The 45,265-nt window shown below is 41.2% G+C and carries 47 protein-coding genes (1 of these 47 only partly in view); 30 read left to right on the forward strand and 17 right to left on the reverse strand.

The annotated features are described in order from the left end of the window. Positions 1 to 291, forward strand: the 3' portion of a protein-coding gene (locus AN213_RS13855; RefSeq protein WP_055021228.1) for a DJ-1/PfpI family protein. The gene continues 285 nt to the left of window position 1, outside the view; only the last 291 of its 576 coding nucleotides appear in the window; its start codon lies beyond the left edge, outside the window; the stop codon is at positions 289 to 291. Here the strand turns inward: AN213_RS13855 and AN213_RS13860 are convergent. Then, entirely contained in the window at positions 286 to 1,167 is an 882-nt protein-coding gene (locus AN213_RS13860; protein ID WP_055021229.1) for a LysR family transcriptional regulator, read from the reverse strand. The two genes, AN213_RS13855 and AN213_RS13860, sit on opposite strands and share 6 nt — an antisense overlap. Positions 1,168 to 1,267: 100 nt before the next feature. Here AN213_RS13860 and AN213_RS13865 point away from each other — a divergent pair, with 100 nt between their 5' ends. The 4 genes from AN213_RS13865 (at position 1,268) to AN213_RS13880 (ending at position 5,736) form a co-directional block, all read left to right on the forward strand. Then, positions 1,268 to 1,756 (forward strand): DUF2938 domain-containing protein, encoded by a 489-nt coding sequence (locus AN213_RS13865; protein ID WP_054563113.1) that lies wholly within the window; start codon positions 1,268 to 1,270, stop codon positions 1,754 to 1,756. Between the two features lie 9 nt (positions 1,757 to 1,765). After that, complete coding sequence (gene tmpT, locus AN213_RS13870; protein WP_054563114.1) at positions 1,766 to 2,398, forward strand: thiopurine S-methyltransferase; 633 nt, start codon at positions 1,766 to 1,768, stop codon at positions 2,396 to 2,398. Positions 2,399 to 2,510: 112 nt separating this feature from the next. Then, positions 2,511 to 3,311, forward strand: a complete 801-nt coding sequence (locus AN213_RS13875) for a class III extradiol ring-cleavage dioxygenase (RefSeq protein ID WP_054563115.1) — start codon at positions 2,511 to 2,513, stop codon at positions 3,309 to 3,311. Between the two features lie 94 nt (positions 3,312 to 3,405). Beyond that, entirely contained in the window at positions 3,406 to 5,736 is a 2,331-nt protein-coding gene (locus AN213_RS13880) for a S9 family peptidase (RefSeq protein WP_055198893.1), read from the forward strand. A 158-nt stretch (positions 5,737 to 5,894) separates the two neighbouring features. On the opposite strand, the gene AN213_RS13885 is transcribed toward AN213_RS13880, so the two are convergent. Together AN213_RS13885 and AN213_RS13890 are read right to left on the reverse strand one after the other, a co-directional pair. Next, on the reverse strand, positions 5,895 to 6,971 hold the full coding sequence (locus tag AN213_RS13885; RefSeq protein WP_055198894.1) for a sel1 repeat family protein: 1,077 nt from the start codon (positions 6,969 to 6,971) through the stop codon (positions 5,895 to 5,897). A gap of 215 nt (positions 6,972 to 7,186) precedes the next feature. After that, positions 7,187 to 8,197, reverse strand: a complete 1,011-nt coding sequence (locus AN213_RS13890) for a S9 family peptidase (RefSeq protein WP_055198895.1) — start codon at positions 8,195 to 8,197, stop codon at positions 7,187 to 7,189. Positions 8,198 to 8,330: 133 nt separating this feature from the next. On the opposite strand from AN213_RS13890, the gene AN213_RS13895 reads away from it, so the two are divergent. After that, a complete protein-coding gene (locus tag AN213_RS13895; protein ID WP_055198896.1) occupies positions 8,331 to 8,837 on the forward strand; it encodes a hypothetical protein in 507 nt (168 codons plus the stop codon). A 79-nt stretch (positions 8,838 to 8,916) separates the two neighbouring features. Here the strand turns inward: AN213_RS13895 and AN213_RS13900 are convergent, their stop codons facing one another. Further along, positions 8,917 to 9,375 (reverse strand): GyrI-like domain-containing protein, encoded by a 459-nt coding sequence (locus AN213_RS13900; RefSeq protein WP_055198897.1) that lies wholly within the window; start codon positions 9,373 to 9,375, stop codon positions 8,917 to 8,919. Positions 9,376 to 9,567: 192 nt separating this feature from the next. Between AN213_RS13900 and AN213_RS13905 the strand changes: the two genes are divergently transcribed. The 6 genes from AN213_RS13905 to AN213_RS13930 all read left to right on the forward strand — a co-directional run bounded on the left by AN213_RS13905 (position 9,568) and on the right by AN213_RS13930 (position 14,268). After that, positions 9,568 to 10,194 (forward strand): fused MFS/spermidine synthase, encoded by a 627-nt coding sequence (locus tag AN213_RS13905; RefSeq protein WP_055198898.1) that lies wholly within the window; start codon positions 9,568 to 9,570, stop codon positions 10,192 to 10,194. Continuing rightward, positions 10,179 to 11,069: a spermidine synthase gene (locus AN213_RS13910; protein ID WP_055198899.1), complete on the forward strand. Its 891-nt coding sequence runs from the start codon at positions 10,179 to 10,181 to the stop codon at positions 11,067 to 11,069. The genes AN213_RS13905 and AN213_RS13910 overlap by 16 nt, the downstream gene beginning before the upstream one ends. 47 nt (positions 11,070 to 11,116) lie before the next feature. Next, the gene (locus AN213_RS13915) at positions 11,117 to 11,542 is read left to right on the forward strand and encodes a TlpA disulfide reductase family protein (protein WP_055198917.1); all 426 of its coding nucleotides are present in this window, start codon (positions 11,117 to 11,119) and stop codon (positions 11,540 to 11,542) included. Between the two features lie 135 nt (positions 11,543 to 11,677). Further along, a complete protein-coding gene (locus tag AN213_RS13920; protein WP_055198900.1) occupies positions 11,678 to 12,154 on the forward strand; it encodes a MarR family winged helix-turn-helix transcriptional regulator in 477 nt (158 codons plus the stop codon). A 4-nt stretch (positions 12,155 to 12,158) separates the two neighbouring features. Continuing rightward, the gene (locus tag AN213_RS13925; RefSeq protein ID WP_055198901.1) at positions 12,159 to 13,220 is read left to right on the forward strand and encodes an HlyD family secretion protein; all 1,062 of its coding nucleotides are present in this window, start codon (positions 12,159 to 12,161) and stop codon (positions 13,218 to 13,220) included. 13 nt (positions 13,221 to 13,233) lie between these two features. Then, positions 13,234 to 14,268 carry a DUF2955 domain-containing protein gene (locus AN213_RS13930; RefSeq protein ID WP_055198902.1) on the forward strand — a complete coding sequence of 345 codons (1,035 nt, stop codon included), beginning with the start codon at positions 13,234 to 13,236 and terminating at the stop codon, positions 14,266 to 14,268. A gap of 15 nt (positions 14,269 to 14,283) precedes the next feature. Here the strand turns inward: AN213_RS13930 and AN213_RS13935 are convergent, their stop codons facing one another. Together AN213_RS13935 and arfB are read right to left on the reverse strand one after the other, a co-directional pair. Then, a complete protein-coding gene (locus tag AN213_RS13935) occupies positions 14,284 to 14,604 on the reverse strand; it encodes a hypothetical protein (protein WP_054563126.1) in 321 nt (106 codons plus the stop codon). A gap of 135 nt (positions 14,605 to 14,739) precedes the next feature. Beyond that, on the reverse strand, positions 14,740 to 15,153 hold the full coding sequence (arfB, locus tag AN213_RS13940) for an alternative ribosome rescue aminoacyl-tRNA hydrolase ArfB (protein WP_055198903.1): 414 nt from the start codon (positions 15,151 to 15,153) through the stop codon (positions 14,740 to 14,742). Between the two features lie 112 nt (positions 15,154 to 15,265). Here arfB and AN213_RS13945 point away from each other — a divergent pair, with 112 nt between their 5' ends. Continuing rightward, the gene (locus tag AN213_RS13945; protein WP_054563128.1) at positions 15,266 to 15,823 is read left to right on the forward strand and encodes a hypothetical protein; all 558 of its coding nucleotides are present in this window, start codon (positions 15,266 to 15,268) and stop codon (positions 15,821 to 15,823) included. Between the two features lie 48 nt (positions 15,824 to 15,871). On the opposite strand, the gene AN213_RS13950 is transcribed toward AN213_RS13945, so the two are convergent. From AN213_RS13950 to AN213_RS13965, 4 genes are read right to left on the reverse strand one after another with little or no spacing between them, the layout of a single operon-like run. Then, the gene (locus AN213_RS13950) at positions 15,872 to 16,606 is read right to left on the reverse strand and encodes a phytanoyl-CoA dioxygenase family protein (protein WP_055198904.1); all 735 of its coding nucleotides are present in this window, start codon (positions 16,604 to 16,606) and stop codon (positions 15,872 to 15,874) included. 3 nt (positions 16,607 to 16,609) lie between these two features. Further along, positions 16,610 to 17,191 (reverse strand): uracil-DNA glycosylase family protein, encoded by a 582-nt coding sequence (locus AN213_RS13955; RefSeq protein WP_054563130.1) that lies wholly within the window; start codon positions 17,189 to 17,191, stop codon positions 16,610 to 16,612. 19 nt (positions 17,192 to 17,210) lie between these two features. Then, positions 17,211 to 17,573, reverse strand: coding sequence for a VOC family protein (locus AN213_RS13960; RefSeq protein ID WP_054563131.1), 363 nt, complete (start codon positions 17,571 to 17,573; stop codon positions 17,211 to 17,213). Positions 17,574 to 17,582: 9 nt separating this feature from the next. Then, positions 17,583 to 18,275, reverse strand: a complete 693-nt coding sequence (locus AN213_RS13965; protein ID WP_055198905.1) for an aspartate/glutamate racemase family protein — start codon at positions 18,273 to 18,275, stop codon at positions 17,583 to 17,585. A 201-nt stretch (positions 18,276 to 18,476) separates the two neighbouring features. Here AN213_RS13965 and AN213_RS13970 point away from each other — a divergent pair, with 201 nt between their 5' ends. From AN213_RS13970 to AN213_RS13980, 3 genes are read left to right on the forward strand one after another with little or no spacing between them, the layout of a single operon-like run. Further along, on the forward strand, positions 18,477 to 18,821 hold the full coding sequence (locus AN213_RS13970) for a hypothetical protein (RefSeq protein WP_206769705.1): 345 nt from the start codon (positions 18,477 to 18,479) through the stop codon (positions 18,819 to 18,821). Continuing rightward, entirely contained in the window at positions 18,818 to 20,419 is a 1,602-nt protein-coding gene (locus tag AN213_RS13975; protein ID WP_055198906.1) for a PepSY domain-containing protein, read from the forward strand. The genes AN213_RS13970 and AN213_RS13975 overlap by 4 nt, the downstream gene beginning before the upstream one ends. Further along, entirely contained in the window at positions 20,416 to 20,751 is a 336-nt protein-coding gene (locus tag AN213_RS13980) for a DUF3325 family protein (RefSeq protein ID WP_055198907.1), read from the forward strand. The genes AN213_RS13975 and AN213_RS13980 overlap by 4 nt, the downstream gene beginning before the upstream one ends. A 209-nt stretch (positions 20,752 to 20,960) precedes the next feature. On the opposite strand, the gene AN213_RS13985 is transcribed toward AN213_RS13980, so the two are convergent. Then, entirely contained in the window at positions 20,961 to 21,494 is a 534-nt protein-coding gene (locus AN213_RS13985) for a lipocalin family protein (protein WP_055198908.1), read from the reverse strand. A 105-nt stretch (positions 21,495 to 21,599) separates the two neighbouring features. Here AN213_RS13985 and AN213_RS13990 point away from each other — a divergent pair, with 105 nt between their 5' ends. From AN213_RS13990 to AN213_RS14035, 9 genes are all read left to right on the forward strand, one after another. Continuing rightward, positions 21,600 to 22,049: a YaiI/YqxD family protein gene (locus tag AN213_RS13990; RefSeq protein ID WP_054563136.1), complete on the forward strand. Its 450-nt coding sequence runs from the start codon at positions 21,600 to 21,602 to the stop codon at positions 22,047 to 22,049. Then, the gene (locus tag AN213_RS13995) at positions 22,046 to 22,588 is read left to right on the forward strand and encodes a DUF6942 family protein (RefSeq protein ID WP_055198909.1); all 543 of its coding nucleotides are present in this window, start codon (positions 22,046 to 22,048) and stop codon (positions 22,586 to 22,588) included. The genes AN213_RS13990 and AN213_RS13995 overlap by 4 nt, the downstream gene beginning before the upstream one ends. Positions 22,589 to 22,658: 70 nt before the next feature. Then, positions 22,659 to 23,027, forward strand: coding sequence for a response regulator (locus AN213_RS14000; protein WP_055198910.1), 369 nt, complete (start codon positions 22,659 to 22,661; stop codon positions 23,025 to 23,027). 25 nt (positions 23,028 to 23,052) lie between these two features. After that, complete coding sequence (locus tag AN213_RS14005; RefSeq protein ID WP_150114722.1) at positions 23,053 to 23,865, forward strand: ABC transporter substrate-binding protein; 813 nt, start codon at positions 23,053 to 23,055, stop codon at positions 23,863 to 23,865. Between the two features lie 142 nt (positions 23,866 to 24,007). Beyond that, on the forward strand, positions 24,008 to 25,705 hold the full coding sequence (gene ggt / locus AN213_RS14010) for a gamma-glutamyltransferase (protein WP_082422963.1): 1,698 nt from the start codon (positions 24,008 to 24,010) through the stop codon (positions 25,703 to 25,705). A gap of 373 nt (positions 25,706 to 26,078) precedes the next feature. Next, the gene (locus AN213_RS14015; RefSeq protein WP_055021242.1) at positions 26,079 to 26,423 is read left to right on the forward strand and encodes a hypothetical protein; all 345 of its coding nucleotides are present in this window, start codon (positions 26,079 to 26,081) and stop codon (positions 26,421 to 26,423) included. Positions 26,424 to 26,535: 112 nt separating this feature from the next. After that, complete coding sequence (locus AN213_RS14020) at positions 26,536 to 26,877, forward strand: hypothetical protein (RefSeq protein ID WP_055021243.1); 342 nt, start codon at positions 26,536 to 26,538, stop codon at positions 26,875 to 26,877. Positions 26,878 to 26,988: 111 nt separating this feature from the next. Further along, on the forward strand, positions 26,989 to 27,339 hold the full coding sequence (locus AN213_RS14025) for a hypothetical protein (RefSeq protein WP_055021244.1): 351 nt from the start codon (positions 26,989 to 26,991) through the stop codon (positions 27,337 to 27,339). Between the two features lie 723 nt (positions 27,340 to 28,062). Then, positions 28,063 to 28,488: a hypothetical protein gene (locus tag AN213_RS14035; protein WP_055021246.1), complete on the forward strand. Its 426-nt coding sequence runs from the start codon at positions 28,063 to 28,065 to the stop codon at positions 28,486 to 28,488. An 807-nt stretch (positions 28,489 to 29,295) separates the two neighbouring features. Here AN213_RS14035 and AN213_RS14045 read toward each other — a convergent pair. The 5 genes from AN213_RS14045 to AN213_RS14065 all read right to left on the reverse strand — a co-directional run bounded on the left by AN213_RS14045 (position 29,296) and on the right by AN213_RS14065 (position 35,527). Beyond that, a complete protein-coding gene (locus AN213_RS14045; RefSeq protein ID WP_055198911.1) occupies positions 29,296 to 29,958 on the reverse strand; it encodes a class I SAM-dependent methyltransferase in 663 nt (220 codons plus the stop codon). Between the two features lie 9 nt (positions 29,959 to 29,967). Next, positions 29,968 to 33,621: an SbcC/MukB-like Walker B domain-containing protein gene (locus tag AN213_RS14050; RefSeq protein WP_055198912.1), complete on the reverse strand. Its 3,654-nt coding sequence runs from the start codon at positions 33,619 to 33,621 to the stop codon at positions 29,968 to 29,970. Continuing rightward, entirely contained in the window at positions 33,618 to 34,850 is a 1,233-nt protein-coding gene (locus AN213_RS14055) for an exonuclease SbcCD subunit D C-terminal domain-containing protein (protein WP_055198913.1), read from the reverse strand. Before AN213_RS14055 ends, AN213_RS14050 begins: the two co-directional genes overlap by 4 nt. A 69-nt stretch (positions 34,851 to 34,919) precedes the next feature. After that, positions 34,920 to 35,156 (reverse strand): hypothetical protein, encoded by a 237-nt coding sequence (locus tag AN213_RS14060; protein WP_054553375.1) that lies wholly within the window; start codon positions 35,154 to 35,156, stop codon positions 34,920 to 34,922. A gap of 134 nt (positions 35,157 to 35,290) precedes the next feature. Continuing rightward, positions 35,291 to 35,527 carry a hypothetical protein gene (locus tag AN213_RS14065; protein ID WP_054563150.1) on the reverse strand — a complete coding sequence of 79 codons (237 nt, stop codon included), beginning with the start codon at positions 35,525 to 35,527 and terminating at the stop codon, positions 35,291 to 35,293. A 271-nt stretch (positions 35,528 to 35,798) separates the two neighbouring features. Here AN213_RS14065 and AN213_RS14070 point away from each other — a divergent pair, with 271 nt between their 5' ends. The 4 genes from AN213_RS14070 to AN213_RS14085 all read left to right on the forward strand — a co-directional run bounded on the left by AN213_RS14070 (position 35,799) and on the right by AN213_RS14085 (position 40,338). Next, positions 35,799 to 38,237, forward strand: a complete 2,439-nt coding sequence (locus AN213_RS14070; RefSeq protein WP_055198914.1) for a M1 family metallopeptidase — start codon at positions 35,799 to 35,801, stop codon at positions 38,235 to 38,237. Then, positions 38,237 to 38,740 carry a DUF6702 family protein gene (locus tag AN213_RS14075; RefSeq protein WP_055021252.1) on the forward strand — a complete coding sequence of 168 codons (504 nt, stop codon included), beginning with the start codon at positions 38,237 to 38,239 and terminating at the stop codon, positions 38,738 to 38,740. Before AN213_RS14070 ends, AN213_RS14075 begins: the two co-directional genes overlap by 1 nt. A gap of 124 nt (positions 38,741 to 38,864) precedes the next feature. Beyond that, positions 38,865 to 39,482 carry an HAD family hydrolase gene (locus AN213_RS14080; protein ID WP_054563153.1) on the forward strand — a complete coding sequence of 206 codons (618 nt, stop codon included), beginning with the start codon at positions 38,865 to 38,867 and terminating at the stop codon, positions 39,480 to 39,482. Positions 39,483 to 39,612: 130 nt separating this feature from the next. Then, positions 39,613 to 40,338 (forward strand): YebC/PmpR family DNA-binding transcriptional regulator, encoded by a 726-nt coding sequence (locus AN213_RS14085; protein ID WP_054553380.1) that lies wholly within the window; start codon positions 39,613 to 39,615, stop codon positions 40,336 to 40,338. A gap of 174 nt (positions 40,339 to 40,512) precedes the next feature. Here the strand turns inward: AN213_RS14085 and AN213_RS14090 are convergent, their stop codons facing one another. After that, positions 40,513 to 42,687, reverse strand: a complete 2,175-nt coding sequence (locus AN213_RS14090) for a malate synthase G (protein WP_055021254.1) — start codon at positions 42,685 to 42,687, stop codon at positions 40,513 to 40,515. 230 nt (positions 42,688 to 42,917) lie between these two features. On the opposite strand from AN213_RS14090, the gene AN213_RS14095 reads away from it, so the two are divergent. Beyond that, positions 42,918 to 44,519 carry an isocitrate lyase gene (locus tag AN213_RS14095; RefSeq protein ID WP_054563156.1) on the forward strand — a complete coding sequence of 534 codons (1,602 nt, stop codon included), beginning with the start codon at positions 42,918 to 42,920 and terminating at the stop codon, positions 44,517 to 44,519. Positions 44,520 to 45,265: the final 746 nt, after the last annotated feature.

Here is a 45,265-nt window from a genome sequence, read left to right on the forward strand (position 1 = left end):
ACCAAGCGTGTTGCCTCTGTTTGTACGGGGGCATTTTTGATTGCTAAAACAGGGCTTTTGAACGGTAAAAATGTCACGACTCATTGGCAAGATCAACCAGAGTTGGCTGCTTTGTTTTCTGAGCTCAATGTGATTTCAGATACTCGTTGGATCACCGATGGTAAGTTTACCAGCTCTGGGGGAATTTCTGCTGGCATTGATATGAGCCTAGCGTTAGTCGCTGAGTTTATTAGTTACGAACACGCCCTACTGACTGCCAAACAGATGGAATATCAATGGCAGACTTTATAATTGTTCAGCAATATAGTCGGTTATAAACTGTTTTAAACAGGCAGCCTTTTTACTCAGTAAACGTGCGCTTGGCCAGATTGCATAAATGTCGCGGTTTTCTCCTCGCCAGTGAGGCAGTACTTGAACTAGCTGCTGAGATTTTAATTCATCTATAACCTCAAACCGAGGTAACAAGGCGATACCTTGCTCATCACAAACTAAGTATTTTACAAATCCAGTATCGTTAAAAGTACTAGCAAATCGGCACATGTGAGTATAAGTTGCATTCGTTTGTGTATTGGTTAGCTGCCACTTATTTCGCAACGTGGTACCAATTAACCTATGTTGTTTTAAATCAGCAGGCTCTTCTATGGCAGATGCCGAATTAAGGTATGCTTTAGTGCTAACAAATAAGGTATCAACACTGCCTAACTTTTTCTGATGGAGCATAGAATCAGCCTGCGGCCCTACTCTTATTGCTATATCAGCTTGGCTTTTACTCAGATCTTCAAGTTTATTATTAAGCAATAACTCAAGTTGAATATCAGGGTACTGTTTAGTAAATGCGAGCCACATCGGCTTTAAGAAACCATGACTAATATTCAGAGGTGCTAAAACTTTAAGCTTTCCTGATAATTGTGCTTTTTGATCATTAAGCTGACGGTGAGTTTGTTCAAATTGCTCAATTAATTCAACATAACTTTGAAAGTATACCTCTCCTGCTTGTGTTAACGTGCATTGCCTTGCTGAGCGATTCAAAAGCTGCTCGCCTAGGCGTTGCTCAAGTCGTTGCAAGCGTCTCGATACAGTTGCGGTAGGCAACGACAAGCTCTCAGCCGCATTACGTAGGCCGCCTTGTTTAACAATCTGTATGAATAGGGCAATATCGTCAATCATGTTCTCATTTATGCAATCATAGTTTGTTTATCTTGCTATTTTTAGCATTTTTGCAATTAGATATCATGTCTTTTATTAAATCATTTAAGAGCATCTAATTATGAGTGTTAATGATATTTATGTGATAACTTTTGTAGGCATAGCGGCGACTTTGTTCATTGATCTTTATGCTTTTGTGCTGGCTAAAGTGTTTAAGATACCGTCATTAGACTTTTGTTTAGTTGGCCGTTGGGGCTTGGGTTTATTAGATGGAAAGTTTCAGCACCTGAATATAGCAACTAGTCCAGTTAAGCAGTTTGAGTGCGTGTTTGGCTGGTGTTTACACTACTTTATTGGTGTTTTATTTTCGTTTCTATTTATATTACTGGTCGGTATTGCTTGGCTTGAACAGCCCACCTTAATCGCTGCATGTATATTTGGATTAGCTAGCGTATGTATGCCATTTTTTGTTATGCAGCCCGCTTTAGGGATGGGGATAATGGCTACGAAAACCGCAAAACCACTCCAAGCCCGTTTAAAAAGTGCTGTAACTCACCTACTTTTTGGTGTCGGAATATATTTATCAGCTCAATTCATTCAATTTATTTAGGAGTATGTAATGGACGCAAAGCATTGGCATCAACGTTGGGAAAATAACGAAATTGGTTTTCATGAAGGAGACGTAAACCGTTATCTAGATCAGTATTTTACTAACTTGAATTTACAGCAAGGCGATACTGTTTTTGTACCACTGTGCGGAAAAACTCACGACATTCATTATTTGCTAGCGCAAGGTATGCGTGTTGTTGGGGCAGAACTTAGTGAGATTGCCATTAAGCAGTTATTTGATGAGTTAAAGCTAGAACCCGAAGTTAGCCAACACGGTGAACTATTACGTTACCAAGGCGCAAATCTAACCGTTTGGGTGGGTGATATTTTTGCACTTACCGCGAATGAACTTGGCACTATCAACGCGGTTTATGACCGTGCCGCCTTAGTTGCGTTACCAAAGCCAGTGCGCATTCGCTATACCCAGCATTTACTTGAATTAACCAATAGAGCAACGCAGTTAGTGGTGGTATTTGAATATCAGCAAAGTGAGTTTTCGGGTCCGCCGTTTAGTGTGGTCTCCGATGAACTACATCAGCACTACGATGCTTTTTATCAACTAACATTACTGTGCAAAGAACCTCTCGAAGGTGGCTTAAAAGGGCAAGTCCCTGCCATGAACGTAGCTTGGCATTTAAGTTAGTACTTACAAACTAGTAGTGTGTAAATTCACACCCTAGCTGTGCGTTTTTGTGGCTAGTTATTGTACCTCTGTGCGTGCACTATAGTGATTAGCGTATTTAAGGAGTACATTTATGCAAAAGCCACGCGTTTTCTTTGTTTCACATGGCGGCGGTCCTATGCCTTTACTGGGCGATCCAAGTCATGCCGATATGGTCACTTGTTTACAGTCTATTGCCGCAAAAATTAAAAAGCCATCTGCTATTTTGATGGTGAGTGCACACTGGGAAGCGAACCCAATTAGTATCACTTCGAGCTCTGCTCCTGGGCTAATTTATGATTACTATGGTTTTCCTGAGCCTGCTTACAGCATTGAGTACCCAAGCCCAGGTGAACCTGCCCTTGCCGAAAAAGTACATCATGCATTGGCAAAAGCTAATATCGATAGCGCATTAAACCCATCTCGTGGCTTTGATCACGGTATGTATGTGCCTTTGAAGATTATGTATCCAAAAGCAGATATACCTTGTGTGCAATTGTCGTTACATCCAAGCCTTGAGCCAAGCTTACACGTAGCGATAGGTGAGGCTTTACAACAGCTTGATTACGATAATTTATTGATCATTGGCTCTGGCTTTACTTTTCATAATATGCGCGCATTTTTCACGCCAGAAACCGCTGAAATTAAAGCGCAAAATATGGCTTTTGAGCAATGGCTAGTTGATGTATGTGGCAATACTGAGCTGAGTGAACAGCAGCGACAAGCTAAACTATTAGAATGGCAAATGGCCCCTGCGGCGCGTTTTAGCCATCCTCGAGAGGAGCACTTATTGCCGTTACATGTTTGCTATGGTGCGGCGATGCGCCCTTGTAGTGATATCTACGAACTACGTATTGCCAACAAGCAAGCCAGTATGTTCTTGTGGGACGATTAAGTTTAAGTTCAACCCCCCAGATAACACGATAAAGGCTCAGATTTTATTCATCTAATTTGGTACGCTAGGTAAGTTAAAACCTAGGAACAACAAAATGAACTTAATAAAAACATCAACCCTTGCGTTTGCTGTGGTTGCGGGTTTAGGTTTGCAGGCATGCTCAACTACAGAGCAAGCTAGCACCCCATCAGCAACAGTGAACGCAACGGCTAACCCGCTCTCGCTTGAACAAATTTATAAAGAAAAAGACTTTAAAGCTGAGCGTAGCACCTATTTTACGTGGCTCGATGATGGTACTGGCTACACAGTACTTGAAGAGCGCGAAAGCGATAAAAATACTCAAGACGACAAAGCTAAAGACGATGAGCACGGCGTAAAAGGCAATGATATTGTGTTTTATAACGCCGATGGGACGGGTCGTAAGATACTTGTTAGTTACGAAAAATTAATTCCCAAAGGTGATAAAGAGCCACTCACCGTTGAAAGCTATCAATGGTCTAAAGATGGTAAATGGCTGATGGTTTTTACCAATGGCGAGCAAGTGTGGCGCTCACGTAGCCGTGGTGATTTTTGGCTTTTAAACCTCGAAACTGATTCGCTATATCAGTTAGGTGGCGAAAACATCGAAGCGAAAAAGCTGATGTTTGCGAAGTTCTCACCTGATAGCTCAAAAGTAGCTTACGTGCGTGATAACAATATCTACATGGAAAAAGTGGGTAGCAAGGCTGTGACTGCCTTAACCACTGATGGTAACGACACCATTGTTAATGGTAATTTTGACTGGGTATACGAAGAAGAATTTACTATTCGTGATGGTTTCCGCTGGAGTCCAGACAACAAATCAATTGCCTATTGGCAGCTTGATACCAGTGGCGTGAAATACTTCACCATGATCAATAACACCGATGATCTCTACCCTACCCTTAAAGAATTCCCGTATCCAAAAGCCGGCGAGATGAACTCAGCGGTTAAAGTGGGAGTGGTTAGTCTTAATGACAAGAAAACCCGTTGGGCTGAACTAGGTGGTGATAATCGCGATCGTTATATTCCACGTATTAGCTGGGCAGGCACTGGTGAATCTTTGATGATCCAAGATCTTAACCGTCCGCAAAGCCACAACAAGGTTTGGTTATTCGACTGGCAAAAACAGCAACTGACTAAAATTCTTGAAGATAAAGACGATGCCTTTATTGAGTGGTTTTATAAAGCAAACTGGTCAAAAGACGGTAAGTTCTTTATTTGGCACAGTGAGCGTGATGGCTGGCGTCATTTGTACCGTGTATCTCGCGATGGCAAAACGGTTGTTGATTTAACACCGGGCGAGTACGACATCATTGATATGTTAGCGCTCAACGAAGATAAAAACGTTATGTACTTTACTGCATCACCGGATGATCCTGGTCAGCGTTATTTATTCCGTACCTCGCTTGATGGCAGCTCTAAACCGATGCGCGTAACGCCTGAGTCATTCGATGGTTCAAACAGCTACTACATGTCTAAAGATACCTCTTGGGCAATGCATACTTTCTCTAAATTTGGCACCCCACCAATGAAAGAGATCATTAAAGTAAGCGATCACAGTAATGTGAAAACCATAGTTGAGAACAAAGCATTAAAAGAGAAATTAGCGACTGAGCAATTACCGACTCACGAGTTCTTTACGGTTAATGCGCGCGATGGTGTTGAGCTTGATGGCTACATCATGTTCCCAGCGAATATAGACAAAAGTAAAAAATACCCAATCGTTTTCTATGTTTACGGTGAGCCGTGGGGCTCAACAGTACAAGATCGCTGGGAAGGTAACAGTTACTTATACAAGTCGTATCTAACTCAGCAAGGCTTTATTGTTGCTTCAGTAGATAACCGCGGCACGCGCGCACCAAAAGGCAGAGATTGGCGTAAATCTATCTATAAAAGAATAGGCTCTATTACCGTGCGTGACCAAGTTGACGCCCTTGATGCGATGGCAAAACGTTGGGATGTCATTGATACCGACCGTGTTGGTGTATGGGGTCACTCAGGTGGTGGTAGTTCAACGCTTAATTTGTTATTCCGCCATGGTGATAAATATAAAGTTGGGATTGCCTCTGCCCCTGTGCCAGATATTCGCTTGTACGATACTATCTACCAAGAGCGCTATGCAGGTAACCCAAATACCGATCCTGAAAGTTACGACAACACGTCTCCGATCACCTTTGCAAAAGACCTGCAAGGTAAGTTGCTACTGATCCACGGTACCGGAGATGATAACGTACACTACCAAGGTTCAGAGCGTTTAATTAACGAATTAGTTAAGCACAATAAACAGTTCGAGTTTTTCTCTTACCCGAACCGTTCTCACAGCCTACGAGAAGGTAAAGGCACTACCCTGCACTATCACACTATGATGGCTAACTTCTTCGAAAAGCATTTACTTAACAAGTAAATATGCTTTATTAAAAAAACCGCAGCTTAGACGTTAAGCTGCGGTTTTTTATGCAAACTGTAAACCCCCGTTACACGAAAAAATTACGAGGGTTATGTATAAATTTGATAAGGAAAAAGTTTTGTCTATTGTAATTCTATAGTGACATGGTCTCTCTTTTAATCTGCCATACTTTGTTGGTGTAGGCGGTTGATGGTATATTTTTCTGCAGCACATTGTTCAGGGTCTAAATTTGATACGTAGTTTAAAATCTGACTCAATGCTGTGCTATCTCTTCGTACTTTTAACGCAAATTCCTCTGCGCCAATACAGCGTCTATTGTCATCATACATAATATCTAACGCTGGCTGTAATTCTTCAATCGTTTTAGCCTTACTAAAAAGAGATAAATACTTTTCTCGACCATTATTAACTATATTTTTTGAATCTAGTTTTATTTTTGCTATTTTATCGAGCCATTTATCATCAAAACCAAGTAAAACATAGTTAAGCAAATATTCACTGTCTTCATCACAGACACCTGGTTTATCCGTATGAGTTGCTAATTTTGCTCTCAGTTCTGAAGCTGTATCTAGCCAAAAAGATGTTGATTTATGAGTCTCTATGCCTATTGTATTAAGGATTGCTAATCGGCGTGCTGAAAACAGTCCTGCACACATCCAACGTATACCGGTATTTATTGTTTTGGAATGCCAATAGACTGCTTTATCAAGATCTTGCTCCACAACAAATTCACCACTTTCGTAGCTAGATGCTAATATATTCATGCACCCAGCATGACCTGATTCCCCACACGTTGACCAATAACGATAAGCTAAGTTGTAATTATCTAATTGATGAGCTGAAATTTGTCCCGCAGTATATTCTAGGTCACCTAAGTATGAATCAGTTACTTCTTTTAAGTCATCTAAGTTATCAAGTAGCTTTTGTACTTGAGAAAGATCGATAGGGAGATTATTAAACTTGTACTTTCTATTAATAGCTTCGGCGGCATTTAACTGAGCGCGTAGTATGATTGCAAAATCTTTAGGAGAAAATGTCATCTCTCGAGAGCCTGACTCAAGAATATCAATGTTATTTTGTAGGCGTTTTTCATCGATCTCTGTGATAGATTTTTGAGAATTTAAATAATTGAAAGTATCATTAATTGCTACATTCACATCCTCAATAGTTACCGCAATGACTGAGCTTGTAAAAATACTGCAGCATAATGCAAAAAGCCATTTCCTTGTCATTTTTAATTTCCTTAGTAGGGACTCATTTATTGTTTTAACTTGTTGATAGATAATATGCAATTGCCTTTAAAGCCTTATTTGATAGTATTAAATAATACTCACCCTAACACCTTGTTTGATAATAATCTTATCAAGATAAAATTTTTTCAAGATTTCACCTTTTGATTCATGATGGCTTTAAAACTTTGTTAGCTAGAGGCTTTAACCCTTTAAACTTACAAATAGGTGTTAAACCAATTAACTAGCTCTGATTCAAGTTGTTCTTTATGGTTCATTAAAAAGTGGTTATCACCTTCATACACCACAAGTTTATGGGGGATATGATACTTATCTAGCGCTTTGGCAAATTGAACAGAGTTTTCGACCGATACTCGTTTATCGTCACTGCCATGAATAAGTAGAATGGGCACTTTAGGCGATAGCTTATCAACCCAGTTCATCACAGAGCGTGCTTCAAGCTCTGCTTGTTTGTTCTCTTTATAATTGGGGATACGACGCACATACACGTGTTTTTCCATGTTAGGTCTAAACGTAAGCTCTTTGACTAAATCGGTCGCCCCCGCAATGGTTGCAATGGCTTTAACCTTGTTTGTGTGTTGCATCGCAAGGTGGGTTTGCATGCCGCCTCTACTTACTCCTAACATACCAATACGGTTTTCATCTGCACTTGCTATGTGCGGAATAAAATCAATAAGCGCAAGTACGTCGTTAACATCTCTGCCACCAAACTCATCTAAATCATCATTTTTAGCTGATGTACCGCGGTATTGGCTGCCGATAACCACAAAACCTTGCTCTGCTAAAGGAAATAAATTGCGCATCATTGCAGCAAAATAAACACTGCCAAAATTACCGTTACCGCCGCGGTTATAAATTAACACAGGTAGCTTATTCTTGATGACTTTAGGTTTGATGATATAACCAAGCACCTCAACATCATCGACCTGATATTTAAAATTATGGCAGGTTAAATTTGTTTTAAAGTTATCGAACATATCTTGTGGAAAGGTTTCTTCAAAGGCTTTAATACGCTTTAAGTATGCCTCTTCGTTTTTAGCTTTGCGTTTATTCTTTTGCGCAATAAATTGGTGCCACGAATCATAGTCAGCAAAGATGCCTGTGAAGCAGTCTGTTTCTTTTGTGACGTGTTCATCATCGATAATTTTCGCTGCGCTGGTAGAAAAAACAGCGAGAAATAGGCTGGCAAAGAGTAGTAATTTATACACAACAACATCCTTATTGGTGACTAAAAGTTACTAAACCACAGTAACTTAAATGATGGTTATTTGTATATAACTACTTTTTTACGTATCAAAACTTTTATATTATGAAAGTTAACTTATTGAATTGGAAGTCATAATGAGCAATAAACCGCCGCATATATTAGAGTTTCTGCCTAAGCGTTACACCTTGTGGGGGTTATTATGCTTATCCTTGGTATTCGCTATATTTGTAATTATATGGTCTCGAGCTCCTGAATACCGGCCTTTGGTACAAGATATGCGCTTAGTCAATGCCGTCAAGATAGTTGATGTACTGGACGTTGAAGAGATCCCTTACAAGGCTGATATTAAAAATCATATTTTGTACGTTGATGTTCTTCATTCAGACCAAGCAAGGCTAGCACTTGCTAAAGTAGGTTTCGTCTTTGATTATCCAAATAAAGATACATTTAGTTCAACACCGCAAGCATGTGCCTTACTTGAATCACAAGAAGCAAAGGAAAATAGGCCTATTCATCAAACTGAATGGTTTCTCCGATTAGTTCGCATAATAACGGCCGCGATAGTACTCATTACTTTAATCTTGGTTGTTGTACGACCCATTTTAAAGAATCTTATTCTTGAAGATAACAACAAAGATTAATATACCTTTTAGCAAAGAAAAAGCCGCAATAAGCGGCTTTATCTGTAATGGGGCTTTACACTAAAAATAGGGTTTGGCGTTATTCAACTGAAATGAATACTTCAACTTCTTCACTGCTTTTATAAAACTCATAGTCAGTTTTATATGCTCGAATATGCGGGCATTGTTCATTACTAAAGTACTGCCAAACTTGGCCCCAAACATCGATAACGGTTTGTGGCATTGCACCTTTGCCGCTAAAGCGAAGATAGTTACCTGTAGCGAGTGTAGTTTTTTCTACCTCTGATGACGTGACTTGCATGTCAGTACACGCAAATACATCAAACTCTCCTGTGACATCAGATTCATAATGAGTATACACGCCATAAACTTGGCTAGATGGCGTTAAATTTGGCGCTATGTCTGTGTAAAATTGCTGCCATAAGCCAGCGATTTTGGCACCTTCCCCACTCATTTCTTTCATATTGCTGGTGCGAACTTTGAGGCCAAATAAAGTTGTTGGGTTGTCGATATTGATCTTCGTTACTTGCTGATCCATTGCATTTTTCCTTGCTTATTTTGTTCCCAGTAAAATACCAGAGCATGCGTACTTTAACCTAGCCTTTTTAATTATTTATTTTAAAAAAACTATATTTTGTCAACGGCCTTTACAGCTTAAAAAACAGTCATGGCATCCTTATCTGCATCAGGTTAAGATGGGTAAAATAACAACAAAATCAGCGGGTGTTTAATGAATAAAATCAATGCGCTTATCTACTTTTTAGCCTTTAGTAGCGGCTTTTGCATTATGGGAATTGAGCTTTTAGGCGGGCGAATTTTAGCGCCGTACTTTGGTAGCAGTGTGCATATATGGGGCAGTATTATCACTGTATTTATGTTGAGCTTATCTTTCGGCTATTTACTTGGCGGTAAGCTCTCAACCCGCAATCCTTCGTTAACTAAATATGGTCTCATTTTCTTTGTAGCAAGCATTATGGTAGTGCCAATAGTATTGTTTGCTGAGCCAATTATGACCTTTATTTTCACCCATATTGAAGACAGTCGTTACGGCTCGTTGCTGGCATCAACGGCGTTGTTTTTTATCCCTACAACAATACTCGGCATGATCTCACCTTACTCAGTGCGATTATTGGTTACCGATCATGAAAAAAGTGGTCAGGTTGCCGGTGGTTTGTATTTTGTGAGCACCCTAGGAAGCGCCCTTGGCACGATTATTACCTCTTTTTATATGGTGTTAGCGTTTGATGTTAACGACATCATTAAAACCTTTGCTGCGGTATTAGGCGCGCTTGGTTTGCTTGCTATTGCTGTTAGTCAAATAAAAACGAAGGAGCGTACTGTATGTATAGAGTCTTAATGGTTTGTTTGCTCATGACATTGCCTTTTAGCAGCTTAGCCGAAGTAATACATAAAGAGCGCTCGCTTTATCGAAATATTTTAGTGGAGAAGACTGGCGATTTACTGTGTTTAAAATTTAACGAAAAAACCCATAAAAGTACGCAAAGTTGTATGTATAAGAGTGAGCCTAAAAAGCTGGTGTTTAATTACACCAAAATGACGTTTGCAAGCTTACTATTTATTGATAACCCTCAAAATGTACTGATCATAGGTTTAGGGGGAGGTTCACTCTCTAATACCATTCATGAGCTTTACCCTAGCGCTCATATCGAAAATGTCGAAATAGATCCCGCGGTAATAAAAGTTGCCCGTGATTATTTTAGCTTTGTAGAAACTGATAACGTAACGTCTAAGGTGCAAGATGGCCGTATTTTTATTAAACGTGCCGCACTTAAAAAACAAAAGTACGATTGGATTATTCTTGATGCCTTTAACGGCGATTATATCCCTGAGCATCTTCTCACTAAGGAATTTTTTGCGGAAGTAAAAAGTGTTTTAGCTGATGGCGGAATTGTCGCTGCAAATACTTTTTCATCGAGTAAACTGTACCAGCATGAGTCGGCAACTTACTTCGATGTGTTTGGTGACTTTGTTAATGTTGTGACCGATGAAAACTCTAATCGCATTATTTTAGCTGGCTTCGAGACTATGCCTAGCCAGCAACAGTTAGCCGAACGCGTCAACAAACTCGCAAATAAGTTAACCCCTTACGATGTTGATTTGCAGTTACTCAGCGAGCATTTGTTTTATACTAAGGGTAATCAAGATTGGCCAGCGGATACCAAGGTGCTCACTGACCAATATTCACCAGCGAATTTATTAAATTACCAATGATCAAATACGCCTTAATTGCATTTCTTTTAATTACGAGCTCTGCTGCTATGGCAGAGCACCCTTCCCCCCCACCTTTAGCTGCAAGTCAGCAGCAGTTGTCTAAACTATTGAATCAATACAAAGGGCAAGTCGTGTTACTCGATTTCTGGGCGTCTTGGTGCAGCCCGTGTCGACGCTCGTTTCCTTGGTTTATAGCCATGCAGAGCAAGTATCAACAGCAAGGGCTTAAAGTAATTGCTGTAAACATTGATGTTGAGCGCAGTGATGCCGATGTTTTTTTAACTGAGTTTGCAGTGAACTTTAATATTATTTACGACCCAGACGCTGTAATTGGCAAGCAATATCAACTCAAAGGGATGCCGAGCAGCTTTTTAATCGATAAAGAAGGCGTAGTAAGGTTCCAACACACAGGCTTTGTAGCTGATAAATTAGACCTCTATGAAAGCCATATCAAAGAGTTAATTGCTAAATAATGTGATTAGGTAGATAACTTTTGCAGTTGTTCGCTTTTATCGAACACAGCTATCTATTTTATTAATTGCACTAATATTTACTTAGCATGCTAACTACATTAAAATAGTTAGCATGCTAAGTAAATGGAGCGCATCATGTCTTCCACTCCCCCTTTTCACGAAACTCTTGATTTAACATTATGCGGCAGTATGGGCCGTGTGCATCGTTTATGTCGCGATGCTGTCACTTTGGCGGTTGAGCCTTTGGGTCTTACCCAATCTCGCTGGACCGCGATGATGCACCTGTTTCATCTAAACCAAGGTTGTACGCAACAAGAGTTAGCAAATAGCTTAGGCATTGAAATGCCTTCACTAACTCGCACTATTAAGCAGCTTGAGCAGCAAGAGATTATTGCTCGTAAAGCTGATGCTGAAGATAAACGCAGTAAACGTCTGTACTTCACTGAGCAAGGTCTACAATTGTTAGACACATTGCAGGTGATTATTTCCGATGTGAAACAGCATCTTTATGCTGATTTAACCACTGAGCAACTCGATACCATGGCGCATGGTTTAATTCAGATGGAGCAAAACGCCCGTCAGTGTATCCGTCATTATTCAGGAGATAAGTAACGTTATGACACCAGATCAAAAGTTTGCCCGTTACGTAAAAATCTCTTTAGCGGGTTTTATTGTTTTATTTTTATATTTTGTGATTGCCGATTTGTATATGCCTGTCACACCGCAGGCTCGTGTGTATCACCCTGTCGTGCAAGTGACCCCGCAAGTAAGTGGTCGCGTGACTGACGTATTAGTAACCAATAATCAAGCTGTCGAAAAACAGCAAGCCTTGTTTAAGATTAACGATGAGCCTTTTGAGCTTGCCGTGCAACAAGCTGAACTTGCTTATGATGATGCAAAACTACAAAACCAACGTTTAGATAGTAGTGTGAAGGCAATAGAAGCACAGTTAGCGGCTGCTCAAGCTAAGCTACATGAGCAAACGTTGCTGTTTGAACGCGGTGAGTCGCTATTGAAAAAGCGTTCTATTTCAGATCAAGAGTACGAAACAATCAATGCGAACTACCAATCAAGCAAAGCCAATGTGGCTGCAATTGAAGCCCAGCTTAGCGAGGCTAAATTAGCGCGCGGTAAAATTGGGGATGACAATTTAGCGCTTCGTCATGCTCAAAACCAGCTTGAACAAGCCAAATTAAACCTGTCGTACACCACAGTGACAGCCGATACCGACGGTAAAACAGCAAACTTACAGGTAACACCAGGTACCTATGCTAATAAGGGCCAGCCGTTAATGGCGATAGTTGCTAATAAAGCTGATTTAGTGGCTGATTTTCGTGAAAAGTCTTTAGTTCATGTACAAATTGGTAGTACTGCAAAAGTCAGCTTTGATGCGCTACCGGGCAAAGTGTTTACTGGCAAAATTATTAGTTTTGAAGCGGGTGTGAGTGATGGTCAGCTTAATGCTAACGGTTTACTCAGTGCTACTGAAAGCAGCAACCGTTGGGTACGAGATGCACAGCGTCAACGTATCCATATTCAGCTAGATGAACACCAGATGCTGGCAAAATTTCCAAGTGGTGCGCGTGCAACTGTGCAACTACTGCCTGACTCTAGCATCGGTAGCTGGTTTGCGAGCATGCAAATCCGTTTAATCAGTGTTCTGCACTTCATATATTAAGACAGGGTGAGTTATGTCAGTATTGCAACTCGATGGTAATGGCTTACGTCAAGCGCTGCGCATTGCTACGGGCTCAGCATTAGGGTTTTCACTGGCAAAATTGATGAACTGGCCGAATGGCATCTTTTTCACTGTTTACCCTATGCTACTGCTCGGTTTAGTGCCTGTGCTTAACATGCATATTATTCGTCAGTTTTACGCAGGCGCTGTGTTCAGTGCGCTATTCGTATTGGTTGTACAAGGATTGTTTGCACACTTGCCTGTTGTAATGACAATGATGAGCTTTATAGCCTTTGCCTTTTTATTCTATCAAATGAGCCGTGGTGCTAACTTTTTATTTGGTGCCACAACAGTGGTGAGCTTGTCGATTCAATTGCATTTTTCGACCTACACCGGCGGTGGTGTCAGTATTTATCCTCTGATCATTAGTAACGCTGTTGCAGTTGTCGTAACTGTGCTGTTTTCGATGCTAATGCATGGTTTATTCCCTGATGTTGCACCACGCCAAGGTCGGGTAATGCCAGAGAAAGCAAAAGAAAGTGTGCGCCATGAAGTCTTACTTTGTTCAACCGTAGCGACTTTATCATTTGTTGTATTTCAGGTATTTGATTTACAAGATTCTATCTCTGCTCAAGCGGCCTCGGTACTGATATTGTTTTCATTGTGCTGGAAAGCGGCAGGTATGGCTGCATGGCAGCGCGCGATAGGCACCCTAATTGGTTGTAACTTAGCGTTAGTGGCACAGTTATTTTTGTATAACCATACAGATATTTTGATATTTCCTGCGTTAATTCTGTGGATTTTGACCTTTATCTTTAGTCGTTATCACATAATTGGTGGCGGTATTCCGGGTGTTGGCTTTGGTATTGTTACGACATTTGGTATTTTGTTTGGCCAGTCATTAGGACCGGGGCAAGATCTGGTTTACAGCGCGCTCTATCGTTTTTCGTCGGTGTCTGTTGCCATACTATTGAGCTTATGTGCGGTGTACATAATGCATCACATCTTAAATCGCTTTGAAATGACAAGGCATCACACGTTTGATTAAAGATTAAAAAGGGAGTTAATCAGAACTCCCTTTTTTATTGTTATTTGGTTCGAAAATTGTAGGTAGAGACTTAAGTAAATCGTCTTGTTTTTTTACTACACTCTGTACACAGGTTTTTGAGGCGACATCTGCAACCCAAGCGCCCCATTGTGAACTGCCAGGCTCTTCTCCTGGGGTTGCCCACCATCTGGCTTTATAAAGAATTTCGTTATAACAGGTTTCACTACCTTGCGGATACGCGCTTCCGGCTTGCCATGAATCTACAGCAAAACTCGACATAGGCAAAGCTGACAGCGTTATCATTGCAGCGGCAACAATGCGTGATTTCTGGCCCATACCCGGCTCCTTAATTAGCAGTGAAATTGTATTACTATTATAGACGCGGCAGGATTAACCATCAATTAACTTTGTTAACAAGTTACACTTCTTTACAGTTCTGCTTATTTTTGACACGTTCTTCTGATGTGAAAGTTAGAATTTTACATTTTTTCTTAATACTTTTGTTTGCCCTCTTTTTGTTTTAGAGTCCATCCGCTTTCTCTGAGAACTTTTACTTGGTTTTGTTGCTCTTCGTTTCTTTTGTATTTGTGTTGCATTAATGATTAATTCTTTCAGACGATTAAGCGCATCTTCTTTGTTCATTTCTTGCGTGCGATGACTTTGCGACTTTATGACAATAACGCCCTCTTTGGTAATTCGAGAATCATTTAAATTAAGTAAACGTTGTTTGTAAAAGTCAGGTAACTTTGAGCGATTAATATCAAAACGAAGATGAATAGCTGTAGCTACTTTATTGACGTTCTGCCCGCCTGCGCCTTGCGAGCGGATCGCACTAAAGTCGAGTTCCCATTCATCAATTGTGACGGTATTAGAAATAATTAACATCAGGTTCAGTTAGCTATGGTAAAAAAGGTATTGTAACATTTGTAATTGGCTAAACATAATAGCTCGACTATTTGCGCCGGTTGCTAACCATTTTGAAAGAAAGGAGATCACGATGAAAGCACTATTTATTTCTATGAGCCTACTTGCGATGAGTTTTTCTAGCTTCGCAGAAGATATTTCTGAAAATCAGCTACAGCGTTACATTAAAGCCCTTCCTGCAGTCGTTAATTGGTCACAAAGCCAATCTGAGTTAGATACTGTAAACCTTGGTGGTATGCTAGGTAGTTCTGATGGTGTTGACAGTTCGTCAGTTATGGATGCGCTGGGTCACATCAAAAAGCATGAGCTTTATACTGAGTTCGAAGCCCTTACCAAACAATATGGTTTCACACCTGAGCAGTTAGTTACTGTTGGCTCAGAGGTATCAATGGCGTATTTAGAAAACCTTAAAGCGGGTATGTCAGAAGAGAACAAGCAACGTGTAAACCAAGCAATGAGTGGTTTACAAAGCCTTACGGCATCATCATCTGATGCGGGTACTCGCTCAATGGCAGGTGCTTTAGAAGGTGTTAAAGCAAGTACTGCAACAGCAGATGTTAGCGAAAGTAACGTTAACTTAGTTAAGCAGTATATGCCGCAGTTAAAAGAACTGTTCGCAATGTTGCAGTAACAGCACTATCAAATAAAGAAAGCGGCGAGTGAGCCGCTTTTTTTATGCTTACTTGAATACCATAGCGTTTTTTAGATGCTGCTTTTGTTGTGCAGTTGGTAAAAATCCAGTTTGTACAAACTCATTAAGGCTTGGGTGACGTTCAAAGTACAAAATATCTAGGGCAAAACGATTCATACCGTACAAGCCCCGATGGATCATATTTGCCGAAAATATGAGTAAGTCACCTTTTTTGAGTGCCACACTTTTACCGCGAGTCAGTGGGTCACTATTGCGAGCGCCCTGTTGCTCTAATCTAACTGTTAACTCTTCATCAGAATCCCAGTTTTTATGACTACCCGGTATTAGTTCTATTCCCGGTTCATCTTCAAAAGCAACGCGGCAATGTAATACTTCAGGGCCGCTAAGAGCGGCCTTTTGCGCATCAAGCTCTAAGTGATACTGCATATCGCGATGCCAATAATTTGCTTGTTTAGGGTTGTAAGGGTTAAAGAATAGTTGAGTATTCATGAACTGAGGATCAGCAACAATACCCTTAACCTGTTTCAATAGTGTGTTGGCGCTGACAAACTCAAAAAGAGCAAACTTTTCCTCAACACTTAAACATGCAGCACCAGTCAAACCTGAGCTATTAATCCCTCTGGATTGGTAAAAAGATTGGTTTTCTTGCAACCAGTGATAATGAAATTTATTGAGAATTGCCCTTACCTTGCTAAGCTCACTCTCTGTGTAAAGGCCCTTTACATGGTAGTAGCCGTTTTCAGCAAAAAAGTTATTTTCCATTTTTTACCTTGCTAAAATTGCACGTATTTTACTACTAAGCTCAGGCAATACTTGTTGCTCAAACCACGGATTTTTCTTTAGCCAGATATTATTGCGAGGGCTTGGGTGAGGAAGTGGCAAGTAATTTGGCCAATATTCACGCCACGATTTTACTAACTCAGTTAAGGGGAGCTGCTTAGTGTGGGGTAAATGATATGCCTGCGCGTACTTACCTAAGATAATGGTGAGCTCAATATTATTTAGTTGCGCTAAGAGCTTTTCACGCCATGCAATCGCGCACTCTTTTCTTGGCGGTAAATCACCTGATTTTCCTTTGCCCGGGTAACAAAAGCCCATCGGCAAGATAGCAAAATTGCGCTCATCGTAAAACTCATCGCTTGTTACACCAAGCCAAGAACGAAGCCTTTGCCCGCTTGCATCATTAAAAGGTTTGCCACTTTCATGTACTTTAATTCCCGGTGCTTGACCAGCAATTAAAATGCGAGCCTGTGGATTAAACTGAATAACGGGCCGCGCTCCGAGTGGTAAATGAGGTTCGCAGATCACGCATTTACTAACTTGTTCTAATAATGATTGAGTACTCATAAGTTAGTAAAAAGATGATCTATGCTTGCTTTGACCAAACTGCTAACTCATTACCACTTGGCTCTGTGAAGTGAAAACGACAGCCTCCAGGAAAATCAAACAAGGACTTAATAATTGTGCCGCCGTGTTTTTCTACCTGTGCTTGAGTCTCTTTAATATTATTTGAATAAAGCACCAGTAGCGCGCCGCCATTATTGGTTAAGCTAGTTAATGGGGCTTGATAAAAACCGCCATCAAGGCCCGCTGATTCAGCGCTAAAGGCCGTGTATTCAGGGCCATAGTCGGTAAATTGCCACTTAAAAACCTGATGAAAAAATGCCTTTGTTGCGGCTAAATCTTTAGCAGCAAATTCAACATAATTTAAGCTATGGTGGTTCGACATGGTGTGCTCCTAATTTAAACTATTCTCAAGCGCCATAGCGCAATGAAGTGCTGTACTATCAAGTAATGGAACAGATGTATCTGATTGTTGAACTAACAGCGCTATTTCGGTGCAACCAAGAATAATGGCTTCAGCACCTTGCTGAGTTAGATCATCAATAATGGTTAAATACTCAGCTTTAGATTCTGGGCTGATGATGCCTTTACATAGTTCATCATAAATCACACGATGCACTGTTTCACGCCCCTGTGTATCAGGAATTAACACATCTATGGCGAATTTATCAGCTAGGCGTTGCTTGTAAAAGTCTTGTTCCATAGTGAACTGGGTGCCCAACAAAGCCACTTTTTTAAAGTTATGTTGGATCAGGTTTTCACCAACTGCATCTGCAATGTGTAACAAAGGAATTGTAACAGCTGCTTGTACTTGCTCAGCGAGTTTATGCATTGTGTTGGTACAAATTAATAAATAATCAGCGCCAGCGGCTTCAACTTGCTTAGCGGCTTTAATCAGTATCTCGGCCATCTGTGGCCAATCTTGTTGCTGTTGAAGCACAGCTATTTCGGCAAAATCGAGGCTAACGAGTACTATCTTGGCACTATGCAGCCCCCCAAGTTTGTTTTTAACACCTTGATTTAAAAGCTGGTAGTAACTTTGTGTAGACTCCCAACTCATGCCACCGATTAAGCCTATTGTTTTCATTGCAGCTCCCTTTTTATTTACTTAACACCATATGATATTGCACAGAACAAAGCTAGCAGATCATTATTTTACTAACAGATCGATTTAGTTGGTTATGTTTCATTATTTAATACGTGCATGCAAATGATAACTACTATCTTTTCTGTTTGTCGACGATATAATACGGGGTTTTCTTCTCGTGTTATTTTTTAAGGGATTATCATGCATTCTCAATCATTAGATGCAGTGACAACCAATCGCCCTAAAAATACAGCTAAAAAGCGCTCTGTAAGCCTATCTTATCGTGTTGCTGTGTTTTTGCGTTTCGTTGCAGCCATCATTGGTGGTTACGCCTTTACCAGTGTGCTTATTTCATTATTAGCTGTGTTATTACCACTTAATAAACTCGACAGCGTGCTGTTAACCACGACTCTATCGGTATTTTTTTACTGTTGTGTGTTTATTTGGGTGTTTGCAGTTAAGTCTTTAAAGACGGTTTGGATCACTATTTTACTAACAACTGGTGGGCAATTGCTGGCCCTTTCATTGATTAAGGGATGGTTATGAAAGAGAGCTTTTTCCGCTCAATGACTTGGCTTCATACCTGGGTTGGCTTACTGGTATGCTGGTTACTGTTCTTAATCTTTTTTGCTGGCACCATCAGCTTTTTTAAAGATGAAATCACTATTTGGGCCAAGCCTGAAACGCACCATGTTCAGCATCAAGCACAACGGGTTCAGTCTCAAGCCGAGCAAATTAATTATGTGTTTGCTCAATTACAGCAACAGGCACCTAATTCATTATCTTGGCGGATAAACTTACCTGAGCCACGTAACCCTGTTTTAAGCTATGGGTTTGCTGAGCCTAAACAGCTAGGCCAGCGCCGAGCACCTTTCAACTATACACATTTAGACCCTAATACCTTAGAGCAATTACCCGAACCTCGGGATACTAAGGGAGGTAACTTTTTCTACCGCTTGCACTTTGATTTACATTACATAGATGTATTTACTGCACGGATAATTGTTTGTTTAGCCTCATTATTTATGTTGGTAGCGCTTATAACAGGCATCGTGATCCACAAACGTATTTTTAAAGATATGTTTAGCTTTAGAGCAAACAAAGGCAGCCGAAGCTGGCTCGATGCACACAATGTTTCGTCAGTGCTGGCACTGCCATTTCATATCATGATCACCTACACAGGGATTATCACGCTGATATTTATGCTGTTCCCCTACCCTGCCGAGACTGTATATGAAAATGGCTTAAGGCAAATGTTTGATGAGGCATTGCCTATTAATAAACGGGCAAAGCCCAGTGAAGAGCAACGCCCTATGGTGGCAATCAAAGATGTGTTAGATCAGATTTATACTAAGTCACCGAATGCTGACATTAGCTACGTGTTTGTTAGAAATGCCAATACAGCTTCCTCACAAATCGTGGTTTATTTGGCAACCGGCAAAGAGGTTGTAGATAACGGACCACGCTACTTATTTAGTGGTGTAACAGGTGAGCTTGAAGCGAGTTCTGGCGAAGATTGGAGCGCTTCGGCGCAGTTTTATGACTCAATGACGGCATTACATAGTGGTCGTTTAGCCGAGCCGTTACTGCGTTGGTTGTATTTTTTCTGTGGTGTAGCTGGCTGTGCCATGATAGCTACAGGCTGCATCATGTGGGCAAAGCGTTTACGCGAGAGGCTCAAAGCAGAGCAAAAACCAAGCTTTGGGCTTAAGCTCGTTGAGACACTAAATTTAGCCACCCTGATGGGTTTACCAATTGCAACCGCAGCGTTCTTCATTGCTAATAGACTGTTATCTTTAGAGTTAGCTGGGCGTGCCGATAAAGAAATACTCGTGTTTTTCTTAGCTTGGCTGGCGATGTTAGTTGTTGCTGTGTTCGGCCGAGAAAAACATCATTGGCGCTATTGCGCATGGCTTAACGCTGCTGCTTGCTTATTAGTACCTGTGGTAAATGCGCTGACAACAGATGGTAATTGGATCACGTATTTACTAACTCAGCAGTGGGCCTTATTCGGTATTGATAGTGCGTTTATTTGTGCTGGGCTGCTGTTTTTACTACAAAGCAAAAAAATACCTAGCTATAAAACCGCTACAAATAAGACTAAATTAAATAAAAACAGGCTGTTAAAGGAGCAACAAGGATGATGGAGTTACTGCAATTTAGTCTCTGCTTTTTTGGTTTTAATTGTTTTGCACTTGCAAAATTCAATCTCTTTCGTGATGTATTTAAAAAGAAATTAACCGAAAAACAGCGAAGTAGCTTTTTATTCAGCGGCTGGATCAGTATTTTACTAAGTTTGGTTCTTTGCGTGCTGTCAAATGCTGGGTACGGCGCATTGCTATTTTGCGGTTATATGGCTTTAAGTGTACTTATGCTCATGATTTTATACAGTTTTACTGTTTCATGGGTAAAGCATGTCAGTGTATTAACTATGTCTGTTTTGCTGTTGAGTGGCTTTTCGGTGATGATTTTGTAGTGTAGTTAGTAAAAAACTGATCTGATACCAATTTGCAATAATGCTTAATTGAGCAAATAGTAAAAAAATGGGTAGGCAATGCCTACCCAAGCAGGGGATTAAATTGGGGGATCACATGTTGTTTCAAATTAACGACGCTAAGTTTGCCTAGCATCCATTACAGTTGTGTTGCACATTCGTGATAGTTTAAAGACAGTTGTAAAGCCCCTTTACAAGCTCTCATGGTCAACATAAATAAGTTCGTCTGTTTTAAAACCATATTCTTTTGCTGTGTTTATAAAGTCCTGCATTTGCTGTTCAGTAACGTTAGGAGTGCGCGACAAAAACCATAAATACTCTTTGTTATAGCCAGTAATATAAGCGTATTGATAGTCTTGCTTATCTAATTCAAACACTACATATGAGCTATAGAATGGCCCAAAGAATGATACCTCTAAGTGACCAATGTCTTGTTGCTCTGCAAACTTTGCTTTACCTTCAGCTTGCTGCCATTCTTTATCTTCAGCGCTGTAACCTTTATTGATAACTTTTACACTGCCATCAGGGTTAATAGAGTATTCAGCGGTAATGCCTTCAAGGCCGCGTTCAAATGAATGATCTAAACGTGCAATTTCGTACCAAGTCCCTGTGTATTTGTTTAACTCAAAATTATCGACAGGTTTGATGTTGTCTGGCACGCCTGTACACGCAGATAAAATGGCTGTGATGCATAAAACCCCGATTAACTTTAATGATGTTTGCACGTTTTTACTCCCTCTAAAAAATTAAACAAATTAATACGTTAATAGCACTAATTTAGTTCAATTACGGTAAACTATTAATGTCTAAAATTAAAGATTGAGAACAGCATGAAGATTTGGGTTGATGCAGACGCCTGCCCCGTCGTTATTAAAGAAATATTATTTCGTGCCGCAGAGCGCACGCAAACCTTTACCACATTAGTGGCGAACCATGCGATGCGAGTACCCCCTTCAAAGTATATTAGCCGTTTACAGGTATCTTCTGGTTTTGATATTGCCGACAACGAAATCGTTAAACGTATCGAGCCAAATGATTTGGTGATCACCGGTGATATTCCTTTAGCAGCTGAAGTTATCGAAAAAGGCGCACAAGCGCTTAATCCGCGCGGTGAGTTATATACGACCGAAAATATTCGCTCACGTTTAAACGTTCGTGATTTTATGGAAACAATGCGCTCAAGTGGCGTTGAAATGGCCGGTGGCCCTCCGCCGTTAAGCCAAGCTGACCGCCAAAACTTTGCAAATAACTTAGACAGAATCCTCGCTAAAAAGTCATGAGTATCGATAATAGTGGGCCACTGCAAGGTTTTGGTGATGAGGCGTTTAAAGTCGCTGTTTATTTAGAAAAGCGCCCGCCGATGCCTGCTTGGCAACAACTTGACCATTTACATGCAATGCAGCCCGGCCAAATAAACGAAATAAACCAAGCATGTGGCAATGGTTGGCGCAAAGTTTTTAATGTGTATGGCAAAGTACTTTTTGCACTACCAAGTGAATATTATGATTTTGCTAAAAGAGCACCTGATTGGCAGAGCTTTCGCGATGGACAACTACTGCAAGTACATAGCCAAACTGCATTACTGTTTAGCCCACCGATATTAGGCAAACCAGAGCAATTACATATAATTGCAGGGCGAACCCATGCTAAGCAGCTTATAAATGACGGGTTTTTGGATTGCCAATTAATATGGCTTGATGATGAATTTGCTATTAGTAAATCAGATAAAGTGATTGTTTGCCCATATTTTGATTACCGCCAGTTGAGCAACATTAAAATTGCACGACTTAGCCAGCTAGTTGCAGATATTTTTTCTTAGTTTCTGGTTTATTGCGTTATTGAGTTAGCAAACTAAGCTTTAAATACTGTAAAACTTAATAGTAATATAGATGAAAATACTGGTCGTTGACGATATGCCACTTATGCGCCATGTGTTGATAAACATGTTGCGTAGGCTTGAATATAAGGATATAACGGAGGCGACTGATGGTGCTCAAGCGTTTGATTTACTCGAAAAACACAGCTTTGATCTGGTGATTACTGATTTGCATATGCCGAAAATGGATGGCAAATGTTTGCTTAATCATATTCGCGAAAACCCAGTCCTAAGTGATTTACCTGTATTGATGGTAACCTGCGAAGACAGTAAACAAACAGTAAGCGAGATGATTACAGCAAAAGTGAACGGTTTTATCATTAAGCCTTTTTGTTTAAATACACTGCAAAAGCAGTTAAGTCGAATTGTTAAACCAGAATAACCTGCAACAACTGGAGTTAAGAGCGATGTTTAAGCATTTAACAATAGTGAGTTTATTCACTGCCAGCACTGCCATGGCGAGTGCTGAACAATTGACTTTATACACCGAAGTATTCCCTCCCTATAACTTTGTGCAGCACAATCAACTCACCGGTATTAACACCAAAATCATGGAATCTTTGTGTGAAAGAGCCAAGTTGAGCTGTACGTTTAGTGTATTGCCTTGGAAGCGCGCAATGTCACTAACACTCGCCCAACCCAATGCTGGAATTTATTCTACTTCACGCACCGCAAAGCGAGAAACTCAATTTTACTGGGTTGGTCCTTTGGTATCTGGGCATTCATGTTTATACCGTTTAAATAACCGTAACGACATTAAAGTGACAAGTACACAGTCGTTGCAAAACTACACCATTGGCGTATCTCGTGGTGATGTTTATCAAACAGTTCTTGCTGATTTTAACCTTGCTGAAGGCCAGCAATTTTTAACTTACTCAAAAAAGTTTGAAGAGCTAAAAATGTTTAAGCAAGGCAAGCATGACTTGCTGATTGGCTCCTCTCTCACTCTTTCATCACAGTTGATGAATGTAGGTATGAGCCCAGACCAAGTCACGCCGGTATTTGAGTTAAAGCATCCTGCCTTAGTGGGTAATTACTTAGCACTTAACAAAAACACATCGCCAGAGGTGGTAACTAAGCTGCAACACGCCCTCGATACCATGAAGGAAGAAAACCTGATTGACTCTCTTGTTGATCAGTTTGTAGCAGAGGATATGCACTCTCACGGCGAAACATTGACAGTTGCACAGCAGTGCTTAAATGGTTCTGCTATTTACTAAATTGGAGTGGTTTTAGGTAAGTTAGCCGCTGTTTTTCTTATTTTTGAAGTCAATCGTGATTTTTCGCGCTAGAACGCAAAGCCATTGCCTCATCTTTAATTGCTTTTTATAGTGATAAAAATAACAAAAAGGGCAAAAAATTATGAAACCAACTCCACTATTTAAAAGCTTAGTGCTAGCAGTATGCCTAGGCGCAACAGGCGCCTCTCAAGCTTACGATCGAATCACAGGCCATAACTTTGCTAGTCGTTCTGAAGTCATCGCACAATCAGGTATGGTTGCAACATCACAGCCGTTGGCTACGCAAGTGGGCTTACAAGTATTAAAAGACGGTGGTAATGCCATTGATGCAGCTATTGCGGCAAATGCAGTGCTTGGTCTGGTTGAACCGACTGGGTGTGGAATTGGTGGCGATTTATTTGCCATTGTTTGGGATAACAAAAGCAAGCAACTTTACGGTTTAAATGCCTCTGGTCGTTCACCACAAAGCTTGTTTTTTGATACTTTAAAAGCACAAGGTGACTACATTCCTGCTTATGGGCCATTGCCTGTGTCGGTACCTGGTGCAGTAGATGGTTGGTTTGAGTTACATAAAAAGTTTGGCAAAACACCAATGAAAGCCTTACTCCAACCAGCTATCGACTATGCTGAAAATGGCTTCCCTGTGTCTGAACTGATTGCTTATTACATGCAAAAAAGTGTGGCTGCACGAGGTAAATACCCAGGCTTTAAAGATGTTTATATGCCTGATGGGGCAATGCCAGAAAAAGGGGAAATCTTTAAGAACCCTGCCCTTGCAAACACCTATCGCAAAATTGCCAAAGGCGGCCGCGATGCCTTTTACAAAGGCGATATTGCTAAAGAAATTGGTCGCTATATGAAAGAAAACGGCGGCTACTTATCGTATGAAGATTTAGCTGCCCACCATAGTGAATGGGTTAAGCCTGTGAGCGCCGATTATAGAGGATATACGCTTTGGGAATTGCCACCAAATGGCCAAGGTATTGCTGCACAGCAAATTCTGAATATTCTTGAAGGTTACGATATCAAAGCAATGGGTTTTGATAGCCCTGAATACGTACACACCTTTGTTGAAGCGAAAAAACTCGCGTTTGCAGATCGTGCAAAGTATTACGCCGATCCAGCATTTAACACCATTCCCGTACAAACACTTATTTCGCAGCAATATGCTGACCAAAGACGCAAACTGATAGACCCTAACAAAGCTGCAAAACGTGACCACGCAGGCCCAGTAGAAGGCGATACTATTTATATGACGACCGCCGACAAAGACGGCAACATGGTTTCGCTTATTCAAAGTAATTACCGTGGCATGGGCTCAGGTATGACACCTGCAAAATTAGGTTTTGTATTGCAAAACCGTGGCGAAATGTTCGCCCTTAAAAAAGGCCACATGAACCAATATGAGCCAGGCAAACGACCATTCCATACAATCATTCCTGCGTTTGTTACCAAAGATGGTAAGCCATATATGAGTTATGGCGTAATGGGCGGCGCAACACAGCCACAAATGCACGCTCAAATACTTATCAACATGATTGATTTTGGCATGAACCTGCAAGAAGCTGGTGATGCACCACGTATTCTGCACACAGGTTCATCGCAGCCAACCGGTGAGATCATGGAAGACGGCGGTTTTGTTAGCTTAGAGTCAGGTTTTTCAATGGAAACCCGCCGTGAGTTAATGAAAAAAGGTCACACCTTACAAGACGCCGTTGGCCCATACGGTGGTTATCAAGCAATATTGAAAGACCCGAAAACCGGCGTTTATTACGGCGCATCTGAAACCCGTAAAGACGGACAGGCCGCTGGGTATTAGGTTCTCGGAAGTTAGCGAGTTTCAAGAGTAAAGTTAGCGAGTTAAAAGAGCTGTCAGCTATCAGCCGTCAGCTCTCAGATTCAAAACCATCAGCTAGCGAGTTTTGAGGTAGCAGCGATTTTACATCGCGTAGGTGTGAAACTTATTTCACGCGATAGTTCATGGTTCGGTAACTCCCAACCACATACCCTGCAAATATGATCAGAATCAGCGTAGAGCCATTTTTCTTTCTGAATATATTTAGTACCAATAAAAATTTACAGTTAGCAATGCATTCCGTTATTTGTTAATAATAGATTTATTAAGTATATGAGCGTGATATCGACAAAAAGATGTGCGAAGCGCGCGCTATTAAAGTCACATAGGAATCGCAGTGAAGTCTGAAATTGAAGCATGGATTAAGCAGATAAGTGATCGTCCCGAGGTTAAGGCAATAAACATAGGATTGTTTCAAACTGGAAGTGTTTATCAAGCATATTTGATCGGTTCTTTTGAATACGATCCAGAAGATGATGATTGGGCATGTAATGAAGATTTTGTACCAGAATATAGGTATCTTGAGCTACCCGGTACAAGCGAACTTGGTTGGGAAACTTTATTAGATTTAGTTTCAAAGTCCATTTCTGAAATTATTGCTGACAACGCTGATAACATTCTTAATCATGTTCCTGTTGTTACTGTCGGGTTTGATGATGGAAATTTGATCAGGATTAAGTGACTTATAACAACCGTATGAACTTGTTTCCTTCGGCCACTCAGACAAAAACACGGCGCTGCTTCGCAATTATAGCGCAGCACCTTCTCCCTTTATGGGGGAGTAGGCATACTCTATGATGCAGATTAATAAAAATAGAATCGAGATAAATGGAAATATTGTTGAATTGCCATACTCAATTTTGGAAGCCAAGGAGTTAGACCAGAGCATTTTAGTTATTTTCGACTACATGGAGTTTTCCCAAAATTCCGTAGCACAAAATTTCCAATGTATAAATCTAGATGGCTCTGTATTATGGCTAGCAGAAAACCCTACAACTCAGAGTACAGATGCTTATGTTAACTTTACAAGTATAGACTTAAACGGTAATCAGGTTGTCGTAAATAATTTTGCAGGCTATACATGCACAATAGACCTAGCTGATGGTAAGTTACTAAAAGGTGTGTTTTCAAAGTAGCGCCTAACAAGAAGCTTGAAATAGATACGAACGCTTGGCTTGCGCTCGTTTGTCACTAATTTTAGCCCATATTTTCACCCGCAAATCGGGTGTTACATGCAAAGGATATTCATGCTCAGATTCTTAGTTTTAAGTTCTCTTTTAGTAACCTCAATTTATTCCACAGAGGTTCAAGCTGACTGCGATATCTCTGGTATTTGGAAACATTCAACTAAGCCAGCAAAATTGCTAGTCGACTTAAGTAAAGGCGAAATCTCTGTTCATTCTCATGATAACAATGTTAAAGCAGTCGGGTTAGTAGTTTTAAAAGGCCTTAAGTCTGGTTTAACTTCAGCAAATTGGGATGCAAAAATGTATAGTGCAGCTCAAGATTCATTTGTCGATGTTCAAATAATATCTGAAGGTTGTAATCAATTAAGTGTTAACTTTAACGGTGAGGAGGTTTTAGCGCTTGCCAGATAAAAGTATGTTCAAAAAGTTAATGCAACGTGTTGAGACTAAACTAGCTATTAAAAACTCAATTAGCGTAAAAGTTAAAATTACGTATAAGATCATAGCTTCATTACTTTTTTGCGTTGCTTGCCTAACTTACGAAGATAATTCTATCGTATTCATTGCTTCAATAGTTGGGTTAATTGGAGTATGGATTTATCTCCAAATACTTTATTACTTATCCACAGATAAAGATTAAAGTACATATTAAAGCTCATTAATTAATGGATGTCTAAAGCCTGGCTAACGCTCCTTCACCGCTAATTTTAGCCAAGGATTTTGTGCTGCTTAACACGGCGTTATATGTCAGGAAGAACAGTTTCCAAATTTTACTTATGCTGTTTATGTGTCAGGAGTTGTTGATTGCTAGAGTTTATTTCTGAAATTGGGAGCAGTTTTAAGTGGGTCTACCGTGGCTGGCTATATTTTCTATCGTCGTCATATCAGCAAAGAGTTCTCATTGAGTATTCAAAGTGTGGCGCAGTATGGAAGGTTTTTGACATTATTATGAGTGTCTTGTTTATGGGCTTAGAAATACTTCTAGTTTTTTATTTAACTAGGCAACTTTAGGCATTGTCATATAACAAACTACTTAAACCGCTTGCGGGTTCGTTGGGGCAGTAACACATGTTTAGCCAAGCTTAAAAGTAGCCCCTACTGGAGCTTGGTAGCTAAGGAAAGTAAGGCATTGAAATGACCTACAAAGAATTTTATTACAGTATTGATTGCAAGTTTCCTTACCATCAAGAATGGGAGTGGAAGCAAATTATTGATCAATCAATTGAAATAGGTGAAGACGCGCCTTTTCTAGTGCTTCACGAAATATGCAGAGTTCCTGCCTCGGAGAAACTAGATCAAGCAAAGCATATGGAAATATATAAATATTGGAAGCAATCGTTTGCCAGCCCAGTGCAGGACATCGTTGAAGCTGCTTCTCTTTCATACATCAACAAAACTGAGGTCTCAGACTCCGAAGCACTGGGTATAATGGAAGAACTTTCAGCGTTTCCAAAATCCTATAATGCGCTTCAAGTTGTCTTGTTTTCTTGTCCAGATGATAATGAGTTGGTCGAAAAAAAATATGAAAGCATTGTAGCTCAGTGGAAATCGGCTACTTAACAAGTAACTCAAAAGGACACAAAACCGCTGGCTTGTGTCTCTTCATCGCCAATTATAGCCAGCTATTTTTTGCTTCTTAGTTGAGCGTTAGGTAACAGGAAATGGGAACTGAAATACTTGTATTGACTTACTTAACGACTCCATTGATATTTGTGATCAATATAGCCTTGTTGTTTAAAGGCAAATTCCCCAATTCAAAAGCTCTAGTGCTATTGCTTCTAAATGTTGTTTTCATGGGCTATTTTATCGTGCCAGGACTATTCAGTGAGCACTTTATCCAAGCCTACTTCGTAGGTGGCTTTTTTCTCATTCCATTTCAAATTATAGCGGTATTAGTTGCTAAACTATTAAGCTGTAAAATCAGCAAGTTAAAAGAGTTAAATAACATAAATCGCGCGAAATAAATTTCACGCCTACGCGATGTAACTTTACTCTTTCCCTTTGAAACTCGCTAACTTGTTGGGTTTCGCTGAGCTCTACCCAACCTACAAGCCATCGCGCGAAATAAATTTCACGCCTACGTGTTGTAGCTTTACTCTTTCCCCTCGTAGCTCGCTAACTTGTTGGTTTCAATCTGAGAGCTGACGGCTGAAAGCTGACAGCCCTCTTAGCTCGCTAACTTGTTGGGTTTCGCTCTGCTCTAGCTAACTTACAAAACATCGTGCGAAATAAATTTCGCGCCTACGCGATGTGACTTTACTTTTTCCACTTGTAGCTCGCTAACTTTCCCCTTTCCCCTTGAAACTCGCTAACTTGTTGGTTTCAACCTGAGAGCTGACGGCTGAAAGCTCACAGCTCTAGTTACTCCTAACTCCCAACCACATACCCTGCAAAACCAAGCACTTTAAAATACTGTTTTGGGGTGCTGAAGCGGGTTTCATTCATTAACTCTGCAAAACGAATGCGGTCTAATGGGTAAAACTCGTGCTCTAGGTTGTGGCGCATGCGTTCTACGCCGACTTCAGTTAAACCTAACTGCGTACAAAGCTGTAGTTGAGATTCGCGCTCAAAAGCGGTTTCAGGGCGCATTAAATCGGCAATGTATAAGTCGCTCGATTTCTTAAGCTTGCTGTGAATCGCTTTTAATAGCGCTTTCTTATCGCCGTTATCTTCAACAAAGTGCATTACTAGTAAACACAGTGCGGCGTCACATTGAGTGTCGATGTCGTTGATATCACCGCAGTGAACTGTCACGCGATCGCTGATGTTATGCTGGCCAAACTGTTGCTCGGCAATATCGAGCATGTCTTGTGAAATGTCTTGAGCAATAAACTGCCAGCTTGGTTTTAGCGCCGCTAATTCGATGATTTCTTTACCAGTTCCGGCACCAACCACTAAAATGCACGCATCATCGCTCAGCGTGGTTGCTAATTGGGCTGCGGTTGCTTGATGTAATAGCTCATAACCTGGAACTAGGCGCAAAATGCGTTCGTCGTAGTGATTTGCTTCTTCGTGATTAAAAGTTGGCATGCTAATCCTTTAAGTAACTGAGATGGTCGAATAACCACCTGGTTTTTTCGCTACATGCACTTGCGTGGCAACGCGTTCGGTCATTTCTGATACGTGAGAAATAACCCCTACTTTGCGGCCTTGTGCTTGTAGTGAATCAAGAGCATCCATCGCGATGCTTAACGTTTCACTGTCCAACGTACCAAACCCTTCGTCGATAAACAAAGAGTTTATTTGCACTTTATTCGACGACAACGAAGCAAGCCCTAATGCCAGTGCTAACGACACTAAAAATGACTCACCGCCCGATAATGTATTAACAGAGCGCTGCTCATCGGCCATGTCTTTATCGATAATAGCGATATCGAGCGTTTGCCCTATGGCTGTTAATTTGTAGCGTTTATTTAGCGTCTGTAAGTGACTATTCGCGTAGTGCAGCAGTATTTTTAAGGTTTGCGTTTGCGCTAAATTACGCATGGTTTTACCGCTGGCATCCCCGAGCACCTTATTGAGTAAATGCCAGTGCTCATAGCTTTTTTGCTGTTCAACCAATTGCTTTTGCTTATCAGCCAGCGCTTCGCTATTTTGTTGATGGGTTTTAAGCTCAGTCGCAACTTGCAATAGTGCATTATTCGCTTGTACTTGTTGCTCTGTGGCTTGATTAAGCTGTAGTTGCAGCTCATCTTCACCGAGAGCTGGCTTTTCTTTTTGGTGCTGAGCCAGCGCCTGCTGTCGCTGTTTTAAAAGAGCCTCAGCGTCTTTTAAGCTGCACTCGGCGGTGTGGTAATCTGCCAGAGTTTGTTTAATTTCAGCGGGGCTTATCGTTAATAGCTGACTAACGGCTTGCTCATCCAAGCTTGGGTGCTGCGCTTTAAAATCGTTAAACCACAGACTAAAGCGCTCATTAAGCGCCGCTTGCTCAGCGGTGAGCTCTTTTTCACGCTCGTCAATATTGGCGATTTGAATGGCTTGTTCGTCACGCGCTTTCACTGCATTACTATGGTTTGTCTGGGCAAGTTGCAGTGCCTGCTGCGCTGAATCTATCGACTTTTCAAGCTCTGCTATAAACTCATCTACCGATATCGCTGCGTTACTAAATAAGCCCTCGCGCTTTGATTTTATCTGCGTGAGTTCGTTTTGAGTTTGGCTTAGTTGCTCGTTGCACTGAGTTAAAGAGGTATGTGCTTCGTTTAGCTGCGGCGTTAAATGTGCAAGGTGCTGCTCAATGGCTTTTAAGCTAGTTTTAAGCTCATCCGCCGTTTGCAGCGAAGCTTGATAAGCCTCAACATGCTCTGCAATGTTCTCTAAAGAAATGCTTTGTGTATTGAGTGCCTGCCACCAAGGTGCACTGGCGAACTGTTGATTCAGTGTCGTATAGAGTTGCTGATGCTCATCATTGAGCTCGTTTAAACGTGTTTGCAAATTATTTAGCTGTTGCTGTAACTCGTTTAACTGCTGCTCTTTGCTATGTAGCGTTTGCCCTTGCTGATTATACTCAGCTTGCTTAGCCGCAAGCGTGTTTTGCAGCTGTTGTTGCTGTTCAAGGGTTTTGTAGTATTGCTGTTTTTGCAAGCTGAGCTGTTGTTGACGCTCGTTTAACTGATCTTCGGTTAAATCATTTAGCTCAGTACGATTAGCCGCCATGGTTTCTTTGAGGCTCTGTTGTTGAGCGCTCAGTTCTGAGATTTGCCCAGTTAACGAGCTTATCTGTTGGCTGCATGCCGCCAGCTCATTACTTTTAGCTTGCTGTAATGCTTGCTGAGCTTTTAAGTGCTGTTTGGCGTTAGTTAACTGGTTGGTAAAGTCGTTAATAAGTTGACTAAATTGCTCGTTAACCATTTCTTCATGCATAAAGGGGTGCTCTTTTGAGCCACATACAGCACAAGGCTCTTCTGCTTTTAAGGTGGCACGTAACTGGCTGACCCCTTCACTGGCTCTTAACTGCACTTGCTGTAAGTTTTGCTCACAAAACGAAACCTGCTGCTGTGCTTGCTCTGCCCCTTGCTGCGCATCTTTTAATGCCGTTTGTAGTTGCTGCTCAGTTTGGCTTAATGTGTCTAGCTGGGTTTGCCAGTTTTTTAACTGCTGCTGATTAGTTTGCCACACTTGGCGCTTTTCAATCAGGTGTTTAATCGCCTCAAGCCCCGCATCAATATCCGCCATTGATTGGGTGTTTAAACTCGATTTAAAGGCGGTATCTTGCTCATTTAGGCGCTTAATTTCTTGCTCAAGGGCTTGGTATTGAGTTTTACACTGCTGCGCGGCTGTTTGCTGCTCATCAATCTTAGGTTGAAGAGCTTTTATGTTTTGCTGTGATTGGCTAATTGTGTGCTGTTGCTGGCTAAAGCGGGTTAACTCACTTTTAAAGAATGACCAGTCTTTTGCTAATGGTTGCCATTGTGCATGTGTTTCTAAATAGCTATTTATTTGTGCTTGTTGATCGAGCTGTTTTTGCTGCTCTGCTTTATGGCTATTTAGTGTATTAGTCAGCTCTTGATGATGGTGCTTTGCTTTCTCTGCTTGTAATTTTTGCGCTGCTGCTTGCTGGTTTAATACGGCAAGTTGCTTATCTAACTCACGGGCCTGGCTAATAATAGGCTGCGCGTCTTTTTGTGCTTGCTTTGCTTGATTTAGTTGCGCGGTTTGCTTCTCAAGTGTTTGCTCAGCGTCTTTGATCAGTGTTTCATGGTCAACATTTAAAAGCTGCTCACGGTTTTTAATAAGTTGCCCATGTTGAGCAGCAATCGAAGTGACGCGTTCGCGGTTATCTTTTATTTCTAGGCATTGCTGGGCTTGTTTCGCTTCGGTGGCTTTTTCAGCAAGCGCGTGCATTTGTTGCTGTAACTCTTGCTTTGCTTGCTCTGCCTGGTTTAGCTGTTGTTGCTGCTGAGATGCTTGCTTGTACCACCCTTGGTACTGTTCAAATTGTTTTATTTGCTTTTGCAACTCAGCAAGCTTTGCCTCAAGCGCTTTTTGTTCTGCTTGTTTCGTTTCGACCTCTTCAGGGCTTAAAACCTGATAATTACTTAAACTTAACTTTAACTGCTCTAATGCTTGCAGCTGATCACGATGGCGTTCAAAAATTCGCTGACCAATACGGCTGAATTTATCGGTGCCTGTTAAGCATTCAAGTAGTTGCGCACGCTCATCCCCTGTTGCTTTTAAAAATGCCGCGAATTCATGTTGCGCAAGAAGTACTGCTCTTGAGAATTGCTCAAAGCTCAAACCAATAATACGCTCGATTTCTTTACCTGCAGCACTCCTATCAGCGATCAGGGTTTCATCAGGTAAAGAGTGCAGGCTATGTTGTGCAGGTTGTAACTTGCCATCGGCTTTATTACGCGCTCGGCTAAAGCTTAACCTTGCTCGGTACTGTTGTTTATCTTGGCCAATAAAGTCGACTTCGGCATAGCCCTGCCCTGCCCCGCGGCGTAATAAATTACGCGAATCATTGAGTTTTATATTGTCGCCGTTAAAGTCAATTTTATTGCCTGTATCGCCGCGTAACCTTGCGGTTTTATTATAAAGCGCTAAGCAAATGGCATCGAGTAATGTGCTTTTACCGGCGCCAGTATCACCGGTGATGGCAAACAACCCTGCTTCTTTTAATGGTGAAGCGCTAAAGTCGACTTCGGCGTCTAAGATAGAGGCTAGTTGGTGAACACGAATCGCTAAAATTTTCATAGTAGGTCCTCTGCATTCAACTCATCGATCACTTGGCTTAGTAAGCTTTCTAATTCTTTTGGCACCGCCTGCCCTGCCATATCTTTATTGTTTGCAAATGCTTGCTCTAAAAGTGAATGTGGGTTTAGCGCTTCAATCTGCGAGACATCTTCAAATAGAGTTTGTTCATCGTCTTGCTGGCTGCTTTGTTGTCGCACCCTTTCAATGCCACAAAACTTAACCTGCTTACCTTCAAGGGCTTGTTCTATTTGTTCTCTGAAAGTGGTGTCAGTGTCGTGGGCGCTCAATTTAACCCGCAGATAGGGCGCTAAATCTTCATCTGTTAAATCGAGTTGTTTTATAAGCTCACATAGTTCGTTCAGTGGTACGCAGTCTTTTTCTGGTAGCAACATGACTTTACAAAAGCTAGGAATGTAAAGGGGGTTTACAGATGTACCTGAGTCACTAAGCTCTACTATCACAACTTGATGTTGATAGCGTCTTTCAGAAAATGACATCGGCATTGGCGTGCCACTGTAGCGAATGGTCTCTTTCTTCGCGACGGTCTGAGCTTTATGAAGATGCCCTAGCGCGACATAATCAGGCTGATCAGTAAATATGCTTGCCGATATCGCATCTTCACCGCCAATGACTAAATTGCGTTCAGAATCAGATGAGATGTCTCCACCTTTTGCATGCAGGTGGCCCATGGCAATTAATGGCGCGCTTGGTAATTCGCTTGCTGCTTGCAATGCATCTTTGTAGGCAAGGGCAACTGCTTGGTTGTAACTTAACGGTTGCTCTTGTTGGCGGTTATAACTGCTTAAATCACTGCTACGTAAAAATGGCATAGCAACAACATTCGCATCGCCATTTTTTGTGCTGATTGGCAGGACCACTTCATGAGGAGCGTTGCTATCAAAGCGGCCAACAACATGGGTATCAAACTGAGCCAATAAAGGTTTTGCTGCCATAATACGATTTGCTGAATCGTGGTTGCCAGCAATAATCACTATGTGTAAGTCGGGGCAATGTTGCTTAGTAGTTTTAATAAATTGGTAGAGTTGGTTTTCTGCGCTGGCAGGTGGCGTTGCCGTATGATAAATGTCACCCGCAACCAGTAGTAAGTCGATCTGTTCTGACACAAGCGTATCGGTTAACCAAGCTAGAAATGCTTGATGCTCATCGAATCGGGAATGCTCGTAGAATTGTTGGCCTAAATGCCAATCAGATGTATGAAGGACTTTCATTAAACGCTCTTATTATTTATTAAGAGCGTCAATATACCTAAGCTGAGCCAAGATGCCCAGCCTGGTTTGTTAACTTAAGCTATACCAAGCAAAAACCACCATAGGCAATGCTAACAATGCCATTATCATAGGTACTTTAAGCGCTTTGGTTTGCTTAGCTTGTAAAATCTTAAGGGCATTTGTTTCATTACATGCCGCTACTTTGTCTATATAAAAATACCCTGAATCTAGGTACTGTTTACAATTTTGTTCGTCCGCTGGAATTGCAATTAGTTCTTGTTGTTTTTTTAGGATATAGAAATCCATACGCTCACCGAATTCTATGCTGATTACCAAACATTTTGGGGTTTAAAATGCATGCTTCGCAGACCCCAAAATCAAAAAAGTGGGCGATTTTAAATACAAATGGCAGTAAATTTCAATAGCAAATGTCGCAAAATTTAATTTATTGCAAAAATAATGGCAATTAAGGATAAAATTACCAGTGCAGTTGGGTAAATTAGCCACTTTTTAGACCCATTTACACTAGGGTTCGTGCGAGATAATGCATCTGACTCATCACAAGCTGCAATCACTTCGACAAATTCAAATCCGCGTTCTTTGTACTCGTTTAGAATTGATTCTTGAGCAGGAATGGCTGCTAAACGAGAGTCTTTTTTTACAATATAAAACTTCATCTAATCACCCTTTCATCATTAACTAGAATTTAAGCAGAGTATCTACTTATCAACTGTAATACTTTGGGATGAATTAGTGCTGAACTAAAATTAACCAGTGTTTTGTAAAGGGGGTTTACATGGTGTTAATCAAGGCAATTTTTTTGTGAAAAATAGGTCTTCATTAAAACATCGAATACTACCCGAAAAATCCCGCACTTTATCGTTATTTTATTGCAACTTTGTTAGCAGTTTGCGATGGTACGCTGGCAAATTAATTACAGGATTAACAATGAAAAAAGCAGTTCTCAAATTGAGTGCTTTGGTATTGCCTTTAGCAGTATCTTCAGCTGTGATGGCGTCATCTGTTGAGCAAACTAAAGGCTCATTCGTTGACAAGTTCCGTCAGCTAGATGAAGCGCTCCCAACCCCAAATGTTTACCGCAGTGCCGCAGGGGCACCCGCTGAAAATTATTGGCAACAGCAAGTAAACTACGACATCGATGTAAAGCTTGATGAAAAGAAACGCCGCTTAACAGCAAGCCAAACTATCGAATACAAAAATAACTCGCCGCACACCTTAAAATATCTTTGGTTACAACTAGACCAAAATATCTTTAAATCTGACTCAATTGCTGAAATGACATCTACTTTCAATGGTAAAACATTGCAAGGTGACCCTCAGCCAAAATCAACTAAATTGAGTCTAGGTCAGTTACGTCGTCAGCAATTCATGGCCGACAACGAGCTGGGTTATCAAATCGCCAATGTTAAAGACGAAGACGGAAAAGAGCTTAAAGTTACTGTAGTAGATACCTTAATGCGTATCGACTTAAACGAGCCGCTTAAACCGGGTAAAGACGTTGAGTTCAGCATGGACTTCGCCTTTAACATTGTTGAAGAAGACGCCGTTGGTGCACGTTCAGGTTATGAGCACTTTGAAGAAGATGGTAACGATATCTTCTTATTAGCGCAGTGGTTCCCTCGTCTTGCTGCATACACTGACTATGAAGCCTGGACTAACAAAGCTTTCTTAGGCAGCGGTGAGTTTACGCTTGAGTTTGGTGATTATGATGTAGAAATTACAGTACCTGCTGATCACATCGTATCGGCAACGGGTCAACTTGATAACGCTCGCAGTGTTTTAACCAGCACACAGCGTAAGCGTCTTGAGCAAGCTGAAGATGCTAAGCGCCCTGTTTTCATCGTGACTGAAGAAGAAGCGTTAGAAAACGAGAAAGAAGGCACAGACAAAACAAAAACATGGCACTTTAAAGCTGAAAACGTACGTGACTTTGCATGGGCTTCTTCACGTAAATTTATGTGGGACGCAAAAGGCTATCATCAAGGCGGTAAAGATCAGCCGTTAGTAATGGCGATGTCTTTCTACCCGAAAGAAGGTGGCGACCTGTGGAAAAAGTACTCTACTGAAGCTGTTGTTCATACAATGGAAGTGTATTCGCGCTTCTCGTTTGACTACCCTTACCCTGTGGCTCAGTCTGTAAATGGTCCTGTAGGTGGTATGGAATATCCAATGATCACCTTCAATGGCCCGCGTACTGACCTACAAGACGACGGTACACGTACTTACTCACAAGCAGAAAAGCGTTTCTTAATCGGCGTTGTTATCCACGAAGTAGGTCACATTTACTTCCCTATGGTGGTTAACTCTGATGAACGTCAATGGACGTGGATGGATGAAGGTCTTAACAGCTTCTTAGATGGTGTTGCTGGTCGTGAATGGGACCACACAATTCCTTGGGGTGTTGAGCCTCGCGATGTTGTTGCATACATGAAGTCTGAAAACCAAGTGCCGGTTATGACACAGTCAGACAGCGTATTACGTTTAGGCCCTAATGCTTATACAAAGCCTGCTGCTGCACTTAACATTTTACGTGAAGTGATCCTTGGCCGTGAGTTATTCGACTTTGCATTTAAAGAATATGCACAGCGTTGGAAGTACAAGCGCCCTACTCCTGCTGATTTCTTCCGCACTATGGAAGAAGCATCAGGTGTTGACCTTGATTGGTTCTGGCGTGGTTGGTTCTACACTACAGATCACGTTGATATCTCTCTAGACAAGGTTTACCAACTTCGTTTAGATACCAAAAACCCTGATATCGACTTTAATCGTTTACGTGATATCGAAGCTGACAAGCCAATGCCGTTATTCGTAAAACGTAATAAAGAAGAAGGCAAAAAATTGTGGGTTGAAGAAAACCCCGACGTAACTGACTTCTACGACGAAAACGACCGTTTCACAGTAACTAACAAAGAGCGCAACGCGTATAACAAATTCCTTAAGGGTTTAGAGCCTTGGGAACGTAAAACGTTTGAGCGTGCAATCAAAGAAGATAAAAACTACTACGTACTTGAGTTCTCAAACTTAGGTGGCTTAGTCATGCCTATCTTACTTGAGCTTACTTATGAAGATGGTACGAAAGAAGAGCAGTACATTCCGGCTGAAATCTGGCGTCGTAACCACAAGCATGTACAAAAGCTAATTGTTACAGAAAAAGGTAAAAACCTAGTGTCTGTTACAGTCGATCCACGCTGGGAAACAGCGGATGTTGATGTAGAAAACAACAACTACCCGCGTCGCATTATTCCATCACGCATTGAAGTGTACAAACGTGAGAAGAGTAAAGCGAAAGTTAGCCGCGATATCATGCAAGATATTAAAACTGAGCTGAAAAAAGACGACGATAAAGATGCCCAGGAGCAACAATAATGCGCTTTGCAGCCATTATTTTTGCTTTATTACTGAGTGCGCCAAGCATGGCGCACCAGTTAAAAGCGTCTGTGACTACCGTGTTATTTAACAAACGCACTAACAACATAGAGCTGATGCATCGTTTTTATTTACATGATACAGAACACGCCGTTGAACATTTGTTTGACGGTAATGCTGATATCTTAAGTAATAAAGAAGATCAAAAGCGTTTTGCTGATTATGTTGAGTCACATATTGCTCTACAAACTTTAGGTGGCAAACCACTTGAACTTAAAGATGTGGGTGCGCAAGTTGATGGTAAATTTTTTTGGGTTTATCAAGAAGTCACGATACCTGAGGGAATTCATGGCATTCGTATGAGCAACGGAGCACTTCGTGACCTATGGCCAGCACAAGTGAATATGGTAAATATTGAAGGCAAAGGAAAGGTAAAAACACTGACCTTTAGCCAAGATGATACCTGGCTTGAGGCAAGGTTTGAGTCGGTCAATCCAGAGTAATTCCAATCCTAAAGGATTAAAAAAGTCCCTTTTTTAATCCTTTGATCCTTTAATTAACCCATTTCGTAAACTATCTTATTAATGGGCTTCAAAATTTTCCCAACTCTCATATACAGGGATTTATATGACTATCCATGACAACAATATCCGTGGTGTAATCTTTGACTTAGATGGTACTTTAGTTTCATCAGAGTTGGATTTTTCACTGATCAAAGCGCAGGTAGGCTGTCCTGTTGAGAATGACTTACTTGCTTACATTGCATCATTACCTTCGCCTTACATGCGTGAAGAGGCGATGAACATAGTTCATCAGCATGAACTCATAGATGCACAACACGCTCATTTATTGCCAGGTGTTGCTGATGCAATTACTAGGCTGAAAGAAAATAACATCCCGATGGCGATTGTAACTCGTAACTACGACCGTGCAGCTGCTATTAAATTAAAGAATAACCCCTTACCAATAGAAACTGTGCTGACTCGCTCTGATGCGCCAGCTAAGCCTGATCCAAGTGCTTTAAATGCGATTGCGACATTATGGGAACTTGATCAATCAGAGTTACTATATGTCGGCGATTACTTATTTGATATTCAGGCTGCGCATAATGCCAATATGCGTGCTTGCTTGTACGCGCCAGATGAAATTCCTGAGTATGCTAATCAAGCCGATTATGTAATGCATCATTTTTCAGAACTACCTACTTTGGTTGACTCATTCCAAGAAAATAAGGTGTTATGTTAAATAGCCTTGTTTTTAATTTTTCCTGAGTAATTGTTAGTTTTTTATTTTTCTAAATGTCCTAGTACTAGCCCAAGTCGTAATGAGTTGCTAAAATATCGGCAATTATCAAATGTATTCATAGAGGCATAAGATGGGCAGAGCATTTGAAGTCCGCAAAAACGCCATGGCTAAAACAGCCAATGCAAAAACTAAAGTAAATTCTAAGTACGGTAAAGAAATCTACGTTGTTGCTAAAAATGGCGAACCAGATCCAGAAGTTAACCAAGCGCTAAAACGTATTATTGAGCGTGCAAAAAAAGACCAAGTTCCAGCACACGTAATCGATAATGCAATCAAAAAAGCAGCCGGTGGAGCAGGGGAAGACTATTCTCCAGCACGTTACGAAGGCTATGGCCCTGGTAACTGTATGGTAATTGTAGACTGTTTAACTGATAACCCTAACCGTACTATCAAAGATGTACGTTTACCGTTTACAAAAACAGATTCAAAAATTGGCACACCGGGTTGTGTAGCGCATATGTTCGATCACTTAGCTGTTTTAGGCTTTGAAGGTGATGACGACGAAGTTGTACTTGAAGCGTTAATGATGGCTGATGTAGACGTAACGGATGTAGAAGTAGAAGATGGCAAAGTGTCAGTTTTCGCTCCACATACAGAGTACTACAAAGCAAAAACTGCTCTTGAAGAAGCATTTGAAGGTATTAACTTTGAAGTAGACGAAATCACGTTTGTTCCACAAGTACATACTGACATCACTGATCCAGATGATATCGCAAACTTTGAAAAGTTTATTTCGATGCTTGATGACTGTGATGACGTGCAAAACGTTTATCACAATGCGATTGTAAAAAACTAATTTTTAAAAATTTAGTACGTAAAAAGGGGCATTTGGTAACAAATGCCCCTTTTTTAATAGATTTTTATTATGCCATGAATGGTGGCTATTCACTGTCGTTATGAGTTTAATAAAAAAGCAGCCCTAGGGCTGCTATGAACGACACATGAAACTCGAAGGGGAGTTGTGTAGTGGCTAATTTAACGACTTATACTTTATACGGAACGCATGCAATAATGGTTCAGTATAGCCACTAGGTTGTTTAACTCCCTCTAATACAAGGGCTAAAGCTGCTTGATAAGCAACGCTTTGTGCTAAAGTTTCGGCTGAATCAGCCATATTATTGTAGGCCGGATCACCTTCATTTTGACCATCAACAACTTTCGCCATGCGTGCCATGGTTTTTCTAATTTGCTCTTCAGAACAAACGCCATGATATAGCCAGTTGGCCATGTGCTGGCTTGAAATACGCAGTGTGGCACGGTCTTCCATCAAGCCTACATGGTTGATGTCTGGTACTTTTGAGCAACCAATACCTTGGTCAATCCAACGCACAACATAACCTAAAATACCCTGTGCGTTGTTATCAAGTTCGGCTTGAATATCTTCTTTGCTTAAGCTGCTGGCATCTTTCATAAGCGGCGGAGTGAGCAAGCTTGTAAGGCTTGCTTCTTTGCGGTCCATAAGCGCTTTTTGACAAGCAAATACATCAATATCGTGATAATGCATAGCATGCAGTGTTGCAGCAGTAGGAGAGGGCACCCACGCGGTATTTGCACCACTTTTCGGGTGACCACTTTTTTGTTCCATCATTAACGCCATTTTATCTGGCATTGGCCACATGCCTTTACCAATCTGTGCTTTACCACTAAGGCCTGTTGCAAGACCAATATCTACGTTGCGGTCTTCGTATGCGCTGATCCAAGGCTCAAGTTTAATAGCGCCTTTTGGCAGTACTACACCTGCTTGCATTGAAGTATGAATTTCGTCACCAGTGCGGTCTAAGAAGCCGGTATTGATGAATACAACACGCTTTTTAGCTTCGAAAATACAGGCTTTTAAGTTAGCTGATGTACGGCGTTCTTCATCCATAATACCCATTTTAATGGTGTTTGCTGGTAAGCCTAACAGCTGCTCCACACGCGTAAATAGAGTATTTGTAAATGCCACTTCTTCTGGGCCATGCATTTTTGGTTTAACAATATTAATGCTATTAGCTGTTGAATTTTTAAGGCTGCTTGTACCTTTTAAGTCATGAAGTGCTGCAGTGCTGGTGATAATGGCATCCATAATGCCCTCAAACACGTCATTGCCTTCACTATCTTGGATAGCTGGGTTAGTCATTAAGTGGCCAACATTACGCACAAACATCATGCTACGGCCTTTTAGCGTGATTGTTTCACCACTTAAAGCTTGGTATTGGCGGTCTTGTGCTAAACGGCGCTCAATGGTTTTACCGCCTTTGTTAAATGCTTCTACAAGATTTCCTTGCATTAAACCAAGCCAGTTTTGATAAACGTTTACTTTGTCTTCGGCATCAACGGCAGCAACAGAATCTTCACAGTCCATAATTGTAGTGAGGGCTGCTTCAAGTAGTACATCTTTAAGACCTGCTTTATCTGCTTGGCCGATTGGGTGATGATGGTCAATTTGCAGTTCTACATGTAAGCCATTATTTTTCAATAAGATAGCGCTTGGGTTTTGCGCTTCACCTTGGTAGCCAATAAGTTGTTCAGGGTTTGCTAAACGAACCTGACTGCTGTCACGTAGTGTGATTAAGAGCTCATTATTTACCACCGAATAGCTGGTGCTTTCGATGTGTGAGCCATTTGCTAAAGGCAATGCTTTATCGAGGAACTGGCGGGCATAAGCCATCACTTTAAAGCCACGTACAGGGTTGTATGTAGAGCCTTTCTCAGCGCCGTCGTCTTCACTCAGCACATCAGTGCCGTATAGCGCATCATACAAAGAGCCCCAGCGAGCATTTGCTGCATTTAAGGCAAAGCGTGCATTGCTTACTGGCACAACAAGCTGCGGCCCTGCAGTGCTTGCGATTTCAGGCTCTACTTGGTCTGTTTCTATGCTGAAGCTAGCTGGCTCAGGAACGAGGTAGCCAATGTCTTCAAGGAATGCTTGATAGTTAGTTGCATCCCATACCGGCTGCTGCTTATGGTAGTCATCAATCTTAGCTTGTAGTTGTTCGCGTTTTTCTAAAAGCGCACGATTGATTGGCGTTAGTTCATTGACGATATCAGCAAAACCTTGCCAAAAGGTGTCTGTGCTAATGCCTGTTCCAGGTAAAAGTTGCTGTTCAACAAACTGTGCAAGTTGTTGATCAACGCTTAAACCGTTAAGTGAGAGAGTGGTCATAATAATGTCCTTTAAACGAGCTTAATTTGATCATTCATGGTTCAACCATATCGTAAAAAAGGCTAATAAGCAGGCTATTTACCATTCACTAAAGATATAGTGGCAATAACAACTATAAATTTACTAAATCCAAAAAATCCGCCTAATGTTGAATTAAGCGCTACGAAGCAAACGCCAAGTAGCCACTCTCACTAACAAAAAATAGATAACCCGTTCGAAGGATTTTTATTATGACAACATATCAACGCGAAACCGATAACCTAGCTACTTTATGTCAAACACAAGGCAAAACGTGGCAGTCAATCAACCCTGAATACGCAAGCCGTATGCGCTTACAAAACCGTTTTCGTACGGGTCTAGACATTGCTCAATACACTGCAGACATTATGCGTGCAGACATGGCAGCCTATGATGCTGACCACAGCCAATACACACAATCATTAGGTTGTTGGCATGGTTTCACTGCACAGCAAATGATGATGGCAATTAAGCGTCATAACAAAACAACTAAACGCAGCTATGTATACCTTAGTGGCTGGATGGTTGCGGCACTTCGCTCTGAGTTTGGTCCATTACCTGACCAAAGTATGCATGAAAAAACATCTGTTCCAGCGCTAATCGAAGAAATCTACACTTTCTTAAAGCAAGCTGATGCACGTGAACTTGACCACCTTTACAAAGACCTAGACGAAGCGAAAGCAAACGGCGGTGATGTTCAAGCAGTACTAAATAAAATCGATAACTTCGAAAGCCATGTTGTGCCAATTATTGCTGATATCGATGCGGGTTTCGGTAACGAAGAAGCAACTTACCTACTTGCTAAAAAGATGATTGAAGCGGGTGCATGTGCTATCCAAATCGAGAACCAAGTATCTGACGCAAAACAATGTGGTCACCAAGCTGGTAAAGTAACTGTACCGCATGAAGATTTCCTAGCAAAAATTAACGCTGTTCGTTACGCATTCTTAGAGCTTGGTATTGATAACGGTATTATCGTTGCTCGTACTGACTCATTAGGTGCAAGCCTTACTCAAAAAGTGCCTGTATCTAAAACACCTGGCGACCTTGCTAGCCAATACACGTCGTTCCTTGAAACAACACCAGTAAACAGTGTAGATGACTTAAATGAAGGCGACACAGCAATGAAGCTGAATGGTCAGCTTTGCAAACCAACACGTTTAGATAATGGTTTATACCAGTTCCGTGAAGGCACAGAGAAAGACCGCGTAGTTCTAGACTGTGTAACTAGCTTACAATCAGGCGCAGACTTACTGTGGATTGAAACAGAAAAGCCAAACGTTAAACAAATCGCTGAGCTTGTAAACCGCGTTAAAGAGCAAGTACCAAATGCTAAGCTGGTATACAACAACTCACCGTCGTTCAACTGGACACTTAAATTCCGTGAGCAAGTATATGCTGAGTGGCAAGAACAAGGTAAAGACTTATCTGCTTACCCAAGCATCGATGACAATAAAGCATTAATGGCGCCAGAAATGGATGACACAGAGCTTGCAGCGGCAGCAGACGTACTTGTACAAAACTTCCAAAAAGATGGTGCACGTGAAGCGGGTATCTTCCATCACCTAATCACGCTACCAACTTACCATACAGCGGCGCTAAGCACTGATATTCTATCAGAAGGCTATTTCGGCGACCTAGGTATGCTAGCGTATGTTCGCGACGTACAACGTCAAGAAATCCGCCGTGAGCAAGCATCAGTGAAACACCAAGACCTAGCAGGTTCAAACATTGGTGATACTCATAAAGAGTACTTCTCTGGTGAAAATGCACTTAAAGCCGGTGGTGAAGCAAATACCATGAACCAGTTCTAACCAAGTTGTAATTTCCTTTATAGCTATTCAATAATGTTGTTAGGGGCCTTCGGGCCCTTTTTCATTTGTAGCCATCAGCTTTCAGCCGTCAGACTCGCACCTCGCAGTTCTCACCTCGCACCTCGCACCTCGCAACCCGTATCTCGCATCTCTCACCTCGCATCTCTCACCTCGCATCTCTCACCTCGCATCTCGGATCACTCTTTAACCAAGTCTTGGATCAGCCATTTACTAGCTTTATAAAAATACAGATCACGCATTTACCAGCTTAAGAATTTTAGATCAGGATTTAACTACCTCCGCCTCATGAGCCTTAATTTAGGGCTTATTGGCAGAGCACAGCCTCTAGAATGGCTAAAATTAGGTCATATAAACGGCAATTTAATGCTGTTTTGTAAAATCTTGTGATTTACAAACCGATTTTTTATTAACTCACCCAAGCTATAAACCGATTTTTTACCAACTCAACATCCTCACAAACCAAAATTTTACTAACTGAAGCTAGGTTTTTAGCGGCACAAACCGATTTTTTACTAACTCAAGTTACTGATTTTGGCTATAAACCGATTTTTTACTAACTGCTTTTGGATTAATGTCCGATATTTGAAAAATGTATGTAAGGAGTTACTCACATTTTGACTGTAAAGGGGGTTTACAGGGGAAGAAGTTAGCGAGGGGAAAGTTAGAAAGAGTAAAGTTAGAAAGAGTAAAGTTAGCAAGAGTAAAGTTAGCAAGAGTAAAGTTAG

Origin of the sequence: Pseudoalteromonas sp. P1-8 (genome assembly GCF_001399985.1) — a bacterium.
Taxonomy (GTDB): domain Bacteria; phylum Pseudomonadota; class Gammaproteobacteria; order Enterobacterales; family Alteromonadaceae; genus Pseudoalteromonas.

Coding starts and splice junctions, on each gene's coding strand:
- AN213_RS13860 (WP_055021229.1), bottom strand. CDS start 1,167: ATGATTGACGATATTGCCCTATTCATACAGATTGTTAAACAAGGCGGC.
- AN213_RS13865 (WP_054563113.1), top strand. CDS start 1,268: ATGAGTGTTAATGATATTTATGTGATAACTTTTGTAGGCATAGCGGCG.
- tmpT (WP_054563114.1), top strand. CDS start 1,766: ATGGACGCAAAGCATTGGCATCAACGTTGGGAAAATAACGAAATTGGT.
- AN213_RS13875 (WP_054563115.1), top strand. CDS start 2,511: ATGCAAAAGCCACGCGTTTTCTTTGTTTCACATGGCGGCGGTCCTATG.
- AN213_RS13880 (WP_055198893.1), top strand. CDS start 3,406: ATGAACTTAATAAAAACATCAACCCTTGCGTTTGCTGTGGTTGCGGGT.
- AN213_RS13885 (WP_055198894.1), bottom strand. CDS start 6,971: ATGACAAGGAAATGGCTTTTTGCATTATGCTGCAGTATTTTTACAAGC.
- AN213_RS13895 (WP_055198896.1), top strand. CDS start 8,331: ATGAGCAATAAACCGCCGCATATATTAGAGTTTCTGCCTAAGCGTTAC.
- AN213_RS13900 (WP_055198897.1), bottom strand. CDS start 9,375: ATGGATCAGCAAGTAACGAAGATCAATATCGACAACCCAACAACTTTA.
- AN213_RS13905 (WP_055198898.1), top strand. CDS start 9,568: ATGAATAAAATCAATGCGCTTATCTACTTTTTAGCCTTTAGTAGCGGC.
- AN213_RS13910 (WP_055198899.1), top strand. CDS start 10,179: ATGTATAGAGTCTTAATGGTTTGTTTGCTCATGACATTGCCTTTTAGC.
- AN213_RS13915 (WP_055198917.1), top strand. CDS start 11,117: ATGGCAGAGCACCCTTCCCCCCCACCTTTAGCTGCAAGTCAGCAGCAG.
- AN213_RS13920 (WP_055198900.1), top strand. CDS start 11,678: ATGTCTTCCACTCCCCCTTTTCACGAAACTCTTGATTTAACATTATGC.
- AN213_RS13925 (WP_055198901.1), top strand. CDS start 12,159: ATGACACCAGATCAAAAGTTTGCCCGTTACGTAAAAATCTCTTTAGCG.
- AN213_RS13930 (WP_055198902.1), top strand. CDS start 13,234: ATGTCAGTATTGCAACTCGATGGTAATGGCTTACGTCAAGCGCTGCGC.
- AN213_RS13935 (WP_054563126.1), bottom strand. CDS start 14,604: ATGGGCCAGAAATCACGCATTGTTGCCGCTGCAATGATAACGCTGTCA.
- arfB (WP_055198903.1), bottom strand. CDS start 15,153: ATGTTAATTATTTCTAATACCGTCACAATTGATGAATGGGAACTCGAC.
- AN213_RS13945 (WP_054563128.1), top strand. CDS start 15,266: ATGAAAGCACTATTTATTTCTATGAGCCTACTTGCGATGAGTTTTTCT.
- AN213_RS13950 (WP_055198904.1), bottom strand. CDS start 16,606: ATGGAAAATAACTTTTTTGCTGAAAACGGCTACTACCATGTAAAGGGC.
- AN213_RS13955 (WP_054563130.1), bottom strand. CDS start 17,191: ATGAGTACTCAATCATTATTAGAACAAGTTAGTAAATGCGTGATCTGC.
- AN213_RS13960 (WP_054563131.1), bottom strand. CDS start 17,573: ATGTCGAACCACCATAGCTTAAATTATGTTGAATTTGCTGCTAAAGAT.
- AN213_RS13965 (WP_055198905.1), bottom strand. CDS start 18,275: ATGAAAACAATAGGCTTAATCGGTGGCATGAGTTGGGAGTCTACACAA.
- AN213_RS13970 (WP_206769705.1), top strand. CDS start 18,477: ATGCATTCTCAATCATTAGATGCAGTGACAACCAATCGCCCTAAAAAT.
- AN213_RS13975 (WP_055198906.1), top strand. CDS start 18,818: ATGAAAGAGAGCTTTTTCCGCTCAATGACTTGGCTTCATACCTGGGTT.
- AN213_RS13980 (WP_055198907.1), top strand. CDS start 20,416: ATGATGGAGTTACTGCAATTTAGTCTCTGCTTTTTTGGTTTTAATTGT.
- AN213_RS13990 (WP_054563136.1), top strand. CDS start 21,600: ATGAAGATTTGGGTTGATGCAGACGCCTGCCCCGTCGTTATTAAAGAA.
- AN213_RS13995 (WP_055198909.1), top strand. CDS start 22,046: ATGAGTATCGATAATAGTGGGCCACTGCAAGGTTTTGGTGATGAGGCG.
- AN213_RS14000 (WP_055198910.1), top strand. CDS start 22,659: ATGAAAATACTGGTCGTTGACGATATGCCACTTATGCGCCATGTGTTG.
- AN213_RS14005 (WP_150114722.1), top strand. CDS start 23,053: ATGTTTAAGCATTTAACAATAGTGAGTTTATTCACTGCCAGCACTGCC.
- ggt (WP_082422963.1), top strand. CDS start 24,008: ATGAAACCAACTCCACTATTTAAAAGCTTAGTGCTAGCAGTATGCCTA.
- AN213_RS14020 (WP_055021243.1), top strand. CDS start 26,536: ATGATGCAGATTAATAAAAATAGAATCGAGATAAATGGAAATATTGTT.
- AN213_RS14025 (WP_055021244.1), top strand. CDS start 26,989: ATGCTCAGATTCTTAGTTTTAAGTTCTCTTTTAGTAACCTCAATTTAT.
- AN213_RS14035 (WP_055021246.1), top strand. CDS start 28,063: ATGACCTACAAAGAATTTTATTACAGTATTGATTGCAAGTTTCCTTAC.
- AN213_RS14045 (WP_055198911.1), bottom strand. CDS start 29,958: ATGCCAACTTTTAATCACGAAGAAGCAAATCACTACGACGAACGCATT.
- AN213_RS14050 (WP_055198912.1), bottom strand. CDS start 33,621: ATGAAAATTTTAGCGATTCGTGTTCACCAACTAGCCTCTATCTTAGAC.
- AN213_RS14055 (WP_055198913.1), bottom strand. CDS start 34,850: ATGAAAGTCCTTCATACATCTGATTGGCATTTAGGCCAACAATTCTAC.
- AN213_RS14060 (WP_054553375.1), bottom strand. CDS start 35,156: ATGGATTTCTATATCCTAAAAAAACAACAAGAACTAATTGCAATTCCA.
- AN213_RS14065 (WP_054563150.1), bottom strand. CDS start 35,527: ATGAAGTTTTATATTGTAAAAAAAGACTCTCGTTTAGCAGCCATTCCT.
- AN213_RS14070 (WP_055198914.1), top strand. CDS start 35,799: ATGAAAAAAGCAGTTCTCAAATTGAGTGCTTTGGTATTGCCTTTAGCA.
- AN213_RS14075 (WP_055021252.1), top strand. CDS start 38,237: ATGCGCTTTGCAGCCATTATTTTTGCTTTATTACTGAGTGCGCCAAGC.
- AN213_RS14080 (WP_054563153.1), top strand. CDS start 38,865: ATGACTATCCATGACAACAATATCCGTGGTGTAATCTTTGACTTAGAT.
- AN213_RS14085 (WP_054553380.1), top strand. CDS start 39,613: ATGGGCAGAGCATTTGAAGTCCGCAAAAACGCCATGGCTAAAACAGCC.
- AN213_RS14090 (WP_055021254.1), bottom strand. CDS start 42,687: ATGACCACTCTCTCACTTAACGGTTTAAGCGTTGATCAACAACTTGCA.
- AN213_RS14095 (WP_054563156.1), top strand. CDS start 42,918: ATGACAACATATCAACGCGAAACCGATAACCTAGCTACTTTATGTCAA.